The 56,178-nt window shown below is 62.8% G+C and carries 52 protein-coding genes and 1 pseudogene (1 of these 53 only partly in view); 18 read left to right on the forward strand and 35 right to left on the reverse strand.

Annotated features, from left to right (window positions below):
• From eno to PSV33_RS19400, 4 genes and pseudogenes are all read right to left on the reverse strand, one after another.
• Positions 1-292: pseudogene (gene eno / locus PSV33_RS19385) on the reverse strand (phosphopyruvate hydratase); the annotation flags it as partial.
• A 26-nt stretch (positions 293-318) separates the two neighbouring features.
• The gene (locus PSV33_RS19390; protein ID WP_300512882.1) at positions 319-624 is read right to left on the reverse strand and encodes a DUF1330 domain-containing protein; all 306 of its coding nucleotides are present in this window, start codon (positions 622-624) and stop codon (positions 319-321) included.
• 39 nt (positions 625-663) lie between these two features.
• The gene (gene kdsA, locus PSV33_RS19395) at positions 664-1,521 is read right to left on the reverse strand and encodes a 3-deoxy-8-phosphooctulonate synthase (protein ID WP_300564331.1); all 858 of its coding nucleotides are present in this window, start codon (positions 1,519-1,521) and stop codon (positions 664-666) included.
• Complete coding sequence (locus PSV33_RS19400; RefSeq protein WP_300564333.1) at positions 1,518-3,185, reverse strand: CTP synthase; 1,668 nt, start codon at positions 3,183-3,185, stop codon at positions 1,518-1,520. Before PSV33_RS19400 ends, kdsA begins: the two co-directional genes overlap by 4 nt.
• A gap of 116 nt (positions 3,186-3,301) precedes the next feature.
• Between PSV33_RS19400 and coaBC the strand changes: the two genes are divergently transcribed.
• From coaBC to PSV33_RS19420, 4 genes are all read left to right on the forward strand, one after another.
• Entirely contained in the window at positions 3,302-4,558 is a 1,257-nt protein-coding gene (coaBC, locus tag PSV33_RS19405; RefSeq protein ID WP_300564335.1) for a bifunctional phosphopantothenoylcysteine decarboxylase/phosphopantothenate--cysteine ligase CoaBC, read from the forward strand.
• Between the two features lie 5 nt (positions 4,559-4,563).
• Positions 4,564-4,983, forward strand: a complete 420-nt coding sequence (locus tag PSV33_RS19410) for a hypothetical protein (RefSeq protein ID WP_300564337.1) — start codon at positions 4,564-4,566, stop codon at positions 4,981-4,983.
• Between the two features lies 1 nt (position 4,984).
• A complete protein-coding gene (gene dut, locus PSV33_RS19415) occupies positions 4,985-5,434 on the forward strand; it encodes a dUTP diphosphatase (RefSeq protein WP_300564339.1) in 450 nt (149 codons plus the stop codon).
• Between the two features lie 217 nt (positions 5,435-5,651).
• On the forward strand, positions 5,652-6,179 hold the full coding sequence (locus tag PSV33_RS19420) for a glycine zipper 2TM domain-containing protein (RefSeq protein ID WP_300564341.1): 528 nt from the start codon (positions 5,652-5,654) through the stop codon (positions 6,177-6,179).
• 67 nt (positions 6,180-6,246) lie between these two features.
• On the opposite strand, the gene PSV33_RS19425 is transcribed toward PSV33_RS19420, so the two are convergent.
• The gene (locus PSV33_RS19425; RefSeq protein ID WP_300564342.1) at positions 6,247-6,771 is read right to left on the reverse strand and encodes a peptidylprolyl isomerase; all 525 of its coding nucleotides are present in this window, start codon (positions 6,769-6,771) and stop codon (positions 6,247-6,249) included.
• A gap of 14 nt (positions 6,772-6,785) precedes the next feature.
• Between PSV33_RS19425 and PSV33_RS19430 the strand changes: the two genes are divergently transcribed.
• From PSV33_RS19430 to PSV33_RS19440, 3 genes are all read left to right on the forward strand, one after another.
• Positions 6,786-7,964 carry a cupin domain-containing protein gene (locus tag PSV33_RS19430; protein ID WP_300564344.1) on the forward strand — a complete coding sequence of 393 codons (1,179 nt, stop codon included), beginning with the start codon at positions 6,786-6,788 and terminating at the stop codon, positions 7,962-7,964.
• Positions 7,965-8,026: 62 nt separating this feature from the next.
• A complete protein-coding gene (locus tag PSV33_RS19435) occupies positions 8,027-8,545 on the forward strand; it encodes a hypothetical protein (RefSeq protein ID WP_300564346.1) in 519 nt (172 codons plus the stop codon).
• Between the two features lie 232 nt (positions 8,546-8,777).
• Positions 8,778-9,005: a hypothetical protein gene (locus tag PSV33_RS19440; protein WP_300564530.1), complete on the forward strand. Its 228-nt coding sequence runs from the start codon at positions 8,778-8,780 to the stop codon at positions 9,003-9,005.
• Positions 9,006-9,083: 78 nt separating this feature from the next.
• Here the strand turns inward: PSV33_RS19440 and PSV33_RS19445 are convergent, their stop codons facing one another.
• The 5 genes from PSV33_RS19445 to PSV33_RS19465 all read right to left on the reverse strand — a co-directional run bounded on the left by PSV33_RS19445 (position 9,084) and on the right by PSV33_RS19465 (position 13,517).
• Entirely contained in the window at positions 9,084-9,854 is a 771-nt protein-coding gene (locus tag PSV33_RS19445) for an MBL fold metallo-hydrolase (RefSeq protein WP_300564348.1), read from the reverse strand.
• Between the two features lie 22 nt (positions 9,855-9,876).
• The gene (gene bamC, locus PSV33_RS19450; RefSeq protein WP_300564350.1) at positions 9,877-11,028 is read right to left on the reverse strand and encodes an outer membrane protein assembly factor BamC; all 1,152 of its coding nucleotides are present in this window, start codon (positions 11,026-11,028) and stop codon (positions 9,877-9,879) included.
• A gap of 19 nt (positions 11,029-11,047) precedes the next feature.
• Positions 11,048-11,929 carry a 4-hydroxy-tetrahydrodipicolinate synthase gene (dapA, locus tag PSV33_RS19455; RefSeq protein WP_300564352.1) on the reverse strand — a complete coding sequence of 294 codons (882 nt, stop codon included), beginning with the start codon at positions 11,927-11,929 and terminating at the stop codon, positions 11,048-11,050.
• 63 nt (positions 11,930-11,992) lie between these two features.
• Positions 11,993-12,556: a bifunctional 2-polyprenyl-6-hydroxyphenol methylase/3-demethylubiquinol 3-O-methyltransferase UbiG gene (locus PSV33_RS19460; protein WP_300564353.1), complete on the reverse strand. Its 564-nt coding sequence runs from the start codon at positions 12,554-12,556 to the stop codon at positions 11,993-11,995.
• A 148-nt stretch (positions 12,557-12,704) separates the two neighbouring features.
• Complete coding sequence (locus tag PSV33_RS19465) at positions 12,705-13,517, reverse strand: SDR family oxidoreductase (RefSeq protein WP_300564355.1); 813 nt, start codon at positions 13,515-13,517, stop codon at positions 12,705-12,707.
• Positions 13,518-13,949: 432 nt separating this feature from the next.
• On the opposite strand from PSV33_RS19465, the gene fusA reads away from it, so the two are divergent.
• Positions 13,950-16,010: an elongation factor G gene (gene fusA / locus PSV33_RS19470; RefSeq protein ID WP_300564357.1), complete on the forward strand. Its 2,061-nt coding sequence runs from the start codon at positions 13,950-13,952 to the stop codon at positions 16,008-16,010.
• A 132-nt stretch (positions 16,011-16,142) separates the two neighbouring features.
• Here fusA and PSV33_RS19475 read toward each other — a convergent pair whose 3' ends face one another.
• Positions 16,143-17,372, reverse strand: a complete 1,230-nt coding sequence (locus tag PSV33_RS19475) for an MFS transporter (RefSeq protein WP_300564359.1) — start codon at positions 17,370-17,372, stop codon at positions 16,143-16,145.
• Between the two features lie 148 nt (positions 17,373-17,520).
• On the opposite strand from PSV33_RS19475, the gene PSV33_RS19480 reads away from it, so the two are divergent.
• The 3 genes from PSV33_RS19480 (at position 17,521) to parC (ending at position 22,948) form a co-directional block, all read left to right on the forward strand.
• The gene (locus tag PSV33_RS19480; RefSeq protein ID WP_300564361.1) at positions 17,521-19,491 is read left to right on the forward strand and encodes a DNA topoisomerase IV subunit B; all 1,971 of its coding nucleotides are present in this window, start codon (positions 17,521-17,523) and stop codon (positions 19,489-19,491) included.
• A 47-nt stretch (positions 19,492-19,538) separates the two neighbouring features.
• On the forward strand, positions 19,539-20,426 hold the full coding sequence (locus PSV33_RS19485; RefSeq protein ID WP_300564363.1) for a lytic transglycosylase domain-containing protein: 888 nt from the start codon (positions 19,539-19,541) through the stop codon (positions 20,424-20,426).
• A gap of 164 nt (positions 20,427-20,590) precedes the next feature.
• Positions 20,591-22,948, forward strand: coding sequence for a DNA topoisomerase IV subunit A (gene parC, locus PSV33_RS19490; protein WP_300564365.1), 2,358 nt, complete (start codon positions 20,591-20,593; stop codon positions 22,946-22,948).
• Between the two features lie 218 nt (positions 22,949-23,166).
• Here parC and egtD read toward each other — a convergent pair whose 3' ends face one another.
• Positions 23,167-24,081 (reverse strand): L-histidine N(alpha)-methyltransferase, encoded by a 915-nt coding sequence (egtD, locus tag PSV33_RS19495; RefSeq protein ID WP_300564367.1) that lies wholly within the window; start codon positions 24,079-24,081, stop codon positions 23,167-23,169.
• Between the two features lie 292 nt (positions 24,082-24,373).
• Between egtD and PSV33_RS19500 the strand changes: the two genes are divergently transcribed.
• Positions 24,374-24,925: a TlpA disulfide reductase family protein gene (locus PSV33_RS19500; protein WP_300564369.1), complete on the forward strand. Its 552-nt coding sequence runs from the start codon at positions 24,374-24,376 to the stop codon at positions 24,923-24,925.
• A 6-nt stretch (positions 24,926-24,931) separates the two neighbouring features.
• Here PSV33_RS19500 and PSV33_RS19505 read toward each other — a convergent pair whose 3' ends face one another.
• Complete coding sequence (locus PSV33_RS19505) at positions 24,932-26,071, reverse strand: hypothetical protein (RefSeq protein WP_300564371.1); 1,140 nt, start codon at positions 26,069-26,071, stop codon at positions 24,932-24,934.
• A gap of 242 nt (positions 26,072-26,313) precedes the next feature.
• Between PSV33_RS19505 and PSV33_RS19510 the strand changes: the two genes are divergently transcribed.
• Entirely contained in the window at positions 26,314-27,417 is a 1,104-nt protein-coding gene (locus PSV33_RS19510; protein WP_300564373.1) for a transglutaminase-like domain-containing protein, read from the forward strand.
• Positions 27,418-27,540: 123 nt separating this feature from the next.
• Here the strand turns inward: PSV33_RS19510 and PSV33_RS19515 are convergent, their stop codons facing one another.
• The 5 genes from PSV33_RS19515 to PSV33_RS19535 all read right to left on the reverse strand — a co-directional run bounded on the left by PSV33_RS19515 (position 27,541) and on the right by PSV33_RS19535 (position 32,603).
• Positions 27,541-28,446 (reverse strand): pseudouridine synthase, encoded by a 906-nt coding sequence (locus tag PSV33_RS19515; protein ID WP_300564375.1) that lies wholly within the window; start codon positions 28,444-28,446, stop codon positions 27,541-27,543.
• 130 nt (positions 28,447-28,576) lie between these two features.
• Positions 28,577-29,257 (reverse strand): tRNA (guanosine(46)-N7)-methyltransferase TrmB, encoded by a 681-nt coding sequence (trmB, locus tag PSV33_RS19520; RefSeq protein ID WP_366945612.1) that lies wholly within the window; start codon positions 29,255-29,257, stop codon positions 28,577-28,579.
• Between the two features lie 65 nt (positions 29,258-29,322).
• Positions 29,323-30,297, reverse strand: coding sequence for a tRNA glutamyl-Q(34) synthetase GluQRS (gluQRS, locus tag PSV33_RS19525; protein WP_300564379.1), 975 nt, complete (start codon positions 30,295-30,297; stop codon positions 29,323-29,325).
• Between the two features lie 118 nt (positions 30,298-30,415).
• Positions 30,416-31,492 carry an FAD-dependent oxidoreductase gene (locus PSV33_RS19530; protein ID WP_300564381.1) on the reverse strand — a complete coding sequence of 359 codons (1,077 nt, stop codon included), beginning with the start codon at positions 31,490-31,492 and terminating at the stop codon, positions 30,416-30,418.
• A gap of 166 nt (positions 31,493-31,658) precedes the next feature.
• Positions 31,659-32,603: a LysR family transcriptional regulator gene (locus PSV33_RS19535; protein WP_300564383.1), complete on the reverse strand. Its 945-nt coding sequence runs from the start codon at positions 32,601-32,603 to the stop codon at positions 31,659-31,661.
• Positions 32,604-32,718: 115 nt separating this feature from the next.
• Here PSV33_RS19535 and PSV33_RS19540 point away from each other — a divergent pair, with 115 nt between their 5' ends.
• The 4 genes from PSV33_RS19540 (at position 32,719) to PSV33_RS19555 (ending at position 35,532) form a co-directional block, all read left to right on the forward strand.
• On the forward strand, positions 32,719-33,420 hold the full coding sequence (locus PSV33_RS19540; RefSeq protein WP_300564385.1) for a pirin family protein: 702 nt from the start codon (positions 32,719-32,721) through the stop codon (positions 33,418-33,420).
• Positions 33,421-33,504: 84 nt separating this feature from the next.
• The gene (locus PSV33_RS19545) at positions 33,505-33,915 is read left to right on the forward strand and encodes a DoxX family protein (protein ID WP_300564387.1); all 411 of its coding nucleotides are present in this window, start codon (positions 33,505-33,507) and stop codon (positions 33,913-33,915) included.
• Positions 33,916-34,053: 138 nt separating this feature from the next.
• Positions 34,054-34,608, forward strand: a complete 555-nt coding sequence (locus tag PSV33_RS19550) for a flavodoxin family protein (protein WP_300564389.1) — start codon at positions 34,054-34,056, stop codon at positions 34,606-34,608.
• A gap of 39 nt (positions 34,609-34,647) precedes the next feature.
• A complete protein-coding gene (locus tag PSV33_RS19555) occupies positions 34,648-35,532 on the forward strand; it encodes a pirin family protein (RefSeq protein WP_300564391.1) in 885 nt (294 codons plus the stop codon).
• A gap of 3 nt (positions 35,533-35,535) precedes the next feature.
• Here PSV33_RS19555 and egtB read toward each other — a convergent pair whose 3' ends face one another.
• Both egtB and PSV33_RS19565 read right to left on the reverse strand, forming a co-directional pair.
• On the reverse strand, positions 35,536-36,882 hold the full coding sequence (gene egtB, locus PSV33_RS19560; protein ID WP_300564392.1) for an ergothioneine biosynthesis protein EgtB: 1,347 nt from the start codon (positions 36,880-36,882) through the stop codon (positions 35,536-35,538).
• A gap of 18 nt (positions 36,883-36,900) precedes the next feature.
• On the reverse strand, positions 36,901-37,692 hold the full coding sequence (locus PSV33_RS19565; RefSeq protein WP_300564394.1) for a sulfurtransferase: 792 nt from the start codon (positions 37,690-37,692) through the stop codon (positions 36,901-36,903).
• A 197-nt stretch (positions 37,693-37,889) separates the two neighbouring features.
• Between PSV33_RS19565 and dnaE the strand changes: the two genes are divergently transcribed.
• On the forward strand, positions 37,890-41,396 hold the full coding sequence (dnaE, locus tag PSV33_RS19570; RefSeq protein ID WP_300564396.1) for a DNA polymerase III subunit alpha: 3,507 nt from the start codon (positions 37,890-37,892) through the stop codon (positions 41,394-41,396).
• Between the two features lie 71 nt (positions 41,397-41,467).
• On the opposite strand, the gene tolA is transcribed toward dnaE, so the two are convergent.
• The 15 genes in view from tolA to PSV33_RS19645 are tightly spaced (at most 55 nt apart) and all read right to left on the reverse strand, a layout consistent with a single transcriptional unit that may run on beyond the window.
• Complete coding sequence (tolA, locus tag PSV33_RS19575; RefSeq protein ID WP_300564398.1) at positions 41,468-42,388, reverse strand: cell envelope integrity protein TolA; 921 nt, start codon at positions 42,386-42,388, stop codon at positions 41,468-41,470.
• Positions 42,389-42,402: 14 nt separating this feature from the next.
• On the reverse strand, positions 42,403-42,834 hold the full coding sequence (locus PSV33_RS19580; protein ID WP_300564400.1) for a biopolymer transporter ExbD: 432 nt from the start codon (positions 42,832-42,834) through the stop codon (positions 42,403-42,405).
• A gap of 6 nt (positions 42,835-42,840) precedes the next feature.
• The gene (tolQ, locus tag PSV33_RS19585) at positions 42,841-43,533 is read right to left on the reverse strand and encodes a protein TolQ (protein WP_300512805.1); all 693 of its coding nucleotides are present in this window, start codon (positions 43,531-43,533) and stop codon (positions 42,841-42,843) included.
• On the reverse strand, positions 43,530-44,060 hold the full coding sequence (locus tag PSV33_RS19590) for a tol-pal system-associated acyl-CoA thioesterase (RefSeq protein WP_300564532.1): 531 nt from the start codon (positions 44,058-44,060) through the stop codon (positions 43,530-43,532). Before PSV33_RS19590 ends, tolQ begins: the two co-directional genes overlap by 4 nt.
• Positions 44,061-44,073: 13 nt before the next feature.
• Positions 44,074-45,270, reverse strand: coding sequence for a pyridoxal phosphate-dependent aminotransferase (locus tag PSV33_RS19595; RefSeq protein ID WP_300564534.1), 1,197 nt, complete (start codon positions 45,268-45,270; stop codon positions 44,074-44,076).
• A gap of 17 nt (positions 45,271-45,287) precedes the next feature.
• A complete protein-coding gene (nusB, locus tag PSV33_RS19600) occupies positions 45,288-45,806 on the reverse strand; it encodes a transcription antitermination factor NusB (RefSeq protein WP_300564402.1) in 519 nt (172 codons plus the stop codon).
• A gap of 31 nt (positions 45,807-45,837) precedes the next feature.
• Positions 45,838-46,302, reverse strand: coding sequence for a 6,7-dimethyl-8-ribityllumazine synthase (ribH, locus tag PSV33_RS19605; protein ID WP_300564403.1), 465 nt, complete (start codon positions 46,300-46,302; stop codon positions 45,838-45,840).
• A gap of 2 nt (positions 46,303-46,304) precedes the next feature.
• On the reverse strand, positions 46,305-47,417 hold the full coding sequence (ribBA, locus tag PSV33_RS19610) for a bifunctional 3,4-dihydroxy-2-butanone-4-phosphate synthase/GTP cyclohydrolase II (RefSeq protein WP_300564404.1): 1,113 nt from the start codon (positions 47,415-47,417) through the stop codon (positions 46,305-46,307).
• 3 nt (positions 47,418-47,420) lie between these two features.
• Positions 47,421-48,056: a riboflavin synthase gene (locus PSV33_RS19615; protein WP_300564405.1), complete on the reverse strand. Its 636-nt coding sequence runs from the start codon at positions 48,054-48,056 to the stop codon at positions 47,421-47,423.
• 55 nt (positions 48,057-48,111) lie between these two features.
• Complete coding sequence (gene ribD, locus PSV33_RS19620; RefSeq protein ID WP_300564407.1) at positions 48,112-49,209, reverse strand: bifunctional diaminohydroxyphosphoribosylaminopyrimidine deaminase/5-amino-6-(5-phosphoribosylamino)uracil reductase RibD; 1,098 nt, start codon at positions 49,207-49,209, stop codon at positions 48,112-48,114.
• A 19-nt stretch (positions 49,210-49,228) separates the two neighbouring features.
• The gene (locus tag PSV33_RS19625; protein ID WP_300564409.1) at positions 49,229-49,789 is read right to left on the reverse strand and encodes a GspH/FimT family protein; all 561 of its coding nucleotides are present in this window, start codon (positions 49,787-49,789) and stop codon (positions 49,229-49,231) included.
• Positions 49,777-50,244 (reverse strand): type IV pilin protein, encoded by a 468-nt coding sequence (locus PSV33_RS19630; protein WP_300564411.1) that lies wholly within the window; start codon positions 50,242-50,244, stop codon positions 49,777-49,779. The genes PSV33_RS19625 and PSV33_RS19630 overlap by 13 nt, the downstream gene beginning before the upstream one ends.
• Position 50,245: 1 nt before the next feature.
• Positions 50,246-55,060, reverse strand: a complete 4,815-nt coding sequence (locus tag PSV33_RS19635) for a PilC/PilY family type IV pilus protein (RefSeq protein ID WP_300564413.1) — start codon at positions 55,058-55,060, stop codon at positions 50,246-50,248.
• Positions 55,061-55,064: 4 nt separating this feature from the next.
• The gene (locus tag PSV33_RS19640; RefSeq protein WP_300564415.1) at positions 55,065-55,694 is read right to left on the reverse strand and encodes a PilX N-terminal domain-containing pilus assembly protein; all 630 of its coding nucleotides are present in this window, start codon (positions 55,692-55,694) and stop codon (positions 55,065-55,067) included.
• Positions 55,695-55,699: 5 nt separating this feature from the next.
• On the reverse strand, positions 55,700-56,178 hold the 3' portion of the coding sequence (locus PSV33_RS19645) for a PilW family protein (protein ID WP_300564417.1). It continues 448 nt past the right edge of the window; only the last 479 of its 927 coding nucleotides appear in the window; the start codon falls outside the window, past its right edge — the gene reads right to left on this strand; the stop codon is at positions 55,700-55,702.

The raw sequence follows: 56,178 nt of genomic DNA on the forward strand, positions 1-56,178 counted from the left end.
CCAGGTCGATCAGCGTGCGGTCCAGGAAGGCCTGCTCGCTGGCGTCCAGGCCCAGAACGGCTTCCGAGATTTCGGTGTTGATGTACTCAACCGCCTTGAGCACGCCCTTGCCGAGGTAACGCGAGGTGTCGCCGTCGCGCAGCTCAATGGCTTCGCGCGAGCCGGTGGAGGCGCCCGAAGGCACGGCGGCACGGCCCATCACACCCGACTCCAGCAGGACGTCGCACTCGACCGTGGGGTTGCCCCGGCTGTCGAGGATTTCGCGGCCGACGATATCAACAATTGCGCTCATTAGGTTCCTTTTATGTAGAGGGGATATCAGACCGGGGCGGCAACGCCTTCGACCAGCACCATATTGAAAAACTCGGTGGCGCCGGCACGCCTGGCGCGCGCGGCACGGTACATCTCGTCGTCGTAGAAGGTTTTCGCCTTCTCGAAGCTGGGAAAGCGCAGCATCGCAATACGCGCGGGCTGCCAGTGGCCTTCCAGAGTCTCGAACTTGCCGCCACGCACCAGGTATTCACCCCCGGCAGCGGCCACGGCGGCGGGGGCGGCCGCCATGTACTGCTTGTACTGCTCGGGATCAGTGATCTTCATGTCAACGATGATGTAGGCGGGTGTCATGCGTGTCTCTGGTTGTTGTTGTTGTTGTCTGCGTGGGGCTCAGGCGCTGAAATTGTTTTCGAGGAAGCCGTTCTTCTTGGTCACGCGGTCGAGTTCGAGCAGCGTCTCCAGCAAGGCCTTCATGTGTTTGAGCGGGACGGCGTTGGGGCCGTCGCTCATGGCCTTGGACGGGTCCGGGTGGGTTTCCATGAAGATGCCCGCAATGCCGACCGCGACGGCGGCGCGGGCCAGCACCGGCACCATCTCGCGCTGGCCGCCGCTGCTGGTGCCCTGGCCGCCGGGCAACTGCACGGAATGGGTGGCGTCAAACACCACCGGCGCGCCGGTCTCGCGCATGATGGCCAGGCTGCGCATGTCGCTGACCAGGTTGTTGTAGCCAAAACTCGCGCCACGTTCGCAGGCCATGAAGTTGTCTTCGTTCAGGCCTTTTTCGCGCGCTGCGGCACGGGCCTTGTCAATCACGTTTTTCATGTCGCCGGGCGCGAGAAACTGGCCCTTCTTGATGTTGACCGGCTTGCCCGATTGCGCCACTGCGTGGATGAAGTCGGTCTGCCGGCACAGAAAGGCCGGCGTCTGCAACACGTCCACGACAGCCGCCACGGCGGCGATTTCGGACTCCGAATGCACGTCAGTCAGGATGGGCAGGTTCAGCTCGCGCTTGACCTTGGCCAGGATCTCCAGGCCTTTTTCCATGCCAGGGCCGCGAAAGCTGGTGCCGCTGGAGCGGTTCGCCTTGTCGTAGCTGGACTTGAAGATGAAGGGAATGCCCAGCGAAGCCGTGATTTCCTTCAGCGTTCCCGCCGTGTCCATCTGCAATTGCTCGGACTCGACGACACAGGGGCCGGCGATCAGGAAAAAGGGCTGATCGAGACCGATCTCGAAACCACAAAGCTTCATGCCACGACTTTCAGTGTTTTTCCGGCCGCCTGATGGTCCAGTGCGGCTTTCACATAGGCGTTGAACAGCGGGTGGCCGGCCCAGGGCGTGGACTTGAATTCAGGGTGAAACTGCACGCCGATGAACCAGGGGTGCACGTTTTGCGGCAGCTCGACAATTTCCGTCAGGTGTTCGCGCTGGGTCAGTGCCGAGATCACCAGGCCGGCGTCACGCAGCCGGTCGAGGTAGTGGACGTTGGCTTCGTAGCGGTGGCGGTGCCGCTCAGTGACCACGTCGCCGTAGATCTTGTGTGCCAGCGTGTCCTTGGCGACGTCGGAGCTTTGCGCACCCAGGCGCATGGTGCCGCCGAGGTCGGACTGTTCGTTGCGCGTCTTGATGGTGCCGTCTTCGTCTTTCCACTCGGTGATCAACGCGATCACGGGGTGCGTTGTGCCGGGGTCAAACTCGGTGCTGTTGGCGTCCTTCAGGCCCGCCACATGCCGTGCAAATTCGATGGTGGCGACCTGCATGCCCAGGCAGATGCCGAGGTAAGGCACCTTGTTTTCGCGCGCAAAACGCGCTGCGCAGATCTTGCCCTCCACGCCGCGTACGCCGAAGCCGCCGGGCACCAGGATGCCGTCGAACTTGGCCAGGCGCGAGACGTTGTCCGGCGTCAGGGTTTCCGAATCGACGTATTCGATGACAACCTTGGCATGGTTTTTCATGCCGGCGTGGCGAATCGCCTCGTTGAGCGACTTGTAGCTGTCCGACAGGTCCACGTACTTGCCGACCATGGCAATGTGCACTTCATTGGCCGGATGCGCGGTTTCGTAAACCAGGTCGTCCCAGCGCTTGAGGTTGGCTGGCGGTGTGTTCAGGCGCAGCTTGTCGCAGATCAGACCGTCCAGTCCCTGCTCGTGCAGCATGCGCGGCACCTTGTAAATCGTGTCCACGTCCCACATGGAAATCACGCCCCATTCGGGCACGTTGGAGAAAAGCGAGATCTTTTCACGCTCTTCGCTGGGGATGGGGCGGTCGGCGCGGCACAGCAGCACGTCGGCCTGAATGCCGATTTCGCGCAGCTGTTTGGCGGTGTGCTGGGTCGGCTTGGTCTTGAGCTCGCCCGCAGCGGCAATCCAGGGCACATAACTCAGGTGCACAAAGGCCGTGTTGTTGGCGCCCAGGCGCAGGCTCATCTGACGCACGGCCTCCAGGAAGGGCAGCGACTCGATGTCGCCGACCGTGCCGCCGATTTCGACAATCGCGACATCGACCGCCTGCGGCGTGTCGTAACCGGCGCCGCGCTTGATGAATTCCTGGATTTCGTTGGTGACGTGCGGGATGACCTGCACGGTCTTGCCGAGGTAGTCGCCGCGGCGTTCCTTTTCAAGCACGCTTTTGTAAATCTGGCCGGTCGTGAAATTGTTGGCCTTGCGCATGCGCGTTTCGACAAAACGCTCGTAGTGGCCCAGGTCCAGGTCGGTTTCCGCGCCGTCGTCGGTGACAAACACCTCGCCGTGCTGGAACGGCGACATCGTGCCGGGGTCGACGTTGAGGTAGGGGTCCAGCTTGATTAAAGTGACTTTGAGGCCTCGCGATTCAAGGATCGCTGCTAGGGAGGCTGAGGCGATTCCCTTGCCCAGGGAAGACACCACACCGCCGGTGACGAAGACAAATTTGGTCATGTCAGGTACGAACCGCAAGTTCGCTTAGGTGGTAAACGGGGATTATACGGGTGAGTCAGCGTCCGCCCCGGTTCGCGCCGTCAGGGATGCGGGCAAACTGGGATACATTGCGGGGCATGACGAAGCAAGCAATCGAACAAGACCCCGTTCATGTTGGCGATCTGCCCGGCAAACACATCGTGCTGGGCCTGTCGGGCGGCATTGCCTGCTACAAGGCGGCGGAGTTGTGCCGCGCGCTGATCAAGCAGGGCGCCACCGTGCAGGTGGTCATGACCGAGGCCGCCGAGCAGTTCATCACGGCGGTGACGCTGCAGGCGCTCAGTGGCCGCCCGGTCTACACCAGCCAGTGGGACAGCCGAGAGGCCAACAACATGGCGCACATCAACCTGAGCCGCGAGGCTGACGCCATCCTGATCGCGCCCTGCAGCGCCGACTTCATGGCCAAGCTGCTGCACGGCCGGGCTGACGACCTGCTCAGCCTGATGTGCCTGGCCCGGCCCATCGCCACGGTGCCGCTGCTGATTGCGCCGGCGATGAACCGTGAAATGTGGGCCCATCCCGCGACCCAGCGCAACATGGCGCAGCTGTCCGCCGATGGCGCCACCATCCTCGGCGTGGGCAGCGGTTTCCAGGCCTGCGGCGAAACCGGCGACGGGCGCATGCTGGAGCCGCCCGAACTGCTCGAAGACATCGTCGCCTTTTTCACCCCCAAGGTGCTGGCCGGCCAGCAGGTGCTGGTGACGGCGGGACCGACCTACGAGGCCATGGATCCGGTGCGCGGCATCACCAACCTGTCGAGCGGCAAGATGGGGTTTGCGGTGGCGCGCGCGGCACGCGAGGCCGGCGCCGAGGTCACGCTGGTGGCCGGGCCGGTGAGCCTGGGCACACCGCGTGGCGTCAAGCGCATCGACGTCAAGTCAGCACAAAACATGCTTGAAGCCGTTATGCAGCAAGCGCAGGCAGCTACTGTTTTCATAGCGACGGCGGCGGTGGCCGACTGGCGGCCGGCGAGCAGCGCGGAGCGCAAGATCAAGAAAGACGGCTCGGGCCAGGCGCCCCAGCTGGCGTTCACCGAGAACCCCGACATCCTGGCGACCGTGGCGCAATCGCCGCGCGGCGTATCGGGTGCGCTGTTCTGCGTGGGTTTTGCCGCCGAGAGCCACGACCTCGAGGACAACGCGCAGGCCAAGCGCCTGCGCAAGGGCGTGCCGCTGCTGGTGGGCAACATCGGCCCGGCCACCTTCGGCCGTGATGACAACGCCTTGTTGTTGGTCGATGCGCAGGGCAGCCGGGAGCTGGCGCGTGCCTCCAAGCTGTCGCTGGCGCGGCAACTGGTGGCAGAGATCGCCAGCCGGATCAAGCAGGCGAGGTGAGGCAAGTGCAACTGCCTTCCGACACCCCGCCCGACGGCGACTTTGCCCGGTATGTGGAAAAACTGAGTGCCACCGCGGCGGCGACTGCTCTGGACAGGCAGGCGAGGGCTGAGGCGCAGCCGGGCACCGGCCGGATGGCCGGTGCCGCCGCGCAGCCACGCCGGGAAGCCGCCAGTGACGCGGCGTCAGCCCGGCCGGCCGGCCCGTCCTTGTGGACGGTGGGCAAGTGGGTGCTGTTCGCCTGGATCGCGCTGCAGCTGCTCTCGATCCTGGTTCCGCGCGCTGGCATGTTCGCGGTGGCCATGCCGCTCGCTTTTGCCGCCTGGGCCATTTACCGCTTTAAAAAATACTCGCCTGCGCTGCTGACCGGGCGTCTGCGCGAGCTGGCCGAGCAGGCCGCCAAAGAGTTCAAACAAGGCAAGTGACATGAAAATCGACGTCAAGATCATCGACGAGCGCCTGCGCGGCAACCTGCCCGCATATGCCACGCCCGGCAGCGCCGGGCTGGACCTGCGTGCCTGCCTGCAGGAACCGCTCACGCTGCAGCCCAATGCCTGGCAACTGGTGCCCACCGGACTGGCGATCCATCTGCACAACCCCGCCTATGCGGCGTTGATCCTTCCGCGCTCGGGGCTGGGGCACAAACACGGCATCGTGCTGGGCAATCTGGTCGGGCTGATCGACAGCGACTACCAGGGCCAGCTCATGGTCAGTGCCTGGAACCGCAGCGATGTCGCTTTCACGATAGCCCCGATGGAGCGTATCGCCCAGCTGGTGATCGTTCCCGTGGTGCAGGCCGAGTTCAACGTGGTCGATGAATTTGCCGCAGCCAGCCAGCGCGGCGAAGGCGGTTACGGCTCAACCGGCAAGGCCTGAGATGCCTGAGAGGCCTCCCGGTCTCTGAGGGAGAAGGCGGGGCGTCAGGCTTTTCCTACACCGGCCGGCAACCGGCTCCCACGCCGCGACAGCCTGGGACCCCACCCCCGCGAAGGCCCGGCGTGGTTGTAATCAGTGCTGCAGGGTCCTCCGGTAAATTGTCCTTCAACCGAGGGATGCGTTGGGTCCTTTGAATGTTCACACACAGGAGATTTCCATGCGTCAAGCTTCCCGTTTCATTTCAGTCGTTTCATCCGTGGTTGTGGTCGCCGGGCTTGCAGCCTGCGCTGCGCCCATGAGCCAGCCGGCCCAGGGTTCGAACTACCCGGCCGCGACATACCCCGCATCGACGTACCCAGCAACGACTTATCCCGCACAGAACCCGCAGGGCAATTACATTGAATACGGCCGCGTCAGCAATGTGGAAGTCCTGCGTACGCAACAACCGGCCTCGACCTCTGGTCTGGGTGCGGTGATCGGCGGCGTGGCTGGTGCAGCTGTGGGCAGCCAGATCGGTGGCGGTAGCGGACGCACGGCAGCCACCGTGCTCGGCGCTGTTGGCGGTGCCGTCGCCGGCAATGCCGTCGAGAAGAATCGCAACACCCAGCCGGTCAATGAGAGCTACCGCGTGTCGGTCCAGCTGGACAACGGCGGCACCCGTGCCTACGACGTGCCGTCTTACGGCGAATTGCGTATCGGCGACCGCGTGAAGATCGAGAACAACCAGTTGTACCGCATGCGTTAAGCCGCTGCGGCGCCAAACAGAAAGCCGGCCTGCTCGTGAGAGCAGGCCGGCTTTTTTATGGGAGGGTCTAATGCAGCGTGTTGTTGCCGGGCGCCTGCGATTCCAGCTTGAAAAAACCGGTTCCCATGGAGCCCTGACCTATTTCCCCCTCGGTGGCCTCGCGCACCGACTCGACCTTCAGGCTCAGGCGGATCGCAATGCCGGCCAGCGGGTGGTTGCCGTCCAGCACCACATGGTCGGGGTAAATCTCAGTCACGGTGTAGATGTGATCGGTCGGCGTGTCGGGGTTGACGCCGGCGGGCAGGGCGGCGCCGTCAAAGGTCAGACCTTCTTCAAGTTCGGCCGGAAACAGCTTGCGGGCTTCCAGAAAAACCAGGTTTTCATCGTAGTCGCCGAAAGCGTTTTCAGGCTCCAGATGCAGGTCGATCGACGCGCCCGCTTCATGGCCCTGCAGGCTTTCCTCGATCTTGGCGAGCAGGTCATCACCGCCCAGCAGAAACTCCACCGGCTCGTCGAGTTCGTCCAGTATTTCGCCCAGGGTGTCTTTCAGCGTCCAGGTCAGGGCTACGACGCATTGCGGGGTGATTTTCATCGGACAATTGTCCCATGGATGTCAATCAACCCCTCGCCCTTCTTGCCGGTCTGAGCCCGGTCCAGTTCATGCGCCGCCACTGGCAGAAAAAGCCCCTGCTGGTGCGCCAGGCCATGCCCGGTTTCAGGCCCTTGCTGAGCCGCAAGGAACTGTTCGACCTGGCGGCGCAGAAACAGGTGGAGTCGCGCCTCGTGGTCCAGCAGCCCACCGGTTGGCGCATGAAGCAGGGCCCGTTCGGACCGCGCAGTCTGCCTGCCCTGAGCCGGCCGCAGTGGACCCTGTTGTTGCAGGGCGTGGACCTGCACGACCACCGGGCCCATGAACTGCTGCAGCACTTTCGTTTTGTGCCCGATGCCCGGCTCGATGACCTGATGATTTCATTTGCCACGCCGGGCGGCGGCGTGGGCCCGCACTTCGACAGTTACGACGTGTTTCTGCTCCAGGCCAGCGGCCGGCGGCGCTGGAAGATTGGCCGGCAGCGAGACCTGACGCTGCAGGAAGGGGTGCCGCTGAAGATCCTGCAGAACTTCGAGCCGGAGCAGGAGTTTGTGCTGGAAGCCGGCGACATGCTTTACCTGCCGCCGCGTTACGCCCATGATGGCCTGGCTGAGTCATCGCACGACGAGCGCGGCAAGGCGCAGGACTGCATGACGTACTCCATTGGTTTTCGGGCGCCCAAACGCGCCGAGCTGGCGGGTGAGCTGCTGCAGCGGCTGGCAGATTTTTCGGGTGATGATGAGGACGACGGTGCTGTCAGCCAGGGCATCTACCGCGATCCGTCGCAGCCCGCAACGCCAACGCCCGCGGCGCTGCCTGAAGGCTTGCTTGCGTTTGCGCAAAAGGCGGTACATGACGCCTTGAAAGACCCGCTGGCGCTGGCCTGCGCGCTCGGCGAATGCCTGACGGAGCCCAAGGCCTCGGTCTGGTTTGACGACCCGTCGGGACGCTGGGATCCGCGCTGCGCCGAGGGCCTCTGCCTGGACCCGCGCACCCGAATGATGTACGACGCGCAGCATGTGTTCATCAATGGAGAGAGTTACCGCGCCAGGGGGGCTGATGCCACCCTGATGCGACGCCTGGCCGACCAGCGCCGGCTCGCCGCCGCCGACCTTCGCCGTGCGGGATCTTCTGCTCTGGACCTGCTGGCAGACTGGCATGCGGCCGGCTGGCTGGCCCATCCGCAGGCTTGCTGAACCACGCGTCATGCCTTCTGTTTCATGTGATTCATGTGTTTCATGCCTTCAAGGAGCCGATGATGAGCGATCTCCATCCTTCCACCGGGCCTTCATCGCCCGCGCTGCTGCAGGGACGTTTCGAGGGGCGTTCGGCATTCGCCGATCTGGTGCGCCTGGGCTTCGCCGCGGCGGCCGCTCAGGGTTGGCGTGAAATCATTCTTTGCGACGCCACCTTTGAGGACTGGCCGCTGGGTGAGCGCAGTGTTGTGCAATCCCTCAACGACTGGGCAGGATCAGGGCGCACGCTGACCATGCTGGCCCGGAACTATGACGAAGTGACGCGGCGGCACGCGCGATTTGTGACCTGGCGCCGCACCTGGTCCCACATTGTTGAGTGTCGCGGCAGCGGTGCGGTGGCGGCCAGCGACCTGCCCAGCGCCTTCTGGAGCCCGGGCTGGGTGTTCGAACGGCTGGACCTGGTGCGCAGTACCGGTGTGGCCGGGTCCGAACCCGCGCGTCGCGTCGCACTGAGGGAAAGGCTGACGGAAAAGCTGCTGCGCAGCAGTCCGGCCTTTCCGGCGACCACCCTGGGGATTTGATACTTCGGCACGATGCCGCAGTGAACCCCGTGGCGAAAGTGGCGGTGGGGTGTGTTTTTTCCTGATTTTTGTGAATCGAGGGTTTTTACGGCGGTGAAAACCCGCATATACTCGCGGGCAGGGCAGTTTGAGCTCGCGTCACGCGCCCCCCGCCGAAAAGCCCGAATCACCAGTTTTGGGGATTTTTGGACGGATTTATAAGTTTCCTCTCTCATTCATCAAGGATATCGATATGAACAAATCCCTCGTTTTGGCCGCCATCGTTGCTGCCGTTGCTCTGGCTGCCTGCGGTAAAAAAGAAGAAGCGCCTGCGCCTGCTCCTGTCGTTGTGACCCCGGCCCCTGCGCCCGCGCCCGCTGAAGCCGCTTCTGCTCCCGCCGCCGCCGACGCATCCGCACCTGCACCTTCGTCCGCTCCAGTGCCTGCTGAAGCCATGTCGCCCGCCAGCGCTGCGAAATAATTTTTTTCGCTCCAGAAAAGCCGCCTCCGGGCGGCTTTTTTCATGGGGCGCCGGGCGCAGCGCGCGGTCAGGCCTGCCTTACAGCCTGAGCCAGGGAGTGCCGCTACCGGCGTCGGCGATCACCAGCTCGGCGCTGCTGCCAAGCGCCTCGGACATCGCCTGGTGCGCCAGTTCCGGCCGGTTGTTCTGCTGGCTCAAATGGGCAGCCACCAACTGCCTGAGGCCGCCATGCGCGACCGAGCGGGCAATCTCGCCCGCGGCAGCATTGGACAGGTGGCCATACATGCCACCGACACGCCGCTTGAGAAAAGGCGGGTAGGCCGACTGGGCCAGCAGATCGCTGTCGTGGTTGCACTCGAGCAGGAGGGCATCGCAATGTGCGAGGTGGGCCAGCAGGTGGGTGGTGGCGTGGCCCAAGTCGGTCAGCAGACCGAGTTTGGAAGCGCCGTCCGTGCAGGTGAGCTGCAAGGGCTCACGCGCGTCATGCGGCACCGTGAAGGGCATGAGCTGCAGTTCGCCGAGGTCAATCGCCTCGCCGTCCCGTGCGGTGTGGAGCAGCCCGTCGAAGTCGGGCAGGCCAATGCCCTCCTGGGTGCCGCGGCTCATCCAGACCGGCACCCGGTGGCGCCGGGCGAACTGGCGCGCGCAGCCAATGTGATCGCTGTGTTCGTGGGTGATGAAGATGGCGTCGATGTCGCCATCGGCCAGACCGGCCTGGGCCAGCCGCAGCGACAGCTGGCGCAGGCCCAGGCCGCAATCGACCAGCAGTCGCCGGGTGCGCAAGCCGGTCGCCTCCACCAGCGTGGCATTGCCTGTGCTTCCGCTGCCCAGGCTTTTGAACCTCAGCACCGGCCAGGCCCCATGCCGCGCCTTATTTCAGGTCGTCGGCAATGACCTGCACGATGCGCTGGGCATTGGCCGACGCTTCGGGATTGCCCTGAGCGTTGAGCACGGACACGGTGGTTGCTTCGCCCTGGCTGCGCACGGCGATCCGGTATTTGAGGGGAGCCGGGCCGGCCGAGGAGCTGCTGAAGAGCTTGCTGAAGAAGCCGGGCTCCTTCTTGTCGCCGGTAGGTTCGACGTAGCGGACAAAATAAGTGCCTTGTGCGCGGTCGCGGTCTTCCACGGTGAAGCCGGTGCGGTCCAGGGCCAGACCGACACGGCGCCAGGCGCGTTCAAAACCCTCGTCAATCTGGACCACGGGCATGTTGTTGACATTGGCGACACGTGCGCTCTGCCGCGCCGGGGCCGTGGCGATCAGCGCCTTGGATTGCTCCTGGCTGACGCCGAGCTTGACCATCAGGCGGCGCAGGAATTCGGCTTCCAGTTCCGGATCAGCCGGGCGGGGCTGCCACACCGTGCCGTCGCTTTTCTGCGGTGTCTTGACTGTGCCCGTCAGCACCTCCACCATGCCGCGGTGGCTGATGTAGATCTCGGTGCTGCCGGTCGGCGTGCGCTCCAGCCGGGTGCGGAACTTGTCGCGCTCGCCGGTGGAGTACAGGCTGTCGAGCAACTTGCCCAGGGTGGCGCGGATGAAGTCCTGCGGCAGCTTGGCGCGGTTTTCCGCATAGTCGGTTTCCATGATGCCCAGGTTTTCCTGCTCGGTGGCGATCAGGAAGCCGTTCTCCTGCCAGAACTCACGCACCGGGCCCCACAATTTGTCGGCCGACCGGTTGACCACCAGCCAGCGCTGCGTGCCCGCGCGTTCGATGCGCACATCGCCGACCGTGAGGGCCGCCGTGGGCACGGACTGGGTGGTCTGTCCGACCTGGAAGCCGCTGGCCGTCACGGAACTGCCGGGCACGACGTAACGGGTATCGCGCGACAGCTGCGTCAGGTCGGGAGGAACCTCCAGCGAGGGCGCCTTGCCGGCGCTTTTGTAATCGACCTTGTCGCCCTGCAGGGAGTCGCTCAGTGAGGAGCAACCCGAGAGGAGGAGCGCGGCGACGAGCACCGCCAGCGGGGCAGCGGCAAGCCGTGGTGCAGATACAAATCCGGAGGCGCTGGTCGTGTGCAATGTCATCACTGGGTTTCCTTAAAAATCAGAGCAGGCCGCATACGCGCAGGGCGTTTTCGACTGTGGCCTCGTTGGCCGTTTCTAGCGTTGTCATGGGCAAGCGCAGGGTCCCGCCGCACAGGCCCATGCGGGCCATGGCCCACTTGACCGGAATCGGGTTGGCTTCCACGAACAGGTGCTTGTGCAGTGGCAGCAGCTGGAGCTGGATTTTCATCGCGCCGCGCGCATCGCCGGCGATCGCAGCGACGCAGAGTTCATGCATCAGGCGCGGCGCGACATTGGCTGTCACGCTGATGTTGCCCTGGCCGCCGCACAACATCAGCGCCACAGCGGTCGGGTCGTCGCCGGAATAGACGGCAAAACCGGCCGGCACTTCCTTGATCAGCCATTGCGCGCGTTCGATGTTGCCGGTCGCTTCCTTGATGCCGACGATGCCGGGCACCTGCGCCAGGCGCAGCACGGTGGCGTGCAGCATGTCGGCCACAGTACGGCCGGGCACGTTGTACAGAACCATCGGCAGATCCACCGCTTCGGCAATCGCGGTGAAGTGCCGGTACTGGCCTTCCTGCGTCGGCTTGTTGTAGTAGGGCACGACCTGCAGCTGGCAGTCGGCGCCGACGGTTTTTGCAAAACGGGCCAGCTCGATGGCCTCGGCGGTGGAGTTGGCGCCGCAACCGGCCATGACCGGAACCCGGCCCTTGGCCTGTTCGACCGACACGCGGATGATCTCGCAGTGTTCTTCGACGCTGACCGTGGGCGACTCGCCGGTGGTGCCGACCACGCCGAGGCAATCGGTGCCTTCGGCAATGTGCCAGTCCACCAGCTTGCGCAGGGACGGATAGTCAACACTGCCGTCTTCATGCAGGGGGGTGGCCAGTGCAACGATGCTGCCGGTAATGGTTTTCATGTCTTTGTGTCAGGGGTGGCGCTCTGGCCGTGGTCAATGCTGCGATAAAGCCAATTCAGCATTCTACCCAGTGCGCTGGTCGATCAGGTAGCGTGGGACCGTCCCCGGCGCCACCAGTTCCCGCACGGCTGCAATCCGCTGTGTAAAGCGGTCGGGGGCTTGCTGGAAGCCATCCTCAAAGGCGACCACCCGCAGGCCACGGCAGACATCGAGCAGCTCGCCGGGACGCAGCAGGAAATCGGGTCGCGAGGGTTTGCCCACGGTTTCGTTGCCCCGGGCAAAGGTTTCGTAAATCAGCACCCCACCCGGCGCCAGGCTGGCCAGCAGCGTGGGCAGCAGGGGGCGCCACAGGTAGTTGGTGACCACCACGGCGCCAAACTCGCGACCGGCAAAAGGCCAGGGGCCGGCCTCGATGTCGGCGACCACCTTCTCACAGCTGTCTGCCGGAATTGCTATGGAATCAATAGCTGCCTGCGCCCGATCCACAAGGGCCAGAGGGTGATTTCTCTGATGAAACCAGTAGGCGTGCCGGCCATGGCCGCAGGCGACGTCGAGCACGCGGCCCTGGGCCGGCACCAGGTGGGACCAGCGCCGGACCCAGGCGGACGGGGCTTCGCTTCCGTGCATCAACTTGCCCCATCGGAGTTTGATTGCGCCGCGACAGGCGTGGGAACTGCGTCTTCACCCACCGGGGCCGTGGTACCGGCTTCGCCGGGCCGCAGGGGCAGTGCACCGCCGAAGGCACACGAAATGACAAGCGTGGGGGCCATATTGTTCAATGGGGCTTGACCTCGTCCTTGAGCGCTGCCAGCGCCATGGATTCGACGGCCCCGGGCGCCAGCAGCTTGAGCCAGCGCCCGAGTTTGCCTTTGGTCGTCATCACGACCTCGCGCGTCCTTTTGTCCATGCCGTCAAGAATCAGCCGGGCACAGGTCTCGACGCTCATGGCATCGTCTTCCTTGAGGCCGCTGGCACCGGCAGGTGCACCGGCGGCGTTGAAGCCCCGGTAGCGGATCTGCGTGGCGACCACGCCGGGGTAAGCGGTGGTGACGCTGACGCCCGCCGTTTTCAGTTCGGCGCGCAGGGCTTCAAAAAAGCCGGTCATGGCGAATTTGCTGGCGCTGTAGGCCGTGCGCCCGGGCACGCCCACCAGCCCGGCCAGGCTGGACACTGCCACAAGGCTGCCGCGGCTTTGCTTCAAATAGGGCAGGGCGGCATGGGTACACCAGACGCTGCCCCAGAGGTTGATGCGCATCAGCTCCTCGTACCAGACCAGGTCTTCTGTCTTGACATCTTCAAACAGGGCCTGCGCCGACATGCCGGCGTTGTTGATCAGGGCGTCGATCTGCCCGGACGCCCGGGCGGCTGTGGTGATGAGCGCGCGGCACTGGGCCGGGTCGGACACATCGGTGGGGACCACCAGCGCCGCGGCGCCGCTGGCCTGGCACTGGGCGGCGACGGCATGGAGCGCCGCTTCGTTGCGTGCGGCCAGCACCAGCGTCACCGCCGCCCCGTGGCGCTGCGCCAGCTGACGCGCCATTTCAGCGCCTATGCCGTCGGAAGCCCCGGTGATGACGATAGTTTTCATGGCCCTGCTGTCCCCTGCGTGTGTGGAGGCGAAAGACTACCACCGTTTGATCTCCGCGCCGGCCCCTTGCCCCGCTGCGGGCTATCCCTTACGCTGTGCACCTGATACAGGCGTCAGGCTGGGGCCTGTTCACACTATTTATGCAAGATGCGTTGCGAGTCAAAAAGATCATGCGCGAGGCGCAAAATGCAGCCGGGCTCGCGCCCGGCAAGGCTTTGCAACGCTGCGCATGGCCTTTTTGGCCGCAACCCGGAGGGAACGTGGTTAAAACAGCGCCACTCGTCGTTGCACTCCTAGCCCAGCCGCCCAGGCTGAGCGTCGTCGCGCGCCTAGATTGGCGCTGTTTTAACCACGTTCGCACTTGTATAAATAGTGTGAACAGGCCCTAATCCATCGGGCGCAGACGCCACGCCCGGCATCCAGGAGCGCGCCATGTCCTCTACCCTGCATCCGGTTCGGTCGGCCGTTCCGGCCCTGCGTACGCTGGCGCTGGTGGGCGCAGCAGCCAGCGGCAAAACCACCCTGGTCGAAGCCCTGCTGCACAAGGCGGGCGCCATTGGCGCGCCGGGCAGCGTTGAGCGCGGCACGACGGTCAGTGATTTCGATCCGCTGGAGCGCCGCGCCCAGCATTCGCTGCATTCGGCGCTGGTCCATCTGCAGCACCAGGACACGCGCATTCACATCATCGACACGCCCGGCGCCCCCGACTTTCTCGGTCAGTCGCTGCCCGCACTGGAGGCGGTGGAAACCGCGGCCCTGGTCGTCAGTGCCGCCAGCGGCCTGGAGCTCATGAGCGGCCGCATGATGGGCTGGGCCGCCAGCCGCGGCTTGTGCCGCATGGTCATCATCAACAAGATCGACGCGCTGGGCATGGACCTTCCCGGCCTGCTGACCGCCATCCAGGCCGCCTTCGGCAAGGAGTGCCTGCCGCTGAACCTGCCCGCCGGCGGGGGCACGCGGGTGGTGGACTGCTTTTTCAATCCGGCCGGAGAGTCTGATTTTTCCAGCGTGGCGCTGGCGCACCGCGCGCTGGTCGAGCAGGTGGTCGAGGTTGATCCGGCCTTTGTCGAACGTTATCTGGACGAAGGCGACGTCGACCCGCAGGAACTGCATGCGCCGCTGGAGCAGGCCTTGCGCGAGGGCCACCTGATTCCCGTGTGTTTTGTGTCGGCGCGCACCGGCGCCGGTGTGGCCGAACTGCTGGACGTGATGGTCAGGCTGCTGCCCGATCCTTCCGAGGGAAACCCGCCGAAGTTCCTGCGCGGAGAGGGGGCAGGCGCTGTCCCGGTGTTTGCCGGGCCAGACCCGGCGAAACATGTGCTGGCGCATGTCTTCAAGGTCAGCATGGACCCTTATGTCGGCAAGATGGGCATCTTCCGTGTGCATCAGGGCACGGTGACCGCGGGCAGCCAACTCTACATTGGCGACGGCAGGCGTCCCTTCAAGGTCGGACACCTGTTCCGGCTCCAGGGCAAGGACCACATGGAAATTGCCAGCGCCGGACCCGGTGAACTGTGCGCTGTGGCCAAGGTCGACGAAATCCATTTCGATGCGGTGCTGCATGACGCGGCCGAGGACGAACACATCCATCTGCAGCCGCTGGACTTCCCGGTGCCGGTGCACGGGCTGGCCATCGAACCCAGGCGCCGTGGCGACGAGCAGCGCTTGTGGGACCTGGTGCAGCGACTGGTCGATGAAGACCCCTGCCTGCGGCTGGAACATGTGGCGCAGACCCATGAAACCGTGGTTTACGGCCTCGGCGAGCTGCACCTGCGCACCCTGATCGAACGGCTGACCGAAGTCTACAAGTGCGAGGTGAACACGCGCCCGCCGCGTATTGCCTACCGCGAGACCGTCACCGCGTCGGCCCCCGGCCACCACCGCCACAAAAAGCAGAGCGGCGGCGCCGGTCAGTTCGGTGAGGTCTTCCTGCGCATCGAACCGCTGGCGCGCGGCGCCGGCATCGAGTTTGTCGACCAGGTCAAGGGTGGCACGATCCCTGGCCAGTACATGCCGGCCGTCGAAAAAGGCGTGCGCCAGGCGCTCGACGCAGGGGTGGTCGCGGGGTTTCCGGTCACTGATGTGCGGGTCGTGGTGTACGACGGCAAGCACCACAGTGTGGATAGCAAGGATATTGCCTTTACGACGGCCGGACGCAAGGCGGTGATCGAGGCTGTGCGCGTCGCCTCGCCGGTGGTGCTCGAACCCGTCGTCAACGTCGAAATCACGGCGCCGGAAGCTGCCATGGGCGACATCACCGGCGACCTGTCGGCGCGCCGCGGTCAGGTCAGCGGCACGCGCGGGCTGCAGGCCCGCACCCTGGCCGTGCTGGGCCAGGTGCCTTTATCCGAACTGGCTGCCTATCAGTCGCGGCTCAATGCGCTGACCGGCGGGCAGGGGGCTTACACGCTGGCCTTCAGCCACTACGAGGCCGTGCCGCCGGCGGTGCAGCAGCAACTGGCCGGGCAGTACCGCGTGCGCGATGAGGAATGAGGCTCAGGCTTAGAAGCAGGCCCAGAGCTGGTCGGCCAGCGTCAGCAAAAAATCGGGGCGCAAATACAGCGCAAACACGCCCAGCGTGGCCGCGATGGCGAGTAGATACAGGGCGAGCTTTCGTGCCATGTCTCAGGCGCCTTGGGGCAGGCGGCCCGCCGCCGGCCGGTGGATGGCCGCTTCGCGCACAGGCAGGTTGATCAGCGCCGCAAACACGCCCAGCGCAATCGTGATGTACCAGACGATGTCGTAACTGCCGGTGCGGTCGTAGAGCACACCGCCCAGCCAGACCCCCATGAAGGAGCCGATCTGGTGGCTGAAAAAGACAAAGCCGCTGAGCATGGACAGATGCTGGATGCCGAAAATCTGCGCCACAACGGCGTTGGTCGGGGGCACGGTGGACAGCCACAACAGGCCCATCAGGCTGGCAAAAATGTAGACGCTGGCCGGGCTCAGGGGCGCGGCGAGGAACACGGCAATGACGACCGCCCGCGCCAGATAGATAAACGCCAGGATGTTCTTTTTGGCCAGCCTCTGGCCGAGGGTGCCCGCCGCATAGGTGCCGAACACATTGAACAGGCCGATCAGTGCCAGCGCATAACTGGCCACCTGCGGCGACAGCCCTTTGTCCTTGAGGTAGCTGGGCATGTGCACGCCGATGAACACCACCTGGAAGCCGCAGACGAAGTAGCCCGCCATCAGCAGCTGGAAACTCGGGTACTTGAAGGCTTCCTTGAGCGCCTGCAGGATGGTTTGTTCACGCGGCGGCGCCTGGCCGGGGCCGAAGCGGTTCTCGCGCAGGCCAAATGCCAGCGGGGCGATCAGCAGCACTGCGGCGCCCAGCACCAGCAGCGCCTCCTTCCAGCCCAGGCCACTGATCAGGAAACCTTCGACCGGCACCATCAGGAACTGCCCGAAAGAGCCTGCCGCCGCCGCCACGCCCATGGCCCAGGAGCGTTTTTCGGCCGGAATGTTGCGCCCGATCACGCCATAGATCACGGCATACGTGGTGCCGGCCTGCGCTGCGCCTATCAACACGCCGGCCGTCAGTGTGAACAGCAGGCCGGTCGGCGACAGCGCCATGCCGACCAGTCCCAGCGCATACAGCACCGCGCCGCCCGCAATGACGCGAAAGGCACCGAAGCGGTCGGCCAGCATGCCGGCAAAAATGCCGAACACGCCCCAGGACAGGTTTTGCACGGCCAGGGCAAAGGCAAAGGTTTCGCGTGTCCAGCCCTGGGCCTGGGTGATCGGCTGCAGCCAAAGGCCGAAGCCGTGGCGTATGCCCATGGACAGGGTGACGATGGCGGCGCCGCAGATGAGCACCTGGGCCATGGAGAGATTTCGGCTTGGGGATTGCATCCGGAGAATGTACCCAATGGCGCTGCGTTCTGCTTTTGAAAATTTTGCAGGTCATTGATGAGCGCCACGCATGGGTTTCGGGAGGCATCGCGAAAAACTGTATATTTATCCAGTTATCAAATCCTCCGGGACTACAATCCATCCTCCCATGGCGACCAAACTACCCAACGACTACTCCGAAGGCTCGATCCGCGTGCTCAAGGGCCTGGAGCCCGTCAAGCAGCGGCCGGGCATGTACACGCGCACCGACAATCCGCTGCACATCATCCAGGAAGTACTGGACAACTCCGCCGACGAAGCACTGGCCGGCCACGGCAAGAAGATCAAGGTCACCCTGCACACCGACGGGTCCGTCAGCATTGAAGACGACGGCCGCGGCATTCCCTACGGCCTGCACCCCGAGGAAAAGGCGCCGGTGATCGAGCTGGTCTTCACCCGCCTGCACGCTGGCGGCAAGTTCGACAAGGGCAAGGGCGGCGCCTACAGTTTTTCCGGCGGCTTGCACGGGGTCGGCGTGAGTGTGACCAACGCCCTGTCCAGACGCCTGGAAGCCACCTCTTACCGTGACGGCATGGTGGCCAGGCTGGTGTTTGAGGCCGGCGACGTCACCCAGCCGCTGGAACTGCGCAAGGCCGGCGAAGGCGACCGCAAGTCCGGCACCACGGTGCGAGCCTGGCCGGACAGCAAGTATTTCGAAGCCTCAGCGCTACCGATGGCCGAACTCACCCACTTGCTGCGCAGCAAGGCCGTGCTGATGCCCGGCGTCACGGTGACGCTGGCGGTGGAAAAGACCAAAGAGCTGCAAAGCTGGATCTACAAGGGCGGGCTGCGCGACTACCTGATGCAGACGCTCAGTGCCGATCCGGTGATTCCGCTGTTTGAGGGTGAGGGTTTCGCCGATGCGGCGCACGACAGTTTTGCCGAGGGTGAGGGCGCCCAATGGTGCCTGGCCTTCACCGAAGACGGCCAGCCGGTGCGCGAGAGTTATGTCAACCTGATCCCGACCAGCGCCGGTGGCACGCATGAAAGCGGCCTGCGCGATGGTGTGTTTCAGGCGGTCAAGGGTTTTGTGGACCTGCATTCGCTGCTGCCCAAGGGCGTCAAGCTGCTGCCAGAGGACGTGTTTGCCCGCGCCAGTTACGTGCTCTCGGCCAAGGTGCTGGACCCGCAGTTCCAGGGGCAGATCAAGGAGCGCCTCAATTCCCGAGACGCGGTGCGGCTGGTGTCCAGCTTTGTGCGGCCGACGCTGGAGCTGTGGCTGAACCAGCATGTCGACTACGGCAAAAAACTGGCCGAGCTGGCCATCAAGGCCGCGCAAACCCGCCAGAAAGCCGGGCAGAAGGTTGAAAAACGCAAAGGCTCGGGCGTGGCCGTGCTGCCGGGCAAGCTGACCGACTGCGAAAGCCGTGACCTGGCGCACAACGAGGTTTTCCTGGTCGAAGGCGACTCCGCCGGCGGCAGCGCCAAGATGGGCCGCGACAAGGAAAGCCAGGCCATCCTGCCGCTGCGTGGCAAGGTGCTCAATACCTGGGAGGTCGAACGCGACCGTCTGTTTGCCAATACCGAGATCCACGACATCGCGGTGGCCATTGGGGTTGACCCACATGGCCCGAACGACACGCCCGATCTCAGCGGTCTGCGTTACGGAAAGATCTGCATCCTCAGCGACGCCGACGTGGACGGCTCCCACATCCAGGTGCTGCTGCTGACCTTGTTTTTCCGGCATTTCCCCCAACTTATTGCAACTGGGCACATCTTTGTGGCCCGGCCGCCGCTCTTCAGGGTGGACGCTCCGGCCCGGGGGAAAAAGCCTGCATCGAAGGCGTACGCGCTCGATGAGGGTGAGTTGACCGCCATTCTCGACAAATTGCGCAAGGAAGGCGTTCGGGAAGGGGCTTGGGCCATCAGCCGTTTCAAGGGCCTGGGTGAAATGAATGCGGAACAATTGTGGGAAACCACACTCAATCCTGATACCCGCCGCCTGTTGCCGGTGCAACTCGGCAACTTCGACTTTGCCCAGACGGAGACGCTGGTGACCAAGCTGATGGGCAAGGGCGAAGCCGCAGCGCGGCGCGAACTGATGGAACTGCACGGCGATGCCGTGGAGATCGATATTTAAAGGACTCCCATGCGGCACCTGCAGATTTGCAAGGCATGAGTTATTTCATGCATAAAAAATGGCTCCAGCCCTTGTGGCTGGTGCGCAGGCAGCTATCATTTTTGATAGCGGCTACCGTGCTGCTGCTGACCGGCACGGCAGCCCGCGCCGATGTCTGGGGTTATGTGGACGGCCAGGGCGTGGCGCATTTCTCGGCCGAGCGGCTTGACGAGCGTTACCAGCTGTTTTTCCGCGGCGGCGAGAGTTTCGATACCGGCCGCAGCGGGCGCACTTCCGCGGCCACCTACGGCAACGGCATGCCCGGCGCACCGCCCAGGCTGCTGGCCTTTTTCGACGTTTCACCCAACTACAAGGCGGTCAAACATTTGCTGCGCGAAGCGTCGGTGGCCAATGACATCGACTACGAGCTGCTGCAGGCCCTGATTGCCACCGAGTCGGGCTTCAACACCCATGCCGTGTCGCCCAAGGGCGCGGTGGGCCTGATGCAGCTGATGCCGCCCACAGCCCAGCGTTACGGCGTGCGGGCCGACAAAAATTCGCCGATCGAGAAAAAGCTGACCGACCCCAAGACCAACATCGTGGCCGGCTCGCGTTACCTGCGCTACCTGATCGACCTGTTTCCCGGCCAGCTGGAGCTGGCGGTGGCGGCCTACAACGCCGGCGAAGGGGCGGTCCAGCGCTACGGCAACAAGATTCCCAACTATCCCGAGACCAAAAATTACGTCAAGACCGTGATGCAGCTCTACAGCCACCTCAAGCCGCCGAGCATGATCGGTGAAGCGCGGCGCTCCGGCCGTGTCCGGATGGAAATGATGGGTGGCAGCAAAATCTCCTCCGGCTCGACCGCTGGCGGCGCCACCGGACGCGGCAACCAGCTGCCGACCCTGGTGGTACAAAGCCCGGTTGCACCGGAATTCCGGGTCGAGCGCGATTAGCCTGAGCCCGGTTTTCCCGCGTGGCTCGGCGGTGTTGCATCATGGCGCCCGGGCCCCGCACCGGCGGGCAGCGCCGGCACATCGGGCCATAATCCCCTGCGGCGGCCAGCCATCGGTCCCGCCACCCCCTTTTGACCGCTATCCTTTTTGCAGTTTGAACCCCGATGGACGATCTTTTTACGCCTGCCCCGCCTTCCCCTTCCGACGTCCCTGACCAGGAATCGCTGGCCGCCTATGCCCAGCGTGCCTACCTCGAATACGCGCTCAGCGTGGTCAAGGGTCGGGCTTTGCCCGATGTCTGCGACGGCCAGAAGCCGGTGCAGCGGCGCATCATGTTTGCCATGGCACGCATGGGGCTGGGTTTTTCCGGCGCCGGCGGCGCCAAGCCGGTCAAAAGCGCACGCGTGGTCGGTGACGTACTCGGCAAATACCATCCACACGGCGACCAGGCGGCCTATGACGCGATGGTGCGCATGGCGCAGGACTTCAGCCAGCGTTACCCGTTGATCGACGGCCAGGGCAACTTCGGCAGCCGTGACGGCGACGGCGCGGCTGCCATGCGTTACACCGAGGCGCGGCTGGCAAAAATCACCACGCTACTGCTGGACGAACTCGACGAAGGCACGGTCGATTTCGTGCCGAATTACGACGGCTCGTTCGAGGAGCCAAAGCAGTTGCCGGCGCGCCTGCCTTTCACCCTGCTCAACGGCGCCAGCGGCATTGCCGTGGGCCTGGCCACCGAAATTCCCAGCCACAACCTGCGCGAGATCGCCGACGCCTGCATCGCGCTGATCAAGTCCCCCAAGCTTTCAGACGACGAGCTGTACACGCTGATCGCCGGGCCCGACTACCCGGGCGGCGGCCAGATCATTTCGACGGCGGCCGATATTGCGGCGGCCTACAGCACGGGCCGCGGCTCGCTCAAGGTGCGCGCCCGCTGGAAGATTGAAGACCTGGCGCGCGGCCAGTGGCAACTGGTGGTGCAGGAGCTGCCGCCCGGCGTCAGCACTCAGCGTGTGCTGGAAGAAATCGAAGAGATCACCAACCCGAAAATCAAGGCCGGCAAGAAGGCCCTGAGCCTGGACCAGGTCCAGCTCAAGCAGACGGTGCTGGCCGTGCTCGACGTGGTGCGCGACGAGTCGAGCAAGGACGCGGCCGTGCGCCTGGTGTTCGAACCCAAGACCAGCCGCATCGAGCAGTCCGAGCTGATCACGACCTTGCTGGCGCACACCAGCCTGGAAAGCTCGGCCAGCATCAACCTGACCATGATCGGGCTGGACGGCCGGCCGACGCAGAAGACGTTGCGGCAAATGCTGCAGGAGTGGATCTCCTTTCGCCAGACCACGATAGAGCGGCGTTCGCAGCACCGCCTGAACAAGGTGCTGGACCGCATCCACATCCTCGAGGGCCGGCAGCTGGTGCTGCTCAACATCGACGAGGTGATCGCCATCATCCGCCAGTCTGACGAGCCCAAGGCGGCGCTGATCGCCCGTTTCCGGCTCAGCGACCGGCAGGCCGAAGACATTCTTGAAATCCGGCTGCGCCAACTGGCGCGGCTCGAGGCCATCAAGATCGAGCAGGAGCTCAAGAACCTGCGTGAAGAGCAGGGCAAACTCGAGGAAATCCTCGGCAACCCGGTCGCCTTGCGCCGCCTGATGATCAAGGAAATCGAGGCGGACGCGAAGCAGTTTGCCGATCCGCGCCGTACCCTGATCCAGGCCGAGAAAAAAGCCGTGCTCGAAGTCAAGGTGCTCGACGAGCCGGTCACCGTGGTCGTCAGTGCCAAGGGCTGGGTGCGCGCGCGCAGCGGCCACGGCCACGATGCGGCCAGTTTTGCCTTCAAGTCGGGTGACGGCCTGTACGGCACGTTTGAATGCCGCACCGTCGATACGCTGCTGGTGTTCGGCACGGCGACCAAAGGCACGGGCCGGGTCTATTCGATCCCGGTCGCCATGTTGCCCGGCGCCCGTGGCGATGGGCAGCCGGTGACCACGCTGATCGATCTGGAGACTGGCACCCACCCGGCGCATTATTTCGCCGGGCCTGCGGGCGCCACCTTGCTGCTCAGCGGCAGCGGTGGCTATGGTTTCCTGGCCACGGTGGAAAACATGACATCGCGCCTGAAGGCCGGAAAGGCCTTCATCAGCTGCGCTGAAGGCGAGGCGATCTGCAAACCCTCGCATGTTGCGGGCAACAGCGGCTCTTCGCCCCTGAACCCGGCCACCCACGTGGCCTGCGCCTCCACCGGCGGGCGCATCCTGACCTTCGAGATCAGCGAACTCAAGACCCAGGCCGCCGGTGGCCGCGGCCTGATGCTGATCGACCTTGATGCCAAGGACACCCTGGCCGGCGCGGCGGCGTATACGCGCAGCGTGAAGATCGACGGCATTGGCCGCGGTGGCAAGGAGCGCGAGGAAACGCTGGAGATCCGCAGCCTGAACAATGCCAGGGCCGCTCGCGGGCGCAAGGGCAAGGCGGCGGATCTGGGCTTCAAGCCGGCGGCGATTTCCCGGGTCGAGTAGGGCGATCTATTTGCTATCTTGTTGATAGCTGATGACGCCCGTGGAATAAGGGCTGCGACCGATTTTCTTGTATTTTTTGATCGAACCGCAACGACGAACGGGAAACGACCGTTCGTGCCAGCCCTGTCCATGCCGTCTTTGCTTTCAGCACATGCTGGCAGATCCTTGCCGGACGAATCAAGGACAATTTCGACCGAAGCCCTCGCGCGGGACAGCGGCTAGGCCGCCGCCCAAAACACCGCGAACCAGTCCTTCGGATCGGTCCAGTAACTGATTTGCTTGAAACCAGCCCGCCGCAGCAGGGCCGACATGGACGCCACCGTGTACTTGCAGGAGCTTTCCGTGTGAATGCGTTCACCGCCGCGGAAACGACGTTCGCCACCAGGCCAGCGCACAGTCAGGTTGTGCAGCGCCTGCAGATGCATCTCGATGCGGGATTCTGCTTCATTGAAAAGCGCAATGTGGCGCCATTGGTGAACGTCAAAGTCTGATCCCAGCAAGGTATTGACATGGCGCAACACGTTTTTGTTGAACGCCGCGGTGACCCCGAGCGAATCGTCGTAGGCGGCCTCGAGCGTGGCCTTGTCCTTGACCAGGTCGATGCCGAGCAGCAGGCCACGCGCGGCGCCTTGTGCCGGATCGGCGAGGCGTTGCAAAAACGCCTGCGCCTCGGCGGGTGAAAAATTTCCCAGGCTCGAGCCCGGGTAGAAAAATACCCGGTTGTCCCGCTGCACTTGCGGCGGCAGCGCCAGCCCGGCAGAAAAGTCCATGCCCACCCCGACGATGTCCAGCGCAGGAAAGGTGCTTTGTACCTGCTCAGCGGCCTCGCGCAGGAAGTCCACCGAAATATCGACGGGCACATATTGCCGCGGTTGCAGGTGCGGGATCAGGCGTGTAGCCTTGGCACAGCTTCCGGCACCCAGGTCAATCAGGCAGGGGTGCCCGATGCCGGCTCCCGCCAGGGTGGCCGCAAAGTCGCCGGAGGCTGCGTCGAAAATGCCGGCTTCGGTGCGTGTCGGGTAGTACTCGTCGAGCCGGGTGATGGCCTCAAACAGCTGCGACCCCAGCGTGTCGTAAAAATATTTGGGTGCCACTGTGGCCGACACGGCATTCAGTCCTTCAGCAAGCTCCACTGCTGCAGGCTCCACTGCTGCGGCAGGCGACCGGCCGGGTGCAGTCTGCTGATATTGGTCGATGAACTGCGGTGATGCAGGCGCGAGGGCCAGCTTTGGGTGTTTGAGGGGGAGGTTCAAAATCGGTGCAGCCGGTGGGCCTGTGTTGGTTATCGGAATTTACCGCAGCTCCGGGGCTGCCGTTGTAGGACTGTTTCGCCTTGCGTGAAATAGCACCAGCGGCGTCGAGTTTCTGGCGTGTTGTCCCCCGCCGTGCCTGGTTACTGCCGACCTGTTAATCTTGGTCGCGTCCATGCCTTCTTTATTACACACCCAAGCGCCCCGGCGCCAGTTCCTGCAATTCGCCGCACTGGCGGGCCTGGCCACGCTGGCCGCTCGCCCTGCCGGGGCTGCAACCGAGCCCGCCTATGACCTCTCCCCCTGGCAGGGCGCTGTGCCACCACTGCAAGCGGTGGACACCCAGGGCAAGACGTGGCGCCTGTCCGACCTTCGGGGCCGCGTCGTGCTGCTCAATTTCTGGGCCAGCTGGTGCGAACCCTGTCGCGCGGAAATGCCAACGCTGCAGCAAATCGCTGACTTCTACGGACCCGACAAGTTGCTGGTACTGGCGATCAATTTCAAGGAACACCCGACACGCGCCATTCAGTTCGCAGCCAGGACCGGGCTGAGCTTGCCCGTCTTGCTGGACCCCCAGGGCCAGACGGCACGAGCCTGGGGCGTCAAGGTGTTTCCCACCACGGTGCTGGTGGACCGGCAGGGCCTGCCGCGCCAGCGCGTGCAAGGCGAGCTCGACTGGACCGGCGCTGCCGCTGCCCAGTGGATTGAGGCCCTGCTTAAAAGCTGAGCCGCTTCATTCCAGAGGCAGGACGAGGTCCGACGTACCCGGGCAGACCCAGCGCGCAAACTCGCGTGTGGTGTCGAGGCAGCCGCCGTCGTGGTACACGCCGCGCGGTTCGCGATAACGCTGCATCAGGGCCAGAATGTGTGCAAGCCCGGACGCATCCTGTTGTGCTGCCGCCACCAGTGTGGCCACTTTGGCTTCGTCGACACGTTCATGGCCTTCCGCGTCGCGGTACAGCGCATTGCGCCACTGGTAAATCTCCAGGCATTTGTCGGCGAGCGTGTAGGGCTGCTGGCGTTTCCAGAAGTTGCTGAACAGGCCGCCGCCGAGGTAGATCACCCAGGAGCCCTCGTAGCCGGACGCCTCGGCCGAGGCTTCGTCGGGATTGCGGAACCAGGTCCTGTCGCCCGGCACAAAATAATGCGGGGGCAGGGGTGCCTGCATCGAACCCTGTTCGCGCAGGAAAACATCATGAAACTGGCCCGACATGATGGGCCGGGCGCCCCACAGCGCCTGCAGCTGCGCATACAGGGCCGGGTTGCAATGCGCCAGTTCTTCGGCAATGCCCAGCAACATCACGTATTCGGTGGCGCGGTAACAGGAAAACGAATAGAGCGCGCCCGAGACCTCGGGCTGGGTCGCCTTGGCCAGGGCGGTAAGCAGCGACACGCCGGGCCGGATGACGAAGCCGATGTCCTCCTTGTAGGTCCAGCAGTCCTGCGGCCGTTCGGCCTGGCTGGTGTGAAAGGACAGGCTGGTCTTGCGGGCCGCACGCACGATGTTGTGGCGAATACGGACGGCGGACGCCAGTTCATCCAAGCTGGGGAATTCAAAGGCCACCGGCCCCATCAGCATGGCTGCAACGATCTCGCGTGTCAGGTCAGCCGGTTTGTCCCCGGTATCGAGCTGCAGCCTGCGGTCCAGCCCGAGGGTGTCGTAGCCGGGTGCCCAGGCATCGACCTGTTCCGCATTCAGACTGATCCGGATGAAGTGGCCCGCGTCATCCTCACCTTCCGTGCTGAGCACGCAGTGAGCCAGGTCCTGCGCGTCCAGCCGCGTCAGCACTGCCGCCAGCGTCTGCCCCTGGTCGGCGGGCGCGCGAATCATGATGCCTTGCGGCCCCGCTGGTGGTGTGCCCGATTTGCCCATGCCATCGTCTCCGGCTTTTTGTGTTTCGTTATCGTGGGAGCCCGCAACTTTGGTGGCGCGCCAGACGCCTTGAGGTTGCCCGGGAAATATAACCGAGTCATTTCCACCGCCGGGACCGACAGGAGGAAAGCCGCCATAATTGCGTCTCGGCGCACCCCTTCTGCCTTGCGCCGCACGGACATCCCGGTGCACCTTCTCATGCCCGTTCACGTCTGCCCAACCACCTACCGGAGTTCTTTTTGATGACCACCGTACGCCGTACCTTCCTGAAAAATACCGCTGCAGCTGCCATGGCGGCTGCATTGCCTGCGCTCAGCTTCGCCCAAGCCGCGCCCCGCCGCCTCTTTGCGCCCCAGAGTGGCGCCTGGCGAACCTTTGACGTGACGACGCGCGTCGACATCGTCAAGCCCCAGGGCGTGACCAGGGTATGGCTGCCGATTCCATCGGTCAACAGCGACTATCAGCGTTCGCAGGGCAACAGCTTTTCGAGCAACGGCAAAACCGATCTGACCGACGACGGTGTGGATGGCGCCAAGATGCTTTATGCCGAATTCGACGCGGGCCAGAGCCAGCCTTTTGTCGAGCTGACGAGCCGCGTGCAAACCCAGGGCCGTGCCGTCGACTGGTCGCACAAAACCGCGGTGCGTGAAGATGCGGACACGCTGCGCTACTTCACCCGCCCGACGAAATTCCTGCCTACCGACGGCATCGTGCGCACGACGGCGCAAAAGGCCATCGCCGGCGCAAAAACCGACGTCGAAAAAACGCAGAAGCTGTACGACTGGATCGTGGCCAACACCTACCGCGACCCCAAGGTGCGCGGCTGCGGTGAGGGCGACATCAAGACCATGCTGGAAACCGGCAACCTGGGCGGCAAGTGCGCCGACCTGAATGCGCTGTTTGTCGGCCTGTGCCGCTCGGTGGGCATTCCGGCGCGCGACGTGTACGGCATCCGCCTGGTGCCTTCAGCCTTTGGCTACAAGGAGCTCAGCGGCAACCCCGTCAGCCTCAAGGGCTCGCAGCACTGCCGCTCGGAAGTGTTCCTCAAGGGTTACGGCTGGGTAGCGATGGACCCGGCTGACGTGGCCAAGGTGATGCGCCTGGAAACGGCCGACTGGATCAAGAACACCACCGATCCGGTGGTGGCCCCGGTCAACAAGGCGCTGTTTGGCGGCTGGGAAGGCAACTGGATGGCCTACAACACCGCCCACGACATTGCCTTGCCGAATTCGAAACTCGAGAAGCTGGGCTTTTTCATGTACCCGGTGGGTGAAAACGCTGGCGGGCGTTTCGACTCCTACGCGCCGGACGACTTCAAGTACCAGATCACCGCGAAAGAGGTTTGAGCCCCCACGCTTGTCAATGCGTGTACTGCGCTGCCCCCCTCGAGGGGGCCGCTGCGCCTGCGGCCCGGCAGAGCCGGTTCCGGGGCCCCTGCTTGACTGAACACCCCCGGGAAAGGGCGGCGCTCAGGGGAGATCCAGCCGCCGCTTGCTGCTGAACTGCCGTCGCTGGCCGGTGAAGGGATCGTCGAAGCTGATGGCCTGCGCCAGCAGCTGCAAGGGGTAGCGGTAGTCGTCCTTGGGCGTCGGGTCCAGTGGCGGGTAGACGCGATCATTGACGATGGGCAGGCCCAGTGCATACATGTGCACACGCAGCTGGTGCTTCTTGCCGGTGACGGGGCTCAGGCCGTAACGTGCCAGCGACCCGCTGACTTCGAGCAACTCGATGCGGGTTTCGCTGTTCGCTACGCCGACCACTTCGGCCTGGCGGAAAAAGGGCTGGCCTTCCACGATGCGGCTGGTACAGACACGCGGAAACGTCAGCTCGGGGTGCCATGGCGCGATGGCTTCATACCATTTGCTGACCTCGCGTTGGCGGAACAGGTCCTGGTAGGCAGCGCGCTCCTGCGCTTGCACTGAAAACAGCACCAGCCCCGCCGTTTCGCGGTCAATCCTGTGGATGGGACTGAGTTCCGCGATGCCCAGCCGGTTTTTCAGGCGCACCAGCAGGGTTTCCTGCAGGTAGTGGCCGGAGGGTGTGACCGGCAAAAAGTGCGGCTTGTCGACCACGACCAGATGGTCGTCCTGGAACAGCAGGTCTTCGTCAAAGGGAATGCGGGTCTCCGCTGGCAGGGTGCGGTAGTAATACAGCCGCATGTGGCCGCGGTAGGCGCGCGCCGGCGTGACGGCCTCGCCAAACTCATCGACAAGCTCACCCGCGGCCATGCGTTCGAGCCACGTTGTACGCGCGATGTCGGGAAAACGCTGGACCAGAAACTCGGTGATGGTGGGCCAGTTGCCGGCAGGCAGGCTGACACAACTCGGGCCAACCCCTTCGCGCGTAGGCAGGCCGCCGAATTTATTAGCCCCCACGCTTGTCGCTTCGCGTACTGCGCTTCCCCCCGAGGGGGCGTTGCGCCTGCGGACTGGCAAAGCCAGATCCGCCGCCCCTGCTGGCAAAGAGAGAGCCTCGGCGGCCGTACGGGCCTGGGCTTCTGCAGTTTTAAGGGGCTTGGACACGCGTGAACACCACGTCCCAGACCCCATGCCCGAGCTTGATGCCGCGGTTTTCGAACTTGGTGAGTGGCCGGTAGTCGGGCTTGGCGGCATAACCGTCGGCACTGTCCGCCGTGTTTTTCAGCATAGGCTCTGCCTTGAGGACGTCAAGAATCTGCTCGGCGTAAGGCTGCCAGTCGGTGGCGCAGTGCAGGTAGCCGCCGGGCTTGAGGCGCGCCGCGAGTTTGGACACCAGCGGCGCCTGGATCAAGCGGCGCTTGTTGTGTTTTTTCTTGTGCCAGGGATCGGGAAAAAAAATGTGCGCGCCGTCCAGGCTGCCGGGCAGCAGCATGTGGTCCAGCACCTGCACCGCATCGTGTTGCAGGATGCGGATGTTTTCCAGCTGCTGTTCGCCAATGCGTTTGAGCAAGGCGCCGACGCCGGGCGTGTGCACTTCGCAGCATAGAAAGTTTTTTTCGGGCATCAACGCCGCAATATGCGCCGTGGCTTCACCCATGCCGAAGCCGATCTCCAGGACGCTGGGCGCGACACGTCCGAACGCAGCCTGGACGTCCAGCGGCGCCTCCGAATAGGGCAATAGAAACTTTGGCCCCGCGTCTGCAAAAGCCCTGGCCTGGCCGGCCGTGGTGCGGCCGGTGCGCAGGACAAAGCTGCGGATGGTGCGCATCCGGCTGGCGTCTGGTGAAGCGTCTTCTGGCGGAGCGGGCGGAAGTGGGGTGGTGGGGGATTCAATCACCGCTCAATTTTAGTCGCCCGGCCCCAGAGGGCTACCGCCTGCTGCAGCCAGTCAGCGGGCGTGCGCGCAGACAGGCCTGCGGGAAGACCGAGTACCTGCCCGGCCTCATCCAGTGCCTGCAGCGGTTGGGTGAGGTCCAGTGCGCTGGCACCGTTCTGTTTGGACAGCTTTTCGCCGTTGGCTCCGAGCACCAGCGGCGTATGCAGGTAACGCGGCAGTGGCAAGCCCAGTGCGCGCTGCAGCATGATTTGCCGCGCCGTGTTGTCGGCCAGGTCTTCCCCGCGAACGATGTCGGTGATGCCCTGCGCGGCGTCGTCCACCACCACCGCCAGCTGGTAGGCCCACAGGCCGTCGGCGCGCCTGAGCACGAAGTCGCCAACCACCTGCGCGACGTCCTGCTGCTGCGCGCCGAGCCGGCGGTCCTGCCAGTGGACAAGCTGGTCTGCTACCGAATCAGGAGCTGCTTGCGCCCACGTAGCAAGGGCTGGCGGCCGATTGGGCTTGATAGTTTCAGTGAGGAAGCGCCACGCGCGTGCGGGACGACCCTGCAGGCCGTGGCGGCAGGTGCCGGGGTACACCAGCTCGCCGTGGCGCGGCCGCGCCTGTCCACGTTCGGCCAGCGCCCGCTCAATGTCCTGCCGTGTGCAGGCGCAGGGGTAGGCGAGGTGGGCGGCAATCAGTGGGTCCAGTGCGGCCTGGTAGTGGCTGCCTCGCTGTGACTGGTACAGCGGCGGCGCATCCGGGTGCAGCCCGCAGGCGGCCAGCTGCTGCAGGATCAGCGTGTCGGTGCCGGGCACGCAGCGCGGCGTGTCAATGTCTTCGATACGCACCAGCCACTGGCCGCCATGCGCCCGTGCGTCCAGCCAGCTCGCCAGCGCGGCGACCAGGGAGCCGGCGTGTAGCGGTCCCGTCGGAGAAGGGGCAAATCGACCGATATAGCGAGCGGGAAGACCACTGACCAAAGTTTGCATGTGCTTGTCCCTTCAAGCAGGGGCCGCGGAACCGGCTCCGCCGGGCCGCAGGTGCAGCGGGCCTTTCGGGGTGCAGAGAGTTACACGCAGAGAACGAACGTGGGGCTATTTTTTGGGGCTAACAAATGGCCAGCGCCATTTCCAGACCGGAGACAAACGCATCTTCAACCCGATGACCGACGCACCAGTCGCCGCAACTGCCGATGCGCGATTTGGCATCCCACAGATGGCTCTGGCCCAGCGGTTCGGTGGTTTGCGCATAACGCCAGCGGTGCACCACGGCGTGCGGCGGCTCGGCGCGGATGCCGGTGACCTCGGTGAAGGCCCTGAGCAGCTTGGCCTTGATGCGCTCGTCGTCGTCTTCCAGGTGCCGCGTGGACCACTCCGGGCTGGCCTGCACGGTCCAGCGTTCGATGGGGCTGCGCCCCGGCTTGGACGATTCGCGCGCCAGCCAGGCAATGCGGTGGTGGGTGCTGCGCGCCGCGTTCCACTGCGGCCCCAGGTGCGGCAGTGTCGGCTGCTGCCCTTGCGGAAAAGCCAGCATCAGGGTCCAGCAGGGGGCGATGGCCACACCGGCGAGGGGCGGCATCAGCGCCTTGCCTTGCTGGGAGCTGAGCAGCAAGGCGTGCGCCTGCGGCGCGGGCACAGCCAGCACCACGGCGTCAAAGCCGGAATACACCTGGCTGCCGGCGCCCGGGCCTTCGGTCTGCAGCTGCCAGCGCTCGGGGTGCAGCTTGTCGCGTTCCATCCGGATGACCTGGGTTTCCAGCGTCAGCAAGCCAGCGGCAGCCAGCGGCTGGGCCCACTGCTTGAGCAGCGCGCTCATGCCCGGTGTCGCCACCCAGTGGGCTTCCTTGGGTGGCGGCGCGGACGCCACGACACGGCCGGCCTCGTCGAGGATGCGCACGGTGTTGGCGCTCCAGGGCCGCACCAGGCCGGGGCTGGTGGTCAGCGCCTTTTCGAAGCGTGCATCACGCACGGTGAAGTACTGCGTGCCGTGGTCAAAGCCGCCAAATTCAGTGTTGCGCGTGGCCATGCGGCCGCCGGGGCCGCGGCTTTTTTCAAACACCGTGACGCGGTTGCCCGCCTGCATCAGGGTGCGGGCGCAGGCGATGCCGGCCATGCCCGCGCCGACCACGGCGATATGGCGTGGCACAGGCGTGGCGGGGGGGGCGGAACGGGGCTTTTTGGTCATGTCTTTGTACTTTTTATGGCGGGGTGAAAGGGGTGGTTGGCCGGCTCGCCCCGGAGGCGGGCTTTCCCGGATTCTGGCAGCACAGCACAAACATCAATGGAAATCATGATCACACTCTACACGCTGGCGCGACCGGCCGACCGGACATTTGCCGCGAGGCAGGGTTTTACACAGCATGGTCGCGCTCCAGAAGGGCCTTTCGCGTCGCGGGACTGTCCAGCTGCTTGAGCCACCACTGCAGTGCGCGGCCCTCGTTGCCGCTGGTCACGCGGCGCCAGGCATAACTGACGGGAATCAGGCGTTCCGCCCGCTGTACGCGCTTTTCAACCAGCCTGCCGGTGACGATGTGGGGCCGTGCCAGGTACTCGGGCAGAAAGCCTCCCCCCAGGCCACGCAACTGCGCATCGAGTTTTTCCTGCATGCCCGGTACGGTGAAGATGTCCTGGCCGCCCAGCAACCCGACCGAGATACCGCTTCCGCGCTGCACCGAGTCGGCGACCGCGACCGCCCGGTAAGGCATCAGCATGGCATCGGTGACGGGTTCGGGCGCCTGCGCCAGCGGATGGTGGGGCGCGACGGCGTAAATGAAATGGATGCTGCCCAGCGGCTTGCTCTGCACTGACTTGTGCAGGCCGGGCTCGATGGCCACGCCAATGGCCAGATCGGCCTGGCCCGAGGTGAGGGCTTCGAGCGTGCCCGACAGGGCTTCTTCCCGCAGCCGCAGGCGGGTGGGCGGGTTCAGCGCAAAAAAGGCCTCGCACAACTCCATCACCGTGGTGCGCGAAATCACGCTGTCCACCGCCAGGGTCAACTGGGGCTCCCACCCGGTGGCCACGCGTTTGACGCGGTTGGCCACCGCGTCGAGTTCAGCCAGCAGGCGCGTGCCTTCGCGCAGCAGCTCCTTGCCCGCCTCGGTCAGTCTGGCCTGCCGCGAGGAGCGGTCAAACAGCAGCACATCCAGCGCATCTTCCACCTGGCGAATGCGGTAGGTCAGTGCGCTGGGCACCACGCCGAGCTCGCGTGCGGCCGCCGCCATGCTGCCGGTGCGGTGCACAGTGCCGATCAGGCCTATGGTTTCGGGTGTCAGCGCATCGCGCACACGGTTGTTCATTGATGGGGTGGTAGTTCAAATAATTTGAATGATGCCATCAAATAACTGCAATGGCCACCGACGCGCCGGCCCCTACATTGGAGTCATTGCAAACGCACCCTGAAAGGAGCACCCGATGATGACCCCCCGATCTTCCAGCGAACGCGGCTATGCCGACCACGGCTGGCTCAAGTCCTTCCATTCCTTTTCGTTTGCCGGCTATTACGACCCGGCCCACATGGGTTTTGGCAACCTGCGTGTCATCAATGAAGACCGCATTGCCGCCGGACGGGGTTTCGGCACACACGGCCACCGGGACATGGAAATCATCAGTTATGTGCTGAGCGGCGAACTGGCGCACAAGGACAGCATGGGCAACGTCAAGGGCATCCCGCCCGGTGACGTTCAGCGCATGAGTGCGGGCACCGGGGTGCAGCACAGCGAGTTCAATCACGCCGATGGCCAGACCACGCATTTCCTGCAGATATGGATTGAGCCCAATGTCACAGGCATCCCGCCCAGCTACGAGCAGAAAAGCTTTCCCGACAGCGACAAGCGCGGCACGCTGCGGCTGGTGGCCTCGGCCGACGGCGCGCAGGGCTCCGTGAAGATTCATGCGGACGCCAGCATGTATGCGGGCCTGTTCGACGGCGACGAAGCGGCCGACCTGGCGCTGAACCCGCAACGCAACACCTATGTGCACCTGGTGCGCGGGGAACTCCAGGTCAATGGCCTGCCTCTGAAGGCAGGGGATGCCCTCCAGCTTGAAGCCGAGAGCCAGCTGCAGTTGGGCCATGGCAAGGCCGCAGAGGTACTGGTTTTCGACCTGGCAGCCTGAACGCGGAAGCGGCCCGGCGCCTGCGCGGCCGGGCGCTTCGATTCGATTTTTTCTTTCACCACTCTCAACAAAAAAGGACTCCCCATGCTCAACTCACTGCAAAACCCGCTTTCTTTCCTTGGTCGCCTACTGATCGCCCTGCTGTTTGTTCCGGCCGGCTTCAGCAAGATCGCCGGATTCACTGGAACGGCAGGCTACATCGCTTCCAAGGGCGTGCCTCTGCCGGAAGTGGCCGCGGCGATCGCCATCGCGGTCGAGCTCGGTCTGGGCCTGCTGCTGCTGATCGGCTTGCAGACCCGCTGGGCGGCGCTCGGTATTGCCCTGTTCACCGTGGTGATCACCTTCATCTTTCACGCCTTCTGGTCCGTGCCTGCGGAGCAGGTCATGATGCAGCAACAGGCCTTCTTCAAGAACATCGCCGTGGTCGGTGGCCTGCTGACCATCGCCGCCTGGGGTGCCGGTGCCTGGAGCGTGGACGCCAAGCTCAAGAGCTGATAGCGGCACGCCGCGAGGTGCCTGCAGGCCGGCTTCAGGGCCGGCCTGCCTGTTTCCTTCTTCTTCTTCTTCTTCTTCTTCTTCTTCTTCTTCCGGTCTTCCGGCTTTTTCCTCTTCTGAATCCAAGGACAACAAATCATGACCAACATCGTCGTTGTTTACCATTCCGGTTACGGGCATACCCAGCGCATGGCGCAGGCGGTGGCGGAAGGCGCGAGCGCCGAGCTGCTGGCCATCGACGCCGACGGCAACCTTCCCGAGGGCGGCTGGGAGCAACTGAAGGCTGCCGACGCCATCATCTTCGGTTCGCCCACCTACATGGGCAATGTGAGCTGGCAGTTCAAGAAGTTTGCCGACGCATCCTCCAAACCCTGGTTCAGCCAGGAATGGAAAGACAAGCTGGCCGCCGGTTTCACCAACAGCGCCGGCATGAACGGCGACAAGCAGGGCACGCTCACCACGCTGTTCACGCTCGCGATGCAGCATGGCATGGTCTGGGTCAGCCAGGGCCTGATGCCGTCCAACAGCAAGGCCGCCCGGCGCGACGACATCAACTACCTGGTGTCCTACAGCGGTGCGATTGCGCAGTCGCCTTCCGACGCAGGCGCCAGCGAGATGGCCGCGGGCGACCTTGCCACGGCGCGGTTGTTCGGCCAGCGCGTGGCCGATGTGGCCGGAAAATTCCACGCCTGACCTCACCCACCGACTGGATCACGCTCTGGAGTTGCCACCATGCCTGTTGACCTCATATTGACCGGACACGACAAGGACCTCGGGGGCGGCTTTCGTGTGCGCCGCCTGCTGCCAGCGGTGCAGCGGCAGGCGGTGGGCCCCTTCGTGTTTTTTGACCATTTCGGACCGGTCACGCTCGCCCCGGGAGCTTCGCACGACGTGCGCCCGCACCCGCACATCGGGCTGGCGACGGTAAGCTATTTGTTTGACGGCGCCATCATGCACCGCGACAGCCTGGGTTTCGAGCAGCGCATCACGCCCGGCGCCATCAACTGGATGACGGCGGGGCGGGGTATCGTGCATTCCGAACGCGCGCCTCTGGACCTGAAATCCACCACCTACGTCAACCATGGCATCCAGCTCTGGGCCGCGCTGCCGCGGGAATTTGAAGAGGTGGCGCCCGATTTTGAACACACACCGGCCGAGGCGATCCCGTCACTGGTGCTCGCCGGCACCGGGGTGCGTGTCCTGATCGGTGAGGCTTTTGGCCGGAAATCGCCGGTCAGAACCTTTGCGCCCACGCTGTACCTTGATGTTCAACTTGAGGCTGGTCAGGCGTTCGAACTGCAGCCGCTGGCGCAGGAACTGGCGGTGTACGCGGTGGACGGCGACATCACGATCGACGCGCAGCGCTTGCCGGCCCACGGGCTGGCGGTCCTGGCGCCGGGCGTCGCAGTGACTTTGCTGGCCGGCCAGGCCACGCGGCTGATGGTGATAGGCGGCGATGCGCTCGATGGCCATCGCTTCATGTGGTGGAACTTTGTGTCCAGCCGCAAGGAGCGCATTGTGCAGGCCTCGCGCGACTGGGAGGCACAGACCATGGGCCAGGTGTCGGGCGATGCAGAGCTGATTGCCCTGCCCGAGCGCCGCTTTGCCGAAAACTGAGTTTTACGCGGCAGCGGAGTCGCGTGCCAGGCGCAGGCCGCTGAACTGCCACTGCGCCTCCGGCGGAAAAAAATTGCGGTAGCTTGCTCGCACATGGCTTTGCGGTGTGGCGCAGGAGCCGCCGCGCAGCACGAACTGGTTGCACATGAATTTTCCGTTGTACTCGCCGACCAGGCCCTCCCACGGCTTGTAGCCAGGATAGGGGTTGTAGTTGGACTGTGTCCACTCCCAGACATCGCCAAACATCTGGGCCGGGTGGCCTGCGCTGCGCTGCTGCAACGGAATCGGATGGTAGGCCCCGGTTTCCACGAAGTTGCCTTCGGCCCGCTGGCCGGGCGGGGCCGGCACACCGCGCGCGGCCAGCTCCCATTCAAACTCCGTCGGCAGGCGCGCGCCGGCCCATCGCGCATAGGCGTCGGCCTCGAAATAGCTGAGGTGACAAACCGGCGTGTGCGGGTCCACCTGGACCAGACCCTGCAGCGTGAAGTTGCGATACGGGCCGTTTTGCGTGTCTGGCACCTGCCAGTACAGCGGCATGGCCGCGCCTGTGGCCTGCGCCCAGTCCCAGCCCATGGCGAGCCACAGCTCGGGACGCCGGTAACCGCCGTCCGCCATGAAAGCCATCATCTCCCCGTTGGTCACCAGCCGATGGCCGATTTCAAACGGCGCCACATACACCTTGTGACGTGGCGTCTCGTTGTCAAAGGCAAAGGCACCGTCCAGCCCTGGGTCGAAGCCATGCTCCAGCAGGCCGCCTTCAAAGCCCGTCCAGCGCAGTGGTTGCGGGCTGATGCCGGCCAGCGGCCAGTGCCCGGCATAGGCTGGCCGCCCCGGATTGAAGGACAGGGCGTGCTTGATGTCGGTCAGCAGCAGCTCCTGGTGTTGCTGCTCATGGTGCAGGCCCAGCGTGAGCAGCGTTTCCAGTTCCGAATCGTTCGGGCGCCGGGCCAGCAGCGCCAGGACTCGCTCATCGACCTCTGCCCGATAGGCCAGCACTTCGTCGAACGCGGGACGACTGATCAGCCCGCGTTTCGGACGGGGGTATTTGTCGCCGACGCCGTTGTAATAACTGTTGAACAGCACCCGGAAACCGGCGTCAAAGGGTTTGAAATCCGGCTCGAAGCGCTCAAGGATGAAGGTCTCGAAAAACCAGGTCAGATGGGCCAGATGCCATTTGGCAGGGCTGGCATCCGGCATGGACTGGAGCTGGCAATCTTCCGCACTCAGAGGGGCCGTCAGTGCCTCGGTTTGCGCACGAATCTGTTCAAAGCGGCTGCGGAGTTTGCTGGCCGAACCGTCTGCAGGCTGGGTGTATTGAGCGGCACGGGAAGAAGGAGAAGGAGAAGGCATGGCGTCCACCGATGGAAGTCAGATGACCGGACAGCTTTTCATGGTTTTCGCTGGCTGCCTGTCAGACAAGACGCCGACATCGACCCTGGGCGCCAGCGCCGGGTTCACCGCCCGGCGATCGTCGAAAACAAAACATTCTCCGTCGAAGTGCGCGTGCCCCACTTCCTCAAAATATTTCAGAATGCCGCCATCGAGCTGGAACACATGTTCCACACTGGCTTCGCGCATGAAAATCGCGGCTTTTTCGCAGCGTATGCCACCTGTGCAGAAGCTGACAACAGTCTTGCCTTCGAGCTCGGCGTGATGCGCCAGCAGGGCCTGCGGAAAATCGGTGAATTTGTCGATGCGCCAGTCGATGGCGTGCCGGAAGGTACCGACGTCGACCTCAAAGGCATTGCGGGTGTCCAGGGTCACGACGGGCCGGCCCGCATCGTCGTGGCCGGTATCGAGCCAGCGTTTGAGCGTCAAGGCATCCACCGCCGGAGCGCGCCCGGCTGCGGGCTGGATCGCCGGGTGGTTCATTCGGATGATTTCGGGCCGGATCCGGACCAGCAGCTTGCGAAACGGCTGGGCGTTGGACCAGCTTTCCTTGACCTCGAGGTCATAAAAGCGCTCATCGCGCCGCAACCACTCCAAAAAGTCATGAATGTCGGCGCGCGGCGCGGCCAGGAACAGGTTGATGCCCTCGTTGGCCAGGAGCACCGTGCCTTTGATGGCGCGGATCTCCAGCGCATCGCGCATCCCGGCCTGTAGTCCGTCCAGGCCTTCGAGGGCCACAAACTTGTAGGCGGCAATGTTCAGAACTTTCATGATGCCGGAATTGTAGGGGGAGGCCTTTAATTCAAGCCGCGGCCCGCGAGGGGCTGGAGCCTGCGGCTCCAAAGCTGCCTGCGCAACTTTGGACGGGCGACAGAGGCGAAGCGTCTCGCAAGCCGCGGCCTGCAAGGCCTCGGGAGTTACACGCAGTGAACGACCGTGGGGGCAACATCCACGCCCTAAAATGAACCATGTTTGTCCATTTACGTATCCACACCGAGTTTTCAGTCGTCGATGGCACCAACCGCATCGATGAAATCGTGGCCGCCGCAGCGGCCGACCGCCAGCCCGCGCTGGCCATCACCGACCTGAGCAACCTGTTTGGCACGGTCAAGTTCTACAAGCAAACGCGCGGTGCCGGCGTCAAGCCGCTGATCGGTGCCGATGTGTGGGTGCAGGTGCCGGGCAAGGAAGCAGGTGCGGCGCCGGCGCGGCTGCTGCTGCTGGTGCAAAACCGCCAGGGCTACCTGAATCTTTCGGAATTGCTGACCCGGGCCTGGACCCGGGGCGTGGTGCGCGACCAGGCCGTCATCAGCCTGGAGTGGCTGCAGGAACTCGGCGAGGGCCTGATTGCCCTGTCCGGGGCGCAGGGTGGCGCGGTAGGGCAGGCGCTGGTGCAGGGGGACGGCCCGCGGGCGCTGGAATGTGCGCTGCATTTTGCGGGTCTGTTTCCGCACCGTTTTTACCTGGAACTTCAGCGCGCGCAACGCGCTGACGACGAGCAGCATGTGGCTGCGGCGGTGCAACTGGCCGCCCGCCTCAAGCTGCCGGTGGTGGCGACGCATCCGGTGCAATTTCTGGGTTACGAGGACTACGAGGCCCATGAGGCGCGCGTGTGCATCGCCGAGGGCGAGATTCTCGGCAACGCGCGCCGTGTTCGCAAGTTCACGCGCGAACAGTATTTCAAGTCCTCGGCGCAGATGGCCGAGCTGTTTTCGGATTTGCCGTCGGCCCTGGCCAACACGCTGGAAATCGCCAAACGCTGCAACCTCAAGCTTGATCTCGGCAAGCCCATGCTGCCCGAGTACCCCACGCCCGAAGTGGACGGCGTACGCATGTCCCCCGACGAATACTTTCGCTACGCTTCTTTTCAGGGGCTGGAAGAGCGGCTTACCCACCTGTATCCCAACGAGAAGGTGCGCGATGAAAAGCGGCCGCAATACGTGGAGCGGCTGGAGTTCGAGATCAACACCATCCTGAAGATGGGGTTCCCGGGTTACTTCTTGATTGTGGGTGACTTCATCAACTGGGCCAAGAACAACGGCTGTCCGGTCGGGCCGGGCCGGGGCTCCGGCGCCGGTTCGCTGGTGGCGTATTCGCTGAAGATCACCGACCTGGACCCTTTGCAGTACAACCTGCTGTTCGAGCGTTTCCTGAATCCCGAGCGGGTGTCCATGCCCGACTTCGACATCGACTTCTGCCAGACCAATCGCGACCGCGTGATTGATTACGTGAAGGACAAGTACGGTCACGCGGCGGTCAGCCAGATCGTGACCTTTGGCACCATGGCCGCTCGGGCCGCGATTCGTGACGTGGGACGGGTGCTCGATTTTTCCTATGGCTTTTGTGATGGCATCTCCAAGCTGGTGCCCAACAAGCCCGGTCAGGCTGTGACCCTGCAGCTGGTGCCCGCCGACCGCAAGAAAAACGACAAGATGGTCTACGCGCTGGAGGCTGAACCGGTGCTGGCCGAGCGTGAGGCCAAGGAAGAAGATGTGCGCACCCTGCTGGAACTCGCGCGCAAGCTCGAGGGCCTGACGCGCAACGTCGGCATGCACGCCGGCGGTGTGCTCATTGCACCTGGCAAGCTCACCGATTTCTGCCCGCTCTACCTGCAGCCCGGCAGCACCTCGGCCGTGAGCCAGTTCGACAAGAACGACGTCGAGGCCATCGGTCTGGTCAAGTTCGACTTTCTGGGTCTGGCCACGCTGACCATTCTGGAGCTTGCGCGCGAGTTCATCGTCCAGCGGCATCCGGCGCAGAAGGACTTCAGGTTCGAGAACCTGCCGCTGGACGACCAGCGCGTCTACGCGCTGTTTGCCGAGGGCAAGACCGAGGCCGTGTTCCAGTTTGAAAGTATCGGCATGCAGCGCATGCTCAAGGACGCCCGCCCGAACCGTCTCGAAGATCTGATCGCGATGAATGCGCTCTACCGGCCGGGTCCGATGGACCTGATCCCGACTTATATCGCGCGCAAGCAGGGCAAGGAAACGCCCGAGTACCCGGACCCGCGCGTCAAGCCCATCCTGGAAGAGACCTACGGCATCATGGTCTACCAGGAGCAGGTGATGCAGACCGCGCAGATCCTGGGCGGTTATTCGCTGGGCGGCGCCGACATGCTGCGCCGCGCGATGGGCAAGAAGGACGAAAAGGAGATGGCCTCGCAGCGGGAGATTTTCCGCAAGGGCGCCGGTGTCAACGGCCTGACGCAGGAAAAAGCCGACGAGGTTTTCGACCTGATGGAGAAGTTCGCCGGCTACGGCTTCAACAAGTCGCATTCGGCCGCTTACGCCTTGCTGGCCTACCACACCGCCTGGCTCAAGCGCCACTACACGGCCGAGTTCTTCTGCGCCAACATGACCGTCGAAATGGGCGACACCGACAAACTCAAGATCCTGTTCGGCGACGCGCAGAAGATGGGCATCAGCTTCGAGTCGCCCGACGTCAACCGGGGTCACTACCGCTTCGAGCCGATCAGCAACACCAGCATCCGTTACGGCCTGGGCGCGGTCAAGGGTACCGGCCAGCAGGCGATTGCCGCCATCGTGGCGGCGCGCGAGGCGGGTGGACCCTTTACCTCGCTGTTTGACTTCTGCCTGCGTGTCGACAAGTCGAAAATGAACAAGCGTACGGTCGAAGCCCTGATCAAGGCCGGCGCCTTCGACAACCTGCAACTGAACCGCGCTTCGCTGCTCTCCTCGGTGGACCGGGCTTTTGAATTTGCCGCCCAGGCCGAGGCCAACGTCAACCAGGGCGGCCTGTTCGACATGGACTCGCATGCGGCCAGCACCCAGGAGCCGCCGCTGGTGGAGGCCGTGCCTTTCGGCGTGAAGGCGCGCCTGGTGCAGGAGAAAACCGCGATCGGCTTTTACCTGTCCGGACACCTGTTCGACGAGGTCGAAACCGAGGTGCGGCAGTTCGTCAAGCGCAAGATCGACGACCTGATTGATTCGCGCGACCAGACCCTGCTGGCGGCCATCGTCAGCGACCTGCGCGTGATCAACGGCAACCGGGGCAAGCTGATCATCTTCAAGCTCGACGACAAGACCGACACGCTGGAAGCCTCGGTGGACGAGGCCACCTTCAATGCCAACCGCAACCTGCTGAAAGACGACGAACTGGTGATCGTGCAAGGCACGTTGCAGCCGGCGTCGGAGCGTTTCGGTCGCCGTTTCAAGGTCACCCAGGTCTGGAGCCTGGAGTCGGCGCGCTGCCGCTTCGGCAAGTATCTGCGCGTGGCGGTCAACGGCAGCGCGCCGGATGTGCAGCGCATCGTGCGGGACTTTCCTCCGCGCAAGGAGATGTCGGAGCAGGGCGAGGTCAGCCGCGGCCTGCCGGTGCGCCTGAGCCTCAAGCGCGACAGCGTGGTGGCTGAGCTGCAGCTCGGCGAGGCTGCGAAGTTTTTTCCGACCGATGCGGCGCTCGCCAGCTGGATGGCGCAGGCCGACCAGGGGCTGGCACAGATTGTCTATGAGTAAAAAATGGCTGCAGCCCTTGCCCTGATTGCGCGGGCAGCTATTTTATTGATAGCGTTTGAGGTGCGTGGCGCTCAATCCTTGGGCCGGAATTCAAGAATCATGGGCGTCGGGACCCGGCCATCCACGTCACGCGGCATGGTTTCGGTGCGGATGATGGCCTTGATCACCGCCTCGTCCCAGGCCTTGTTGCCGCTGGACTTGATCAGGCGCTGGCTGATGATGCTGCCGTCCAGCGCGGTGCGCACCTCGACCTCGGCGGTCGGATTGCCGGAGATGTCGTCGGTGAACACAATGTTGGGTTTGACCTTGGCGCGCACCTTGCCGCCGTAACTGGCAGAAGGGCCGCTGGCTTTTTGTGCCGTGCCCTTGGCGTCGGCGCCGCCGGTGGCGCCGGCCAGGCCCATGGCCCGCTTGATGTTTTCCTGGCGCTGTTTTTCCGCTGCGGCGTCGGCCAGTTTTTTCTTTTCTGCTTCTTTGGCCTCCTGTTTCGCGTCCTGCTTTTTGTCTTCGGCCTTTTTCGCTTCAAGCTTCTTCGCTTCCTCGGCCTTGCGCCTGGCCAGTTCTTCCTTCGCCTTGAGTTCCTTGTCCTTTTTGGCCTGGAGTTCTTTCAGCCGGTCCAGCTCGGCCCTGGCCTTGGCCAGTTCAGCTTCTTTCTTCTTGAGCTCGAGCTTACGTTTTTTCTCCCGCTCAAGCGCAATGTCCACGTCGGGTGCGGGTGGCGGCGGCGGTGCCTTGACCACGGGCTCCGGTGGGGGCGGGGGAGGAGGGGGCGGCGGCGGTGGGGCTTCCACCAGTTTGGGAGCGGCCTCCTGCGGCGTGCTGGACCACAGTTCGGCCTCAAACGAGAGGTCGGGGTCGCTGTGTTTCCAGTTGATTCCCCAGGTCAGCGCACCAATCAGCAACAGGTGAACCAGCAGCGCCAGGCCAAAGGAGCGCAACGCACCGGGTTCGCGTTGCGGCGCAAGGTCGAGGCGGTCGGCGGCACTGGGCATCGATGGGCTTCAGCTCAATTGCCGGTCTGCACAGAGAGACCGACCCGGGCCACACCGGCCCTTTGCAGCCCATCCATGACCTTGACCACGGTTTCGTATTTGATGGATTTGTCAGCGCTGATCACCACCGGCGTGACCTGTTCGCCGGCCGGCACCGCCGGCTGCAGGCGCTTGACGGCGGCACCCACCTCGCCAAGCTTGACGGTTGTCGTGTTGCCCGCCGACTTGATCTGGATGACTTCGTCCTTGCTGATCTCGATCTGGATCGGCTTGGGCGGCTGGCCTGGCGCCTTTCCGACCTTGGGCAGCGCAATCATGCTGGGCGTGATCAGCGGTGCCGTCACCATGAAGATGATGAGCAGCACCAGCATCACGTCAATGAAGGGCACCATGTTGATCTCGCTGATGGTGCGGCGGCCTCGGCCGCGTGAGTTGACTGCTGGCATGGCTGTCTAGTGACCTGAAGGCGAATGGGCGCCCAGGTTGCGCTGCAGGATGTTGGAAAACTCTTCGATGAAGGTCTCCAGCTTGTTGGCGACCCGGTCGATGTCGTGGGCAAAGCGGTTGTAGGCCACCACCGCGGGGATGGCTGCAAACAGGCCGATGGCCGTGGCCACCAGCGCTTCGGCAATGCCTGGCGCCACACTCGACAGCGTGACCTGCTCCAGCGCGGCCAGGCCGGTGAAGGCGTGCATGATGCCCCAGACCGTGCCGAACAGGCCGACGTAAGGCGAGACCGAGCCGACCGTGGCCAGAAAGGACAGGTTGGACTCCACCGCATCCATTTCGCGCTGGTAGCTGGCGCGCATGGCGCGGCGGGCGCCGTCAAGCAGGGTGCCGGGGTCTTCCATGCGGCGCTCGCGCAGCTTCTGGAATTCACGCATGCCGCTGGCGAAAATGCGCTCCATCGGGCCGCTGTGTTTGGCGTTCTGGTTGGCGGCGGCAAACAGGTCGTTCAGGCTGGTGCCGGACCAGAATTCGCGGTCGAACTCGTCGTTGAGCGACTGCACGCGCTTGAGCGAGATGATTTTGCGAAAGATCGCGGCCCAGCTCGCGATCGACACGCCGACCAGCAAAGCCACCACGCCCTGGACCACCCAGCTGGCGTTGAGAATGAGGCTGACAATGGATAAATCCTGGTTCATGTTTTGGCTTCCAGACGATCAAGGATGTTGGCGGGAATTCTGGCGGGCTTCAGGCTGGCGGCGTCGACCCAGCCGATGCGTATCGTGCCCTCACAAATCAATGTAGCCCCCACGCTTTTCGCTACGCGTAATTCGCTGCCCCCCGAGGGGGCTAATTTTCCTAGGGGCGGCCCGTCGGAAAATTGATTTTCGCCGGGATTTTCAAGAGACAACTCTGTTCGCTCTGATTTCAATAGCGCACTTTGCTGGATTATCAAGGACGCACGGCCCTTTTCAGTCAGACGTGCGGTAACAATCAGTTCATCGTCCAGTCGGGCAGGGCGCAGGTAACGAACGCTGGTTTGCGTCACCACGAACATGCCGCCGGTGGACTCACGCAGACGGTGCTGCTCAACGCCCAGTGATCTGAGCCACTCGGTGCGTGATCGTTCAAAAAACTTCAGGTAGTTGGCATAAAACACAATGCCACCCGCATCCGTGTCTTCCCAGTAAACCCGCAAGGGCCACTGGAATGTGGAGGCATCCACGACACTGGGGGCTTCAGCCAAGGACGGCCTCCAGCCGGTTCACGGCCTCTTTGAGTTGCTCCATGGAACTGGCCGTGGAGAAGCGGACGTACTGCTCCGGCGCCATGGTTCCGAAGTCGCGTCCCGGTGTCACGGCCAGGTGGGCGCGTTTCATCAGTTCAAAAGAAAAGTCCCAGCTGCCACTGACGCCCAGGCGGGCCGCAGCGTCCGTGCAATCGGCATAGGCATAAAACGCGCCGTCCGGCATCACCGGCACTGTCAGGCCCAGGCGGTTGAGTTGGGGAATGAAGTAGTCGCGCCTGGCCTTGAACTCGGAGCGGCGCCGTTCGTACTCGGCCAGACTGTCAGGCTCAAAACACGCCAGTGCCGCATGCTGGGCCACGGTGCTGGGGCAGATGAACAGGTTCTGCGCGATGCGCTCAATCACCGGCGCGAGCTCCTCGGGCACCACCAGCCAGCCCAGGCGCCAGCCTGTCATGTTGAAGTACTTGCTGAAGCTGTTGATGCTGATGATGCTTTCGCCCAGGCCATCTCCCATGGCCAGCGCTGTCTGCCCAAAACGTTCCTCGTAACTCAGGCCCAGGTAGATCTCGTCGATCAGCGTGACGCCGCCGCGGCTGTGCACGAATTCATGGATGCGGCGCAACTCGTCCGGCGCGATCGAGGTGCCGGTGGGGTTGGACGGCGAGGCCAGCAGCACGCCACGGGTTTTGTCGGTCCATGCGGCCTGCACCTTGGCACTGCTGAGCTGGAAGCGTTCATGGGCCGTGGTGGGCACCAGCACCGCATTGCCTTCGGCGGCGCTGACAAAATGCCGGTTGCAGGGATAACTCGGGTCCGGCATCAGGATGTCGTCACCGGCTTCTATCAACGCCAAGCAGGCCAGCTGCAGTGCTGCCGATGCGCCGGCAGTGATGATGATGCGGCCGGGCGCCACATCGGCATGGAAGCGCGAGGCATACCAGTGGCTGATGCACTCGCGCAGGCTCTGCAGGCCAGTCGCCTGGGTGTACTGGGTGTTGCCGTCGCGGATGGCGCGGGCCGCGGCCTGCTGGACCAGCGGCGGTGCGGTGAAGTCCGGTTCGCCAATATTCAGGAAAATCATGGGGCGGGATGTATGCGCCACATCCCGGGCCAGCGTGGCTGCGGCCTTGGCAACTTCCATCACGTAAAAAGGTTCGATGCGCTGCGCGCGCCGTGCGATCCGCAGGGTTGTCATGCTGCGCGTCAGGCTTTTTTGTCGGCGGCGACTTCAGCGGCGCGAAAGGCCGGTGCCAGTTTGTGCAGCACACCGTTGACGTATTTGTGGCCGTCGGTGCCGCCAAAAGCCTTGGCCAGCTCGATACATTCGTTGATGATCACGCGGTAAGGCACGTCCAGGCAATGCTTGAACTCGTAGGTACCAATCCACAACACCGCATGTTCAACCGGCGATATTTCGGCCATCTTGCGGTCCAGCAAAGGCGTCACACTGTCATCCAGCGACGCAGCTTCTTCAATACAGCCATGCAGCAGCGCGTCGTAATGCACCGCATCAGCTTTGTGAAAGCCGACCAGGTCGCGGGTGAAGGCGTCAATCGACGACGCTTCGTTGCGTCCCACCAGATGCTGGTACAACGCCTGCAGGGCAAACTCGCGCGCCCGGGTACGCGCTGACTTGTCGGCCGCCTTTTTGACGCCCGTGTCGGTCAGGCCGCTGCGGGTCTGTGGCGGACGCTTGGGTTTGAGGGGGGTCTTTTCAGTCATGGCGCGCCTGGTGGGGGAGGGGAACGGAATATCAGTCAAGTTCGTTCAGCAGGTTGGCCATTTCCACCGCCACGCGCGCAGCATCCCGGCCCTTGTCGGTCTGGCGGGCTTCGGCCTGGGCCATGTTTTCGACGGTCAGGATGGCGTTGGCGATAGGCAGCTGGTAGTCCAGTGCCAGCCGGCTGACCGAGGCGCCGCTTTCGTTGGCGACAAGCTCAAAGTGGTAGGTCTCGCCGCGGATGATGCAACCCAGCGCCACCAGCGCGTCGTACTGGTCGCGTTCGGCCATGGCCTGCAGTGCCGAGGGGATCTCGAGCGCACCCGGCACCTTGACGTGGTGGATGTTTTTCTCCTCGACTCCCAGCGTCAGCAGCTCCTGCCAGCAGGCCTTGGCCAGCGCATTGGTGATGCTCTCGTTGAAACGCGCCTGGACAATGCCAATCGTGAGTTTCCTGCCGTCCAGCTTGTCGGCCGTACCTTTTTCTGCACCAAACACGGTTATTCCTTTTTGTTGGCAATGTAGCCAGTGATCTCGAGACCGTAACCCGTCATGCTGGGCATGCGGCGCGGGTTGCCCATCAGGTTCATCTTGTGCACGCCACACTCGCGCAGGATCTGCGCGCCCACGCCGTAGGTGCGCAAGTCCATGCGGCCTCGCTCGGGGGCCTGGCTGGCGCGTGCCGTGCCTTCGAATTGTTCAAGCAGCTGCGCCCCGCTTTCGCCGCAATTGAGCAGCACCGCCACGCCTTTGCCCTCCCTGGCAATATGCGTCAGGCTCTGGTCCAGGCTCCAGGAGTGCATGGAGCGGCCGGTTTCCAGCGCGTCGAGCACCGACAGCGGCTCATGAACTCGCGCTGCCACGGTGTCCTCGGGTGACCATTGACCCTTGACAAGCGCCAGGTGCAGGCCCTGGCTGGTCTTGTCCTTGAAGGCATGCGCGGTGAATTCGCCAAAAGCGGTCTGCAGTGTCCGTGTGCCGATTTTCTCGATCAGCGAATCATGGCGGCTGCGGTGTTCAATGAGGTCGGCAATGGTTCCGATTTTCAGGCCATGTTCGGCGGCAAAAACCTGCAGGTCGGGCAGTCGGGCCATGGTGCCGTCGTCTTTCATGATCTCGCAGATCACGGCAGCGGGTGAGCAGCCCGCCATGCCAGCCAGATCACAGCCGGCTTCGGTATGGCCGGCGCGCATCAGCACGCCGCCGTCGACAGCCTGCAGGGGAAAGATGTGACCGGGCTGCACCAGGTCGCTGACTTGGGCATTTTTGGCGACGGCGGCCTGCACCGTGCGGGCCCGGTCTGCCGCGGAGATGCCGGTGGTCACGCCCTCGGCGGCCTCTATCGACACCGTGAAGGCGGTGCTGTATTTGCCGCCATTGCGGGTGGCCATGGGCGGCAACTGCAGCCTCTCGCAGCGCTCGCGCGTCAATGTCAGGCAGATCAGGCCGCGGCCGTAACGGGCCATGAAGTTGATGGCCTCCGGGGTCACGTGGTCTGCGGCGAGCACCAGGTCGCCTTCGTTTTCGCGGTCTTCTTCATCGACCAGGATGACCATGCGGCCGGCCCGCATGTCGGCCACGATGTCTTCAACAGGGGAGATGGCAATGGTCATGGTTCAGTTTTTCTTTCCGTCCTGGAGCATGCGCTCCACGTAACGCGCAATCAGGTCAATTTCCAGGTTCACCTGCGATTGTGGTCGCAGATGGCCCAGTGCTGTGTTTTGGACCGTGTGGGAAATCAGGTTGATGCTGATTTCGCAGCCGGCCTGGCTGCCTTCGAGATCGGTGACGCGGTTGACGGTCAGGCTGACGCCATTGATCGTGATGGAGCCCTTGTAGGCCAGGTACTTGGCCAGTTCGCGCGGGGCGCGGATGCGCAGCTCCCAACTTTCACCCACCTGGGCGAAATGCGTGACGGTGCCGATGCCATCGACGTGGCCGGCGACGATGTGGCCGCCCAGCCTGTCGTTGGCGCGCAGCGCCTTTTCAAGGTTGATCGGGCCGGGTTCTGTCAAGCCACTGGTTTTGGCCAGCGACTCGGCCGATATTTCGATCAGGAACTGGTTTCTGGGAAGATCGAGTGCAGTGACGGTCATGCAGGCGCCGTTCAGCGCAATGCTGTCGCCCAGGCCCACGTCGTCGAGGTAGTCCGATGGCGCTTCGATGGTGAGTCGCTTGCCATGGTCCAAAGAGCTGCCCAGGCTATGGATGGCGACGATGCGCCCCACGCCGGTGATGATTCCGGTAAACATGGCGCTATTTTCGCAGAGATTGCGGGCGGCCATGGGCCGGGCCGATAAAGCAGGGCTAAAAGAGGTCGCTTCCCCTGACTCTGGCCACGATACGCAGATCGGGGCCCAGGCGGTCGGTCGAGCGAAACTCAAGGTCCACCACCTGCGAAAGCTCGGTAATCGGTCCGAAACTGGCCATGCCGCTGCCCTGGCCTATCAGTTTGGGGGCCAGGTAGACCACAAACTCATCGACCAGAGCTTCACGGATCAGTGACCCGTTGAGCTTGTTTCCGGCCTCGACGTGGACTTCGTTGACCTCGCGCAGCGCCAGGTCGCGCAGCATGGCCGCCAGGTCCACCTTGCCGCCGTTGCCTGGCAGGTAAACGACGGTGGCACCGCGCGCTTCAAGGGCTGCCTTTTTGACATTATTTTGCTCCGCAGCGTAGATGTACAGAGCGCGACCAGCTATGAAAAGATGAGCATCCAGCGGCGTCTCCAGCCGGCTGTCTACCACCACCAGATGCGGCTGGCGCGGGGTGTCAACCAGACGCACATCAAGGCGCGGGTTGTCTTGAAGCACGGTGCCAATGCCGGTGAGCACGGCGCAGGAGCGTGCGCGCCATGCATGGCCATCGGTGCGGGCTGCGTCGGACGTGATCCACTGGCTCTTGCCATTGTCCAGCGCCGTCTTGCCATCAAGCGAGGCCGCCACCTTCATCCGCACCCAAGGCGTCTTCCGGATCATGCGACTGAAAAAACCGATGTTCAGCTCACGCGATTCCTCCGCACCCGCCCCCACTTCGACTTCGATCCCGGCAGCCCGCAGGCGCTCGAAACCCTGGCCGGACACCAGCGGATTGGGGTCAGCAATCGACGCCACCACTTTTTTGATGCCGGCCGCAATGAGGGCATCGCAGCAAGGACCAGTTCGACCATGGTGCGAGCAAGGTTCAAGGGTGACATAGGCGGTGGCACCTTGTAGCGAGTGGCCTCGCGCTTCTGCGTCCTGCATGGCCACGATTTCGGCGTGGGGGCCGCCAGCGCGTTGGGTGTGGCCTCTTCCCAAGATACGGCCGTCAGCGGCAGAATATATGGCACCAACCCGGGGGTTGGGGGAGGTCAGGAGCAAGGAGTCCCGGGCAAGTGCAAGCGCTTCAGCTATGAGTATTTTCACCTCATCATTGTCGCGCGTTCTAATCCGAACTGGCACAGCCGTCGTTGCCCGGTACGCTGCTACAAATTCGTGTGCGTCCTGTGACGGATACCTTTATGCCTTTTCGGAGCTCACTGCTAGGGAGTGAATTGGACGAAAATACAATCCGGCCTGCATTCCGGCCCACAAGAAAACCGCTGGCGTCGAACGCGACCAAATTGCCGACTGCCGAATTGAGAGCAACCTCATACACCAAGACACCGTCGGCGACAGCAGGGACTGTAGTGACCAAGGTGTCAGTACCTTCAGTGTAGACCTTGTCTTTATCCACATCTACATAAATACGCCAGCCTTGACCCCAGTCGGTATCCACAACTGGCTGAACGACTGCCTGCTGGTTGTTCTTGATGGCTTCGCTGCGAGCCTGCATTGCGGATGCCATGAGATCGCTCGCGGCCAAGCTAAGCTTCTGCCTCGCAATAGTGCGTTGGAAACTGGGTGCGGCCAAACTCGCGATGATGGCAAGTAATGCAAGGACCACCAGTAGCTCAATCAAAGTAAACCCGCGGACTTTCCCGGAAAACGGGCTCACGGCCAGCATTGCTTTTCACCTGTGACTCGAGTTGTTCCCTTGAATGTGCAGCCCTTGTCTCCGTTGCTTGTGAAGTAAAGCATGCTGACCGGATCGTTGCCGGAGCGCATGGTTCCCTGCAGTTCAACACACTGGTTGAGCGCCACGGTCGTGGCGCCACTGACACACTGGACGGCTGCTATACCACATGCACTTTTTTCCAGTGTATCGCCGGAGAAGGCTTTTGTTTTCGCTGTTGCCGCACCATCCGTGAACCCAACATACTGGTTGAACTGGCTGTAGTATCTTTCCTGCTGTTGCATGGATTGCAACAAGGCGCTGCGACACTCGGCTCTTCTTCCCTTTCGAATCTGGTCGGTATAAGCCGGGTAAGCTACGGCCGCCAAAATGCCGATGATGGCGACTGTGATCATTAATTCAATCAAGGTGAATCCAGCCGCATTTCTTCGTAAATGTTGGTACATATCAATCCTTGAAGTTCCTGATCTCTCGCCAACTGACACGTCCGGACGCGATCTCGCTGACGCCCGCCTTGGTGGTCTGGGAGCCTACATTTCCGGCGCTTGTGATCCTGGTTCCAGTGCTGACGACGGCATCCCTCACTGTGTACCTGCGCGTTCCGTCCGCTCTGCGAATGGTGTAATTTCCATCATTGGTCAGTTCCATGGAAATATAGTTTGGTCGACTTAAAAGTCCGATCGAGCTGCTGAGCTGGACTTCTCCCGACGCGGCTCCCGTGAGCGGATTGAGCGTAAAGCTACGGCCGTTGCCGTCACCCGAGCAGTCGCCAGATGGAATGGTTGAATTCAACGTGATGCTGCTGGTTCCCTGGGCGCCTTCTACAGCGATGCGTTCGCGTATGTTTGGCAAATCAAAATACCAACCTCTCTTCTGGCCCGATCCGGTTCCAAGTGTAAAGGCCGTTGCGGAGATCGTTACCGTACTTGTTCCTTCAACGGCTGTTTGCTGCTGCAAATCACTTCTGGCCCTGTTGTAGTCTGAGGTACTCGTTCCTCCACCATCCCACACGCCGTAAATGGATTGAGTGCCGCTGGACGTGGCGTCTGTCTGCTCCATGAATTTGCCGGTTCCGAAAATTATCATTTGCCCGCGTTGCAAGGCGGTAGTGATCAGCGGCGCGACCGTGATCGGCTGACGTGTTCCGGCGCTTGTTGTGGCGGTGAATAGCGGCTTTTTGATGCCGCCGACAGCCTTGACGATGAGATCGTCACTGATGTTCTGGCTATTCAGACCGTCACTGAAGCTGAATTTCCACATATTGCCCTGCAAATCGCCAGCATACATGGCAGACGCTTCACCCCGATCTCCCTGGAGGTAGCCGGGATTGGCCAAGCCATTAGCGATGCTGGTGCTGGATGTCGGAACAACAATCTTGAAGTAATTTGTACCTTCGGCCCAAGCAGTCCCGGGCGCCTTGTCCAGACTCAACAGAAACAGAGCCTGATCGCCGTTGGCGTTGTAGCGGCCAGCTCCGTCGTTTACATAGTTGTTATAGCCGCTACCCACGGCAACAAACCATTTATAACTTGGCAATCCACCCGTAGTGGTGGCAGGGATTTTGATCTTGACGATCTTCGGTTGTAGCAGAACATTGCCCATCATCGGGTCGTCCTGGTCTGTGAACTCAAACAAAACCTTGCCCGCACCCGATGAACCGTCCTCAAAGGTATCCGGATTTGTAACATCTAGGGCAAAGACGCCTTGCGCTCCGCCTCCCATGCCGCTGACAAGGACAGTCCGCCAATCCGCACCGATTTTGGCTTCACCAACCTGCGGGACTCCATCCACGAAGGCGACATGCTGATACCCCTCGTTGGTCAACTGATTCAGTTTTTTTGTAACAGCCAGTGGGATGTAGGCGAACAGCTCTTTTCCGTCGCTTGCCCGGGTGGCGTGAAGCATGCCATCATTGGCGCCGACATAAATTGCGGCCGTGCGCGAGAGCATGGATTTCGCAAAAGTACCATAGCCACCGTCATCGACTATTCCGGGATCGGCTTCTTTCTTGTAGATAGGGCCGGAATTGATGATGTCGCCCATGATGCTGTTACGACGCCGGAAAGGATTGGTCGCTGCACCTTCCTGCGATCGTTCACCCCGCAGATAGCTGACCCGCAGGGCGCCGAGGCTGTCTGCAACGCCAGTGACCGGGTTTGAATTCAGTGCAGTGCGCATGGCCGCATCGAACTGGGTCAGGTTACCCGGTACAAATTCAATGCCCGGGCTGCTTCCACCCGTTTCCCGGCGATAGGTGTAGATCTTCCGCTCCGAGGGCCTGATGAAGGGGTCCACCGAAGCTGTCGCTGTTGACGCAGGAAGGGTGGACCCAACCGTCAGTATGTCGCCGCTATCCCAGACCACGTTCTGCAATGCGTCGATGGTTTCCGTGGTGGTGTTGAGCTGAAGAGATGACTTGATGACAGTGCCCGACCAGTCGCGTGAATCGAAACGCGGCGCATACAGATCACCGTTAGGTGAGCTGGTGGTAAACCGTTGCGAACTGATTGATGAGACAGATACCGATCCACTTTGGGCGCTCGCAGAGGCGAAAAACTTGCGTATGCCAGCGATCATCCGTTGCGCCTGGCTGGCGAGTGTATAGCCATCGGGAACATTCGGCAGTGTCGAGTCTTCCCACTCCTTGTTATTGACGCCACCACCCGAGGTTCTGAAAGGGTTTCCATCATCGTTTGCGTCATTGAACCAGCCATATTTGCCGGCGAGGTAAAAGCTGCTGTTGCGTGGCTTGATGCCTCGCGTATTGCCATCGATCAATCCATTGCCACCTTCGTCCACGTCGATAGTAAAGGTCTTGACACGTATTTCACTCAGCGTCTGGGTTTTTCCTCCAACGACAAGAGAGTCGTAACGGATGGGTTGCGTGTTGGCCCAATAGGCCGCCCCAGCCCAATAATGTGCACTTGATGAACCAGACCCTGTACCTGTCTTGTTCAAGTTCGTATTCGTCGACACGGTGTTGGGGTTTCCAGAGGTGTCCTGGTTACGTCCCAATGCGTCCTTGTAGGCCAGAGCAGTCCCGGTCTCGAAGCCTGTCAGAAGTTTGGTCCAGTCAACAGCGTTGAAGTTTGCAGGGAAGTTGGTGGTTGGTGGCGAGCCAGGTATTGCCTCCACCGATCTGGCAGTATCAGATCCGAGCGTGGATACACCATCAGTGGTGTTATATCCCGGAAGCGTTTTATCATTGTGGGTGTTCACGTCTCCGATGGCGAGAATGTAGTTGCGACGCTGGCAACCATTCTGAATGGGATCGGTCCAGGTCTTGTAAATCGGAAATTTGTCATACATGCCCGTGGTGAGGCTTGCAACGGCCGCCGCGGTGGGTTGCAGGCCCTGAAAATACCGCAAGGCCTCGTAGTACAACTCACCGACTGGATCGTTGCTTTTGTAAATGCCGGTGCTACCGAATTTGTTCAGGTAGTTCACCACGCCGCTGTTGGTAAAGGCTGGAGCCCCGGTGGGGAAAGCGCTGGACCCGGCCGCAGCATTGAGGGGGTCGTTCACAAAGATACCCGTTGCAGCGCTCCACTCCGCTTGAGCATTGGTCTGCAGAGCTCCGCTGGTATCCCGATACTGTGCGCCTACAAACTTCATGGGAGCGCGCAGGACGCCGCCATAACGACCGTTTCCATTTTCAAGTGCGTACCCAAAGGCCGAGACCCTGACGCCTTCTGCTTTCCTTTGAAGTTCCCCGATCGGTTTGTAGGCACCCGAGCCTGCTGTCTCGTTGGGATAACGCTGGCAAAACCGCACGCCGTCACTACCCGTTCGGGCCGGCCCTTCGCTTGCATCACATACCTGGACATAGGCCTTCATTCGCGCCGGTGATGTACCGTTGGTATAGACCTCATAAAGTGTGTAAATACTCGACTGATACCAGGTAGGGATCAATTGATAGTAGTTGTAGGTCGGGGTTGCACTGTAGACTTTGTAAACGGTTTTGGGCGTATACAGCCTGTAGGTATCGACCGTCCTGTTGTTGGAGGAACCAGCCGTTCCGGTGCAGGTATCGTTGCTGCTGTTGATGCGCAACCGATAGTTGGTTCCCGATCCCGATCGGCAGACATTCTTCTTCTTTGACGACTGGGATAATGTTCCCGTCGCCCCGTTGGGGCCCCAATTGGTGGAATTCAGTTCTTCGGAAATACCTTCGTAGTAAGGTGTTCCTACGCTGCCTGTATTGGCAACCCACGTCGTACCGACAACGGTGACCGGCCCGGCGGTCGGTGCCACCGTCGTTGTACCTGTCGTTGCCGTGTAGGCAACCGAAATTGGAGCGTCGCCAGTGTATTGGGGTGTAGACCCTGTCCCGGTAACCACCGACATGTTACGCGGTGTAGGGGTGACTTCTTCGGGCACCAGGGTACCTGCTGCAGGATCGGTGCCAGACGGCATGACCGTGGTCGTTGCCTCTGGTTGGCTCCGGTCCCAATACTTTCTTCCAAGAGGATCCAACACATACGTGGTGGTCGCCGTGTTGGTCGGCGTGATGGAAAAACCTTGGGTGCCGGACGAACCCGACAAATCAGGTACCAAAGGTGCAAAGATGTTGGCGTTGCCCGGTGTGCCGCAATTGCCGGCGCTTGAAGAATTGCCTACAAAGATCACATCATCGCAGGAGTTGAAGTAAACGGTGTCGTTGTAGTTGCTGCTACCACCGGGTGTGATGAACTGTGGCGTCACTTTCCCAACCAGTGCTGCTGCCACCTGCTTTTGAGGGAAATAAGTGGCGTTCCGGATACCACCAAAATCCGATGGCAAGAATGCCCGACCGAGCACCGTTTTGTCGGCGATATCGAGCACACGGTTGCCACCCGTCAGTGCGAAGCGCAACAAATCAATGGAGGATGTGGCCGCATAGTTCAATACATTGCCGCTGTAGCCGGTTCCCGACCCCGACGTGTTGCAGTATTTGTTGCTATCCACTGCGCCGGTGCGGCGGAAATAGCTGCCATTGAGCGCGCTGGTATCCGCCGCATCAAAATACTGGTAGCAGGCTTTGGGATCCCAGTAGCCCAGATATTCCTGGGCATGGTCATAGCTGGTGGTGCGGTAGGCCGCACCTGCAGTCGGAAATTCCACCGAGAGGGCCAGAGCGACATTCACTGCCTGTGACGTTACTGTCAGCGGGCCAACACTCAGGTCGACAGAGGGAAGCGATGGGGTCTGGGCGACGCTTCCTACAACCATCATTGCGACCGCGCCGCATCCAAACCACGATAGAAGTTTGCGAGTTTTCATGGTTTTAGCACCCTGGTGTTTGACCCGGTTTGAAAATCACGCTTTGCAGCATGACCTGGGTCTGTTTGTTCAGGCCATAACCCAAGCCCGTGACCAAAAAGGCCTTGGCATTGGGGAGACTGCCCGGAATGGTAAAGGGAATGGTTTCCACGATGTAGCGTGGAAGTTGCGCGGGAAGGGCGCTGTTGCCGGTTGAAAACCCCACGTCACGTCCCGAATACTCCCCCAGTTTGACATAGCGCCTGGAAGAGCTGGTGTCTTCGAAATCAATGGTTTTGTAAAGCGGGGTCGTGGTGGAAACGTTGGTGCTGCACAGGCCGCGGTTGTCGTTGGTGTTGCCGCAGCCTTCTGCGAACAACTCAACTTTGCGGCTGTACATATTGCAAACCCGGCTATTTGTCGCTGCGTTGGGCCCCATGATGTCAATTTCAGCATCACTGAGTGCTGCCTCGGCGGCCTGGAACGCTATTTGTCGATCTCTGTCGTTGCGCGCTGATTTTTCACCTAGCAAAGTAAGACGCGCACCAAAAGCGGCGATCATGAAAATTGCGCTGAGCATGATCAGAACCACGATGAGCGAAATTCCCCGCTGACCAGTATGCTGTGGGGACGACGGGTAGGAGGTACTGCGCATGACAATCAATCTTGCGGGTTGCGCAACTTGTAAGTCGCGTTGAATACGCGCCTTAGTCGGCCATCATTAGGAGGAGTGAACATCAAGCCAACTTCTGTGCTTGTGCCGGTGAAGCCCTTCCCCAAAGGGTAAAGGTTGTTTTCTGCTGCGGTAGCGGATTGCCCTTGCCCGCTACCGGGGTCGCCCCGAATGACCAGCCCGACACGTACGGCGACCACTTTGACCCAGTCAGCTGTTGCCACACTTTGACCGCTAACCCATCTGTCCGGCACGCTGTCGGCGTCAGTGTCCAGCCCGTACATCACCTGAAAAGTTTCCACGCCCTTGAGGATTGGCTGCGAATTGCGAGTCAATGTGGCGGCAGTAGGACTTCCTCGGGAGATGCACTGAAGAGCAGGCTCTCCGGTGCTGTCGACCTTGACCCAGAAAAGGCTTAGTGCAACATCGTCGCCATTGTCGGGGTAGTTCTGGGCCACGCCCTGGC

It is taken from the genome of Polaromonas sp., assembly GCF_029945895.1.
GTDB lineage: Bacteria > Pseudomonadota > Gammaproteobacteria > Burkholderiales > Burkholderiaceae_C > Polaromonas.

Excerpts from the sequence above, each read along its gene's own strand:
- PSV33_RS19390 (WP_300512882.1), bottom strand. The coding sequence starts at position 624 with ATGACACCCGCCTACATCATCGTTGACATGAAGATCACTGATCCCGAG.
- kdsA (WP_300564331.1), bottom strand. The coding sequence starts at position 1,521 with ATGAAGCTTTGTGGTTTCGAGATCGGTCTCGATCAGCCCTTTTTCCTG.
- PSV33_RS19400 (WP_300564333.1), bottom strand. The coding sequence starts at position 3,185 with ATGACCAAATTTGTCTTCGTCACCGGCGGTGTGGTGTCTTCCCTGGGC.
- coaBC (WP_300564335.1), top strand. The coding sequence starts at position 3,302 with ATGACGAAGCAAGCAATCGAACAAGACCCCGTTCATGTTGGCGATCTG.
- dut (WP_300564339.1), top strand. The coding sequence starts at position 4,985 with ATGAAAATCGACGTCAAGATCATCGACGAGCGCCTGCGCGGCAACCTG.
- PSV33_RS19420 (WP_300564341.1), top strand. The coding sequence starts at position 5,652 with ATGCGTCAAGCTTCCCGTTTCATTTCAGTCGTTTCATCCGTGGTTGTG.
- PSV33_RS19425 (WP_300564342.1), bottom strand. The coding sequence starts at position 6,771 with ATGAAAATCACCCCGCAATGCGTCGTAGCCCTGACCTGGACGCTGAAA.
- PSV33_RS19430 (WP_300564344.1), top strand. The coding sequence starts at position 6,786 with ATGGATGTCAATCAACCCCTCGCCCTTCTTGCCGGTCTGAGCCCGGTC.
- PSV33_RS19435 (WP_300564346.1), top strand. The coding sequence starts at position 8,027 with ATGAGCGATCTCCATCCTTCCACCGGGCCTTCATCGCCCGCGCTGCTG.
- PSV33_RS19440 (WP_300564530.1), top strand. The coding sequence starts at position 8,778 with ATGAACAAATCCCTCGTTTTGGCCGCCATCGTTGCTGCCGTTGCTCTG.
- bamC (WP_300564350.1), bottom strand. The coding sequence starts at position 11,028 with ATGACATTGCACACGACCAGCGCCTCCGGATTTGTATCTGCACCACGG.
- dapA (WP_300564352.1), bottom strand. The coding sequence starts at position 11,929 with ATGAAAACCATTACCGGCAGCATCGTTGCACTGGCCACCCCCCTGCAT.
- PSV33_RS19460 (WP_300564353.1), bottom strand. The coding sequence starts at position 12,556 with ATGCACGGAAGCGAAGCCCCGTCCGCCTGGGTCCGGCGCTGGTCCCAC.
- PSV33_RS19465 (WP_300564355.1), bottom strand. The coding sequence starts at position 13,517 with ATGAAAACTATCGTCATCACCGGGGCTTCCGACGGCATAGGCGCTGAA.
- fusA (WP_300564357.1), top strand. The coding sequence starts at position 13,950 with ATGTCCTCTACCCTGCATCCGGTTCGGTCGGCCGTTCCGGCCCTGCGT.
- PSV33_RS19475 (WP_300564359.1), bottom strand. The coding sequence starts at position 17,372 with ATGCAATCCCCAAGCCGAAATCTCTCCATGGCCCAGGTGCTCATCTGC.
- PSV33_RS19480 (WP_300564361.1), top strand. The coding sequence starts at position 17,521 with ATGGCGACCAAACTACCCAACGACTACTCCGAAGGCTCGATCCGCGTG.
- PSV33_RS19485 (WP_300564363.1), top strand. The coding sequence starts at position 19,539 with ATGCATAAAAAATGGCTCCAGCCCTTGTGGCTGGTGCGCAGGCAGCTA.
- parC (WP_300564365.1), top strand. The coding sequence starts at position 20,591 with ATGGACGATCTTTTTACGCCTGCCCCGCCTTCCCCTTCCGACGTCCCT.
- PSV33_RS19500 (WP_300564369.1), top strand. The coding sequence starts at position 24,374 with ATGCCTTCTTTATTACACACCCAAGCGCCCCGGCGCCAGTTCCTGCAA.
- PSV33_RS19505 (WP_300564371.1), bottom strand. The coding sequence starts at position 26,071 with ATGGGCAAATCGGGCACACCACCAGCGGGGCCGCAAGGCATCATGATT.
- PSV33_RS19510 (WP_300564373.1), top strand. The coding sequence starts at position 26,314 with ATGACCACCGTACGCCGTACCTTCCTGAAAAATACCGCTGCAGCTGCC.
- trmB (WP_366945612.1), bottom strand. The coding sequence starts at position 29,257 with ATGCGCACCATCCGCAGCTTTGTCCTGCGCACCGGCCGCACCACGGCC.
- gluQRS (WP_300564379.1), bottom strand. The coding sequence starts at position 30,297 with ATGCAAACTTTGGTCAGTGGTCTTCCCGCTCGCTATATCGGTCGATTT.
- PSV33_RS19530 (WP_300564381.1), bottom strand. The coding sequence starts at position 31,492 with ATGACCAAAAAGCCCCGTTCCGCCCCCCCCGCCACGCCTGTGCCACGC.
- PSV33_RS19535 (WP_300564383.1), bottom strand. The coding sequence starts at position 32,603 with ATGAACAACCGTGTGCGCGATGCGCTGACACCCGAAACCATAGGCCTG.
- PSV33_RS19540 (WP_300564385.1), top strand. The coding sequence starts at position 32,719 with ATGATGACCCCCCGATCTTCCAGCGAACGCGGCTATGCCGACCACGGC.
- PSV33_RS19545 (WP_300564387.1), top strand. The coding sequence starts at position 33,505 with ATGCTCAACTCACTGCAAAACCCGCTTTCTTTCCTTGGTCGCCTACTG.
- PSV33_RS19550 (WP_300564389.1), top strand. The coding sequence starts at position 34,054 with ATGACCAACATCGTCGTTGTTTACCATTCCGGTTACGGGCATACCCAG.
- PSV33_RS19555 (WP_300564391.1), top strand. The coding sequence starts at position 34,648 with ATGCCTGTTGACCTCATATTGACCGGACACGACAAGGACCTCGGGGGC.
- egtB (WP_300564392.1), bottom strand. The coding sequence starts at position 36,882 with ATGCCTTCTCCTTCTCCTTCTTCCCGTGCCGCTCAATACACCCAGCCT.
- PSV33_RS19565 (WP_300564394.1), bottom strand. The coding sequence starts at position 37,692 with ATGAAAGTTCTGAACATTGCCGCCTACAAGTTTGTGGCCCTCGAAGGC.
- dnaE (WP_300564396.1), top strand. The coding sequence starts at position 37,890 with ATGTTTGTCCATTTACGTATCCACACCGAGTTTTCAGTCGTCGATGGC.
- tolA (WP_300564398.1), bottom strand. The coding sequence starts at position 42,388 with ATGCCCAGTGCCGCCGACCGCCTCGACCTTGCGCCGCAACGCGAACCC.
- PSV33_RS19580 (WP_300564400.1), bottom strand. The coding sequence starts at position 42,834 with ATGCCAGCAGTCAACTCACGCGGCCGAGGCCGCCGCACCATCAGCGAG.
- tolQ (WP_300512805.1), bottom strand. The coding sequence starts at position 43,533 with ATGAACCAGGATTTATCCATTGTCAGCCTCATTCTCAACGCCAGCTGG.
- nusB (WP_300564402.1), bottom strand. The coding sequence starts at position 45,806 with ATGACTGAAAAGACCCCCCTCAAACCCAAGCGTCCGCCACAGACCCGC.
- ribBA (WP_300564404.1), bottom strand. The coding sequence starts at position 47,417 with ATGACCATTGCCATCTCCCCTGTTGAAGACATCGTGGCCGACATGCGG.
- PSV33_RS19615 (WP_300564405.1), bottom strand. The coding sequence starts at position 48,056 with ATGTTTACCGGAATCATCACCGGCGTGGGGCGCATCGTCGCCATCCAT.
- PSV33_RS19625 (WP_300564409.1), bottom strand. The coding sequence starts at position 49,789 with ATGCTGGCCGTGAGCCCGTTTTCCGGGAAAGTCCGCGGGTTTACTTTG.
- PSV33_RS19630 (WP_300564411.1), bottom strand. The coding sequence starts at position 50,244 with ATGTACCAACATTTACGAAGAAATGCGGCTGGATTCACCTTGATTGAA.
- PSV33_RS19635 (WP_300564413.1), bottom strand. The coding sequence starts at position 55,060 with ATGAAAACTCGCAAACTTCTATCGTGGTTTGGATGCGGCGCGGTCGCA.
- PSV33_RS19640 (WP_300564415.1), bottom strand. The coding sequence starts at position 55,694 with ATGCGCAGTACCTCCTACCCGTCGTCCCCACAGCATACTGGTCAGCGG.